This is a genomic window from Streptomyces sp. NPDC048278, assembly GCF_040652195.1.
Lineage (GTDB): Bacteria > Actinomycetota > Actinomycetes > Streptomycetales > Streptomycetaceae > Streptomyces.
Window position 1 is genome coordinate 1 of the sequence record NZ_JBEZLP010000034.1, and the last position, 57671, is coordinate 57671.

The 57671-nt window shown below is 73.7% G+C and carries 30 protein-coding genes; 13 read left to right on the forward strand and 17 right to left on the reverse strand.

Annotated features, from left to right (window positions below; translation table 11 throughout):
* Positions 1 to 87: 87 nt before the first annotated feature.
* From AB0D74_RS39535 to AB0D74_RS39550, 4 genes are all read right to left on the reverse strand, one after another.
* The gene (locus AB0D74_RS39535; protein ID WP_362598092.1) at positions 88 to 2070 is read right to left on the reverse strand and encodes an ATP-dependent DNA helicase; all 1983 of its coding nucleotides are present in this window, start codon (positions 2068 to 2070) and stop codon (positions 88 to 90) included.
* 190 nt (positions 2071 to 2260) lie between these two features.
* Positions 2261 to 3076, reverse strand: a complete 816-nt coding sequence (locus AB0D74_RS39540; RefSeq protein WP_362598094.1) for a GNAT family N-acetyltransferase — start codon at positions 3074 to 3076, stop codon at positions 2261 to 2263.
* 296 nt (positions 3077 to 3372) lie between these two features.
* On the reverse strand, positions 3373 to 5325 hold the full coding sequence (locus AB0D74_RS39545) for an IucA/IucC family protein (protein ID WP_362598096.1): 1953 nt from the start codon (positions 5323 to 5325) through the stop codon (positions 3373 to 3375).
* Positions 5326 to 5487: 162 nt separating this feature from the next.
* Entirely contained in the window at positions 5488 to 7068 is a 1581-nt protein-coding gene (locus tag AB0D74_RS39550) for a diaminobutyrate--2-oxoglutarate transaminase family protein (protein WP_362598099.1), read from the reverse strand.
* 359 nt (positions 7069 to 7427) lie between these two features.
* Here AB0D74_RS39550 and AB0D74_RS39555 point away from each other — a divergent pair, with 359 nt between their 5' ends.
* Positions 7428 to 8651: a hypothetical protein gene (locus AB0D74_RS39555; protein ID WP_362598102.1), complete on the forward strand. Its 1224-nt coding sequence runs from the start codon at positions 7428 to 7430 to the stop codon at positions 8649 to 8651.
* A 177-nt stretch (positions 8652 to 8828) separates the two neighbouring features.
* On the opposite strand, the gene hflX is transcribed toward AB0D74_RS39555, so the two are convergent.
* From hflX to miaA, 6 genes are all read right to left on the reverse strand, one after another.
* On the reverse strand, positions 8829 to 10322 hold the full coding sequence (gene hflX, locus AB0D74_RS39560; protein ID WP_362598105.1) for a GTPase HflX: 1494 nt from the start codon (positions 10320 to 10322) through the stop codon (positions 8829 to 8831).
* 157 nt (positions 10323 to 10479) lie between these two features.
* Positions 10480 to 11988 carry a M1 family metallopeptidase gene (locus tag AB0D74_RS39565; RefSeq protein WP_362598108.1) on the reverse strand — a complete coding sequence of 503 codons (1509 nt, stop codon included), beginning with the start codon at positions 11986 to 11988 and terminating at the stop codon, positions 10480 to 10482.
* Positions 11989 to 12057: 69 nt separating this feature from the next.
* Positions 12058 to 14199 carry an HD domain-containing protein gene (locus AB0D74_RS39570; RefSeq protein WP_362598110.1) on the reverse strand — a complete coding sequence of 714 codons (2142 nt, stop codon included), beginning with the start codon at positions 14197 to 14199 and terminating at the stop codon, positions 12058 to 12060.
* A gap of 295 nt (positions 14200 to 14494) precedes the next feature.
* Positions 14495 to 15358 (reverse strand): diaminopimelate epimerase, encoded by an 864-nt coding sequence (dapF, locus tag AB0D74_RS39575; protein ID WP_362598113.1) that lies wholly within the window; start codon positions 15356 to 15358, stop codon positions 14495 to 14497.
* Positions 15359 to 15449: 91 nt separating this feature from the next.
* Positions 15450 to 15965, reverse strand: a complete 516-nt coding sequence (locus AB0D74_RS39580) for a hypothetical protein (protein ID WP_362598296.1) — start codon at positions 15963 to 15965, stop codon at positions 15450 to 15452.
* Positions 15966 to 16072: 107 nt separating this feature from the next.
* A complete protein-coding gene (miaA, locus tag AB0D74_RS39585) occupies positions 16073 to 17011 on the reverse strand; it encodes a tRNA (adenosine(37)-N6)-dimethylallyltransferase MiaA (RefSeq protein ID WP_362598116.1) in 939 nt (312 codons plus the stop codon).
* Between the two features lie 183 nt (positions 17012 to 17194).
* Between miaA and AB0D74_RS39590 the strand changes: the two genes are divergently transcribed.
* Together AB0D74_RS39590 and AB0D74_RS39595 are read left to right on the forward strand one after the other, a co-directional pair.
* Positions 17195 to 17500: a hypothetical protein gene (locus AB0D74_RS39590; RefSeq protein WP_362598119.1), complete on the forward strand. Its 306-nt coding sequence runs from the start codon at positions 17195 to 17197 to the stop codon at positions 17498 to 17500.
* A 33-nt stretch (positions 17501 to 17533) separates the two neighbouring features.
* Positions 17534 to 17821, forward strand: coding sequence for an antitoxin (locus AB0D74_RS39595; RefSeq protein WP_362598122.1), 288 nt, complete (start codon positions 17534 to 17536; stop codon positions 17819 to 17821).
* Positions 17822 to 17899: 78 nt separating this feature from the next.
* Here the strand turns inward: AB0D74_RS39595 and AB0D74_RS39600 are convergent, their stop codons facing one another.
* The 4 genes from AB0D74_RS39600 to AB0D74_RS39615 form a co-directional block, all read right to left on the reverse strand.
* Positions 17900 to 18637: a class III extradiol dioxygenase subunit B-like domain-containing protein gene (locus AB0D74_RS39600; RefSeq protein WP_362598125.1), complete on the reverse strand. Its 738-nt coding sequence runs from the start codon at positions 18635 to 18637 to the stop codon at positions 17900 to 17902.
* Positions 18638 to 18647: 10 nt separating this feature from the next.
* The gene (locus AB0D74_RS39605; protein ID WP_362598128.1) at positions 18648 to 18938 is read right to left on the reverse strand and encodes a hypothetical protein; all 291 of its coding nucleotides are present in this window, start codon (positions 18936 to 18938) and stop codon (positions 18648 to 18650) included.
* Between the two features lie 85 nt (positions 18939 to 19023).
* Complete coding sequence (miaB, locus tag AB0D74_RS39610) at positions 19024 to 20550, reverse strand: tRNA (N6-isopentenyl adenosine(37)-C2)-methylthiotransferase MiaB (protein ID WP_362598131.1); 1527 nt, start codon at positions 20548 to 20550, stop codon at positions 19024 to 19026.
* 62 nt (positions 20551 to 20612) lie between these two features.
* Positions 20613 to 21668, reverse strand: coding sequence for a serine hydrolase domain-containing protein (locus AB0D74_RS39615; protein WP_362598134.1), 1056 nt, complete (start codon positions 21666 to 21668; stop codon positions 20613 to 20615).
* A gap of 254 nt (positions 21669 to 21922) precedes the next feature.
* Between AB0D74_RS39615 and AB0D74_RS39620 the strand changes: the two genes are divergently transcribed.
* The 6 genes from AB0D74_RS39620 (at position 21923) to AB0D74_RS39645 (ending at position 29476) form a co-directional block, all read left to right on the forward strand.
* Positions 21923 to 22591, forward strand: coding sequence for a response regulator transcription factor (locus AB0D74_RS39620; RefSeq protein ID WP_362598136.1), 669 nt, complete (start codon positions 21923 to 21925; stop codon positions 22589 to 22591).
* On the forward strand, positions 22588 to 23700 hold the full coding sequence (locus AB0D74_RS39625) for a histidine kinase (protein ID WP_362598139.1): 1113 nt from the start codon (positions 22588 to 22590) through the stop codon (positions 23698 to 23700). The genes AB0D74_RS39620 and AB0D74_RS39625 overlap by 4 nt, the downstream gene beginning before the upstream one ends.
* Before the next feature lie 255 nt (positions 23701 to 23955).
* Positions 23956 to 24666: a histidine phosphatase family protein gene (locus tag AB0D74_RS39630; protein WP_362598142.1), complete on the forward strand. Its 711-nt coding sequence runs from the start codon at positions 23956 to 23958 to the stop codon at positions 24664 to 24666.
* Between the two features lie 105 nt (positions 24667 to 24771).
* Positions 24772 to 26547, forward strand: a complete 1776-nt coding sequence (locus AB0D74_RS39635) for an ABC transporter ATP-binding protein (RefSeq protein WP_362598146.1) — start codon at positions 24772 to 24774, stop codon at positions 26545 to 26547.
* A complete protein-coding gene (locus AB0D74_RS39640) occupies positions 26544 to 28340 on the forward strand; it encodes an ABC transporter ATP-binding protein (protein WP_362598149.1) in 1797 nt (598 codons plus the stop codon). The genes AB0D74_RS39635 and AB0D74_RS39640 overlap by 4 nt, the downstream gene beginning before the upstream one ends.
* A gap of 53 nt (positions 28341 to 28393) precedes the next feature.
* Positions 28394 to 29476, forward strand: coding sequence for an iron-siderophore ABC transporter substrate-binding protein (locus AB0D74_RS39645; protein WP_362598151.1), 1083 nt, complete (start codon positions 28394 to 28396; stop codon positions 29474 to 29476).
* Positions 29477 to 29542: 66 nt separating this feature from the next.
* On the opposite strand, the gene AB0D74_RS39650 is transcribed toward AB0D74_RS39645, so the two are convergent.
* Both AB0D74_RS39650 and AB0D74_RS39655 read right to left on the reverse strand, forming a co-directional pair.
* Positions 29543 to 29746, reverse strand: coding sequence for an MbtH family protein (locus AB0D74_RS39650; RefSeq protein ID WP_189262309.1), 204 nt, complete (start codon positions 29744 to 29746; stop codon positions 29543 to 29545).
* A gap of 45 nt (positions 29747 to 29791) precedes the next feature.
* Positions 29792 to 51619, reverse strand: coding sequence for a non-ribosomal peptide synthase/polyketide synthase (locus AB0D74_RS39655; RefSeq protein WP_362598154.1), 21828 nt, complete (start codon positions 51617 to 51619; stop codon positions 29792 to 29794).
* A gap of 418 nt (positions 51620 to 52037) precedes the next feature.
* Here AB0D74_RS39655 and AB0D74_RS39660 point away from each other — a divergent pair, with 418 nt between their 5' ends.
* The 3 genes from AB0D74_RS39660 (at position 52038) to AB0D74_RS39670 (ending at position 55154) form a co-directional block, all read left to right on the forward strand.
* Positions 52038 to 53063 (forward strand): iron ABC transporter permease, encoded by a 1026-nt coding sequence (locus AB0D74_RS39660; RefSeq protein WP_362598157.1) that lies wholly within the window; start codon positions 52038 to 52040, stop codon positions 53061 to 53063.
* Between the two features lie 110 nt (positions 53064 to 53173).
* Positions 53174 to 54169 (forward strand): iron chelate uptake ABC transporter family permease subunit, encoded by a 996-nt coding sequence (locus AB0D74_RS39665; protein WP_362598299.1) that lies wholly within the window; start codon positions 53174 to 53176, stop codon positions 54167 to 54169.
* Between the two features lie 4 nt (positions 54170 to 54173).
* On the forward strand, positions 54174 to 55154 hold the full coding sequence (locus tag AB0D74_RS39670) for an ABC transporter ATP-binding protein (RefSeq protein ID WP_362598160.1): 981 nt from the start codon (positions 54174 to 54176) through the stop codon (positions 55152 to 55154).
* A 70-nt stretch (positions 55155 to 55224) separates the two neighbouring features.
* Here AB0D74_RS39670 and AB0D74_RS39675 read toward each other — a convergent pair whose 3' ends face one another.
* The gene (locus tag AB0D74_RS39675; RefSeq protein ID WP_362598163.1) at positions 55225 to 56178 is read right to left on the reverse strand and encodes a methionyl-tRNA formyltransferase; all 954 of its coding nucleotides are present in this window, start codon (positions 56176 to 56178) and stop codon (positions 55225 to 55227) included.
* Positions 56179 to 56262: 84 nt separating this feature from the next.
* Between AB0D74_RS39675 and AB0D74_RS39680 the strand changes: the two genes are divergently transcribed.
* Positions 56263 to 57588 carry a lysine N(6)-hydroxylase/L-ornithine N(5)-oxygenase family protein gene (locus tag AB0D74_RS39680; protein ID WP_362598166.1) on the forward strand — a complete coding sequence of 442 codons (1326 nt, stop codon included), beginning with the start codon at positions 56263 to 56265 and terminating at the stop codon, positions 57586 to 57588.
* Positions 57589 to 57671: the final 83 nt, after the last annotated feature.

The following is a 57671-nucleotide window of genomic DNA, read 5'->3' on the forward strand; positions in this document are numbered from 1 at the left end:
GGCCGTGTCCGGAGCGCAGCGCAGACACAGGCCCTGGGCCGCGTTCCAGCAACGGCCGCACACGTAGTCGGTGCAGCGCGCCCACGATCACTGCGCCTCCGCCTCCGTCTGCCGCGCCACCGCGTCGATCGCCGCCAGCGACCTGCGGACCTGGTTACGGTCCGTGGTGTACCAGAAGTCGGGCAGTGAGGACTTGAGATAACCGCCGTACCGCGCGGTGGCAAGCCGCTGGTCGAGTACGGCGACCACACCGCGGTCCCCCGACGCCCGTACGAGACGGCCGGCGCCCTGGGCCATCAGGAGCGCGGCGTGGGTGGCGGCGACCGCCATGAAACCGTTGCCGCCGGCGTCCTCGACGGCCTTCTGCCGGGCGCTCATCAGCGGGTCGTCCGGGCGCGGGAACGGGATCTTGTCCATGACGACCAGCTGACAGCTGGGTCCGGGGACGTCGACGCCCTGCCAGAGCGAGAGCGTGCCGAAGAGGCAGGTCCTGGGGTCGGCAGCGAAATTCTTGATCAGTTCGCCGAGGGTCTCCTCACCCTGCAGGAGCACCGGGAACTCGGGAATCCGGACGCGCAGTTCCTCGGCTGCCTGCTGAGCGGCCCGCATCGAGGAGAACAGACCGAGCGTGCGACCGCCCGCGGCCTGGATCAGCTCGGTCAGTTCGTCGAGCATGTCGGCACGGTCGCCGTCCCGTGCGGGGCGCGACAGATGCTTGGCGACATAGAGAATGCCCTGTTTCGGATAGTCGAAGGGCGAGCCGACGTCGACGCCCTTCCACTGCGGGAGGTCGTCCCCCTCCGTGCCCTCCGGGGCGAGGCCCAGGGAGGCGCCGACACCGTTGAAGTCGCCGCCGAGCTTGAGGGTCGCCGAGGTGAGGACGACCGAACGGTCCGCGAAGAGCTTCTCCCTGAGCAGGCCGGACACGGACATCGGGGCGACCCGCAGGGAGGCACCGAAGCGGTCATGGCGTTCGTACCAGACGACGTCCCACTCGGAGCCGTTCACGATCCGCTCCGACACGTCGTGCACGGTCTCCACGGAGGCCAGTGCCTGTTTGCGGACCGCGTCCTCGTCCTGGACCGACTTGTCGCGGGTCGTGCCGAGCGCGGAGATCACGGTACGGGCGGCGTCCCTGAGCGCCGACAGGGCATAACCGAGATCCTCCGGGATCTCCTCCAGGCGGCCGGGCAGCGCGAGCTCCATCAGCCGCTCGAAGCCCTCGGCGGCGGTCTGGAGCTGGTCGGCGGCCTTCTCGTCGACCAGCTTGGCGGCACGCCGGACCGCCCGGTTGACCTGGCCCGGGGTGAGCTCGCCGGTGGCGACGCCGGTGACGCGGGAGACCAGTTCGTGCGCCTCGTCCACGATCAGCACCTCGTGCGGCGGGAGGACCGGGGCGCCCTCGATGGCGTCGATGGCCAGCAGGGCGTGATTGGTGACGACCACCTCGGCGAGCTTCGCGCGCTCGCGGGCCATCTCCGCGAAGCACTCGGCGCCGTAGGCGCACTTGGACGCGCCGAGGCACTCCCGGGAGGAGACCGAGACCTGCGCCCAGGCCTTGTCGGAGACGCCCGGTGTGAGGTCGTCGCGGTCGCCGTTCTCGGTCTCGTCGGCCCAGTCGCGCAGGCGCAGCAGGTCCTGACCGAGCTTGCTGGTGGGCGCGGCGGCCTCGAACTGGTCGAAGAGGCCCTCCTCCTCGTCCTGGGGCATGCCCTCGTGCAGCCGGTGCAGGCACACGTAGTTCGACCTGCCCTTGAGCATCGCGAACTCCGGGCGCCGGCGCAGCAGCGGGTGCAGGGAGTCGACGGTGCGCGGCAGATCCCGCTCCACGAGCTGTCTCTGCAGGGCGAGGGTCGCCGTCGCGACGACGACCCGCTCTCCGTGCGCGAGGGCGGGCACCAGGTAGCCGAGCGACTTGCCGGTGCCGGTGCCGGCCTGGACCAGCAGATGGGATCCGTCGTCGATCGCTTCGGCGACCGATTCGGCCATGGTCACCTGGCCGGGGCGCTCCGTACCGCCGACAGCTGAGACAGCGGCATGCAGGAGTTCAGGGAGTGAGGGCTTCGTCATAGCGCGACCACCCTACGACCCGCCACTGACAACCGGGCGATCAAGGCGGGGACGGGGGGTGGGATCACGCCGGGGGCTCCTGGACGGGCGGACCAAGGGGGAAGGCCGGGCGGCTCGGATTTTTTCCGGACCGCCGGGAACTCGATCGGCCGCCGCTTCGTACTACATGTGTACGCGCAATCACTCAGCGCTACATCAGATGACGTAGGGACCGGTCCCGGATCATGAGGGCGGCCCGTTTGGCAGGCAGGTCGACCTCGGAGGCGTAGCGGAAGCCCGCGTTGAGGAAGGCGGCCACGGAGGGGGTGTTGTGGAGATCGGGTTCCGCGACGACGCGGGCACAGGCGGGGCGGTGATCGAGTACGTGGTCGGCCACGGCTCTGAGCAGGGCGGACCCCAGTCCTCGTCCTCGGTCGGCGACGTCGCCGACGAGCAGGTGGACACCGGTGTCGTGCGGGCGGGCCGGATAGTGGCGGGCGAGCGGGTCCAGGTCGGCTCGGTAGATCTCCCAGTAGCTCATCGGGGTGCCGTCGAGCACGCCCAGACACGGCACGCTGCGTCCGTCTCCCGCGAGCTGGGCGCGCAGGTGGTCCTCCGTCTGTGTGCCTGAGCCGGCCAGCTGCCAGAACGCGGCCACGGCGGGGTCGTTCATCCAGGCGCTGATGACCGGCAGGTCGCGTTCGACCTGGACCGGCAGCAGGTGGAAGGAGCCGACCGGGGTCTCGGCGGGGCCCCAGGTGCCGACCTGGTCGAGCAGGTCGGATGCGCCGGGCTGGTGCAAGGGGCGGCCGGGTCTCTCGTGAGCGGGCCCGGGGGCTCGTCCGTCGGTCTCGGGAGTCGTCCCGGCGACGAGGGCGAGGAGTTCGACGGGCAGGCGGAGGTCAAGGGTGTCCTCGCAGTCCCTGATGTCCTCGGCGGTTCCGGAACGGCCGGGGTGGCCGATGGGTCCGGGACGGACCGGGACGGGGACGGGGCCGGTGCCGGCGCTCGCGTCGGTGGGAGGCACGGTGCGCTCCTCTCAGAAGACGAGGTGGGTCATGTTCCTCGGTCGGTGGATGAACGGCGGTGAATGCAGATCGGCGGACTCGGATCCGTGGAAGGGATCGGCGGACTCGTATCGGCGAACTCGGATCCGTGGAAGGGGTCGGTGGAATCGGATCGGCGAACTGGGATCGGCGAAGTCGATCGAGGACACGGAATGGGTGAACGCAGGTCGGTGAGACCGGATCGGTGGATGCGGTCGGTCGGCGAAGGGCGGTGCACGAGGGCCGGAGACGGTGTCGGTGGGGGCAGGCGATGGGGTCAGGAAGGCGCGGAGTGGAGGGGGTTGGTGATGGTGACGTAGACGGACTGGGTGTCGACCGGGCCCACGAGTTCGTCGAGGCCGTGCAGCCGGGTCAGCAGGTTGGCCTTGCAGCGCAGGACGGGTGAGTCGAGCAGGCGGCCGGGCAGGGAAGTGCGCAGCCGGGCGGGGCCGGTGGCCGCGTCGGTGAGGAACCGGCGGAACGCCGCGAGCAGCAGCCGCTCGTCGGCGAGCCGCTGGGAGCCGAACGCGCCGATCAGGCCGAGCACGTTGTTGATGCCGAGGTAGTAGGCGAAGCGTTCGTCGGTGACCTCGTCGGAGACGAAGGTGTCGCTGTGCTCCCCGATGCCGGGCAGCCGCGCGTCGAGGTCGGCCCGTCGGGACTCGCGGAAGTAGTAGCCCTGGTTGTCGCGGTAGCGCCCGCCGGCCGGCCAGCCGTCGGCGTCCAGCAGGAGCAGGGTGTTCTGCTGGTGGGCCTCCAGGGCGATGCCGGCCTCGCTGTCGAGCCAGAGCACCGGGCGGACGACCTGTTCCAGGTAGCGCAGGAACCACTCGGCGCTGACGGCGCCCACGGGCCGGCCGGTGCGTTCGGCGAGCCGGGAGACCGCCCGGGCCAGCCGGGAGCGGTACGGGCGGGGCCTGCCGTTCGCCGCCGGGGCGTCGAGGGGCCGGGGCGTGACCAGTCCGGCGATGCAGGACACGTCGTCGTCGGGGATGAACGGGTTGTGCCGGACGACCACGTCGAGTCCGGGTACGGGCCGGCCGTCGAGACCGTCGACGGCCAGCCAGGCGGGGTCGCGCACGATGTCGAAGGCGGGATGGGCGGCCTGCCACTGCTTGGCGAGGCCGGTGCGCAGCAGGCGGTGCACCTCGACGCCCCGGTGGAGTTCCTTGCGGAGGTTCTCCCGGCGGGAGTTGGTGATCCGCAGGCCGAGCGACAGCTTGAGCATGGCGGGGGCGCCGGTGCGGTGCACGGTTCGCACGGAGGAGGTGGGGTACCAGGGGGCGCCGAGCGGGCCCAGGTCGCGCAGGAGCCCGGCGTCGAGGAGGGCGGCGGTCTCCTCCCGGTGACCGATGTCGCGGGCCTGCCAGGGGTGCAGGGGCAGGGCGGCGGCGCAGCCGTCGGGCAGAGGCAGGGCCGTGCCCGCCAACCGCTCCATGAGGTGCGCGGCGGGGACGGGACGGCCTCGTTCGGTCCAGGCCGAGTCGGTGACGAGCAGGGAGGAGGCGACCGCGAGCCAGTGCAGGGGGAAGGAGCCGCGCAGCTCCGGTGAGTAGAGCCGGGCCTCGGACTCGGTCAGGCCCTCGCGGCTCTTCGGGGTCGGGTGGAACGGGTGCCCGAGGAGGAGTGCCTGCTCGGCGGCGAGGAAGCGGTCGGGGCCGTCGGCGGGGTGGGCGCGCCGGTCCGCGACGAAGGTGACCGTGCGGCGCAGGGAGTCGGCGACCCGGGCCACGAGGTCGGCGCCGTCGGAGGTGGCTTCGGGGTGGCCGGTGGCGCTCTCGGCTCGGTCGGCGGTGTCGGCGGTGTCCGCCGGTCCCGGGGTCGTCTCGCGGGTGAGCAGGGCGGCGAGGGTGACCGCGTCGACGGCTGGGGCGGTGTCGGAGGCGCCGGCCAGGCGGGGTGGTCCGAAGCGGTGCCAGCCGGTCGGGGACCAGTGGCGGACCGGGGTGAGCAGGGCCGTACCGCTGACGGGGAGCGGGATGCGGAGGGTGCCGGTGTCGGGCGTGGGCAGGTTCGTCTCGCGTACCCAGCAGCGGAGCAGGTTCTCCACGGCGGCGGCCTGGGCGGCGATGCGCGGGTCGGGGTGTTCGAGGAGGTCTCCCGTGTCGTCGCGTGGCCGCTCGGGCGGGGAGGTACGGCCTCGTTGCTGGGGGACCGACTCGGCGAGCGGAACGGGGCGTCCCTGTGGGCCTTGGTCTCCGTTGTCGTCGGGCGCGGGGGTGGCGTTCAAGGAGGGTTCCTCGGGGCTCGGGCGGTGCGGTGTTCGGCGTGTGGCGGGCGAACCGGGCTGGTCGGGTGGCGAGTTCCTGACGGGAGTCGGCGGCTCCGGCGGCCCCGGCGCTCCTGCGCTCCGGCGCTCCTGCGCTCCGGCCGGCGGGTTCCCTCCGGACGGTCAGGTCGGCGGGTCGCTGTCGGGTGTGGGGGCCGGTCGGGGCACGGCACCGTGGGCGGCCGGGTCGCGGGCCACGGCCGCGATGGCGTCGGCGAGGCGGTCCAGTACGGCGGTCGCCTGTTCGTCGGTGATGGTCAGGGGCGGCAGCAGTCGTACGACACCGGCGTGGCGGCCCCCGAGTTCGACGATCAGGCCCCGCTCCAGGCAGGCGCGTTGCACGGCCGAGGCCAGTTCGGGAGCGGCGGGGCGCGGTACCGGCCGGGCTTCCCCCTCCCACCCGCTCACCGCGGCACCCCGCACCGCCGCGCCCGCGCCACCGCCGCCTCGGGCCCTCGTCTCCTCCGCCGCCCCCGCCGCCCTCGCCTCCTGCGCTGTCGTCGCCTCCCTCGCTGCCCGCTCCTGCGCCCGCTCCTCCGCGTCCGCTGGGAGCTCCTCCCCCTCCGGGTCCACCAGTTCCACGCCGATCATCAGTCCGCGCCCCCGCACGTCTCCCACGCATGTGAAGTCGTTCTGGAGTGCGCGCAGTTGGGTGAGCATCCGGGCGCCGAGCAGGCCCGCTCGTTCGGCGAGGGCGTTCTCGCGGACGTGGGCGAGGGTGGCGGTGCCGGCGGCCATGGCGAGCTGGTTGCCGCGGAAGGTGCCGGCGTGCGCGCCGGGCTCCCAGACGTCGAGGTCGTCGCGGTAGACGACGACGGCGAGGGGGAGGCTGCCGCCGATGGCCTTGGACAGGACCATCACGTCGGGGGTGACCCCGCTGTGCTCGACGGCCCAGAAGGCGCCGGTCCTGCCCACCCCGGTCTGGATCTCGTCGGCGATCAGGGGGATGGAGCGGTCGGCGGTGAGCCGGCGCATCCGGCGGAGCCAGTCGTCCGGCGCGGGGATCACCCCGCCCTCGCCCTGCACGGGTTCGAGGATCATGCCGGCGGGGAGAGGGACGCCGGACTTGGGGTCGTCGAGGACGGTCTCGGTCCAGCGGGCGGCGAGTTCGGCACCGCGGGGGCCGCCGACGCCGAACGGGCAGCGGTAGTCCTGGGGGTAGGGCAGCCGGGCGACACGGACGTCGCCGGCTCCGCCGGAGGCGGCCAGGGCGCCGGTGGTCATCCCGTGGTAGGCGCCGGTGAAGGCGAGGATGCCGGTGCGGCCGGTCGCGGCCCGGACGAGTTTGAAGGCGGCCTCGACGGCGTCCGTGCCGGCGGGCCCGCAGAACTGGACGCGGGCGCGGTCGGCGAGTCCGGGCGGCAGGGTCCGGAACAGTTCGGTGATGAAGGCGTCCTTGACGGGGGTCGCCAGGTCGAGGACGGAGAGCGGGGCGCCGGAGTCGAGGACCTTGCGGATCGCCTCCAGCACGACGGGGTGGTTGTGGCCGAGGGCGAGGGTGCCGGCGCCGGAGAGGCAGTCCAGGTAGCGGCGACCGTCGGCGCCCTCGATGGTCAGGCCGCGCGCCCGTACCGGCACGATGGGCAGGGCGCGCGCGTAGGTACGTGCCCGCGACTCACGCGCCGACTGACGTCTCAGGATCCCCTCGTGCGCCCCGCGCGCTCCCCCGGACGTCCCCCCGGTCACCGACTCCGTCACGGCCACGGCTCGCTGTCCTCCCCGCTGTCCAGAGGCGAGTTGATCGCCGGGTGCCGGGCACAGACAGCCGGACCCCCACCGCTACCAACCCCGGACCGGCCTCGGGGTTACGGGTCACCTCAAGATCATTGCCGTGGGCTTGCCGTGGGCTTGCCGTGGCCGGCCCGGCCGGCGTTCGCCCTGCCGGGAGGGACGTCGTCACCGGTACCACCGGGCACGTGCGACGCGTCGGTCCCACCCGCGGACCGCGGTTGCCCCGCTGGTGGGGCCCGTAGCAAAACCGTTGCCCATCCGTCGGGAGCGCCGCACAGCGAGCGCATAGTGTGTGGCGCTGAAGTTCCTTGCCGACAGGGGGAGTCACCACCATGCGATCCATCCGGCCGTCGTTCGCCCTCCGAGGTGGAAGGGGCGCGCCGCGTGCGCTGGCGGCCGTCGCCCTCGCCTCGGTCCTGACGCTGACCGCCACCGCCTGCGGTGGCTCCGGCGACGACAACGCGGGCGGCGCGGCGTCCGCGTCCGCCACCGCCGACACCGGTGACGGCAAGATCAAGATCCCGGACGACATCAAGAACAAGCTCAGAGAGCACGGGATCGACATAGACAAGTGGAAGCACGGCGCCTGGAAGAACTGGGACAAGGACGACTGGCTGCGCGAGGCCAACGACTTCGTCAACCCCATCATCAAGGGCCTGTGGGACCCGAACCGGATGCGGGACGCCGACGACCCCGACAAGAACAAGGGCGTCGACGACAACGACCTCTCCGGTGACCAGGGGGTGACCGACCCGACGCCGGAGCCGGTCCAGGCGAAGGCGGTGCGGCCGTCCTACCACGCGAGCGCGGCCACGGCCGGGAAGGTCTTCTTCGACTCCCCCGAGGGCACGATGGTCTGCTCGGCGACGGTCGTCGAGGACCCGGCGCACCCGGGCAAGTCCAACCTGGTGTGGACGGCGGGGCACTGTGTGCACGCCGGCAAGAACGGCGGCTGGTACCGGAACATCGCGTTCGTGCCGTCGTACAACGACAAGGGGCTGACGGGCTCGGCGCTGGCGGCGGCGACCCGTTCGGAGGTCGCGCCGTACGGCGTCTGGTGGGGCGACGGGGCGCAGACCTCGCAGCAGTGGATCGACCAGGGCGGTGAGACGGGCGGCAACGGGGCGTCGTACGACTACGCCGTGATCCATGTGACGCCGGAGCAGGGCAGTGGCGGCAGGTCTCTTGAGGAGACGGTCGGTTCGGCGCTGCCGGTGAACTTCGACGCGCCCGCGGTGCCGAAGGTGTCGAGCATCACCGCGACGGGGTATCCGGCGGCGAAGCCGTACGACGGGTCGCTGCTGTACCAGTGCGCCGACAAGCCCGGGCGGCTGTCGGTGGACGCGTCGGCGCCGACGATGTACCGGATCGGGTGCACGATGACCGGCGGGGCGTCGGGGGGCGGCTGGGTGGAGACGGGTGCCGACGGCAAGCCGGCGCTGGTGTCCAACACGTCGATCGGGCCGGTGAGTTCGGGGTGGCTGGCCGGGCCTCGGTTCGGGGATGTGGCCAAGGGGGTTTATGAGGGGGTCAGCAAGGAGTTTGCCGATCAGTGAGGGGGCGGGTGTCGCCCGCGCGCCGTGGTCAGAAAGGTGCGTGGGCGAGTGACCCGCCGTCGTCGGTTGCTCGCGCAGTTCCCCGCGCCCCTGACGGGGCGCTGAAGCCCCGCTCCTCAGAAGGTTCCGAAAGGCCCGCCCCCAAAAGAACGGGGGCGGGCCTTTGCTCAGCGGTTGTTACGCCGCCGGAGTCGGCACGTACGGCGCGAGTTCCGCCGCGAGTTCCTCGTGGACGCGGACCTTGAGGAGGGTGCCCTCGGGGGTGTGTTCCTCCGAGAGGACCTCGCCCTCGTTGTGGGCGCGGGCCACCAGCTTGCCGTGGGTGTACGGGATCAGGGCCTCGATCTCGACGGACGGGCGGGGCAGCTCGTTGTCGATCAGGGCGAGGAGTTCCTGGATGCCCTGGCCGGTGCGGGCCGAGACCGCGAGGGAGCGCTTCTCGTTGCGCAGCAGTCGCTGGAGGACCAGCGGGTCGGCCGCGTCGGCCTTGTTGATCACGACGAACTCGGGTACGCCGGTGGCGCCGACGTCCCTGATCACCTCGCGCACGGCGGCCAGCTGCTCCTCCGGGACCGGGTGCGAGCCGTCGACCACGTGGAGGATCAGGTCGGCGTCGCCGACCTCCTCCATGGTGGAGCGGAAGGCCTCGACCAGGTGGTGGGGCAGGTGGCGGACGAAGCCGACGGTGTCCGCCAGGGTGTAGAGGCGCCCGCTGGGCGTCTCCGCGCGGCGGACGGTCGGGTCCAGGGTCGCGAACAGGGCGTTCTCGACCAGGACGCCGGCGCCGGTGAGGCGGTTGAGCAGGGAGGACTTGCCGGCGTTGGTGTAGCCGGCGATGGCGACGGACGGCACCTTGTTGCGGCGGCGCTCCTGGCGCTTGATCTCGCGGCCGGTCTTCATCTCCGCGATCTCCCGGCGCATCTTCGCCATCTTCTCGCGGATCCGCCGCCGGTCCGTCTCGATCTTGGTCTCACCGGGACCGCGGGTGGCGAGGCCGCCGCCCTTGCCGCCGCCCATCTGGCGGGACAGCGACTGGCCCCAGCCTCGCAGCCTCGGCAGCATGTACTGCATCTGCGCGAGCGAGACCTGCGCCTTGCCCTCGCGGGACTTGGCGTGCTGGGCAAAGATGTCGAGGATCAGGGCGGTCCGGTCGATGACCTTGACCTTGACCACGTCCTCCAGCTGGATCAGCTGGCCCGGGCTGAGCTCACCGTCGCAGATGACGGTGTCGGCGCCGGTCTCGACGACGACGTCGCGCAGCTCCAGGGCCTTGCCGGAGCCGATGTAGGTGGCCGGGTCGGGCTTGTCGCGGCGCTGGATGACGCCGTCGAGGACGAGCGCGCCCGCGGTCTCGGCGAGCGCGGCCAGCTCCGCGAGGGAGTTGTCCGCGTCCTGCACGGTGCCCGAGGTCCACACCCCGACCAGCACGACGCGCTCCAGGCGCAGCTGCCGGTACTCGACCTCGGTGACGTCCTCGAGCTCGGTGGAGAGGCCCGCGACGCGGCGCAGGGCCGCGCGCTCGGAGCGGTCGAACTGGTCGCCGTCCCGCTCTCCGTCGATCTCGTGGCTCCAGGCGACGTCCTCTTCCATCAGGGCATCGGCCCGAAGACCGTCGGGGTAGTCCTGCGCGAGGCGCCTGGTGTCCTGGGAAGGGGAAGAAGAGGAGGTCATTGGGTCCTTACGTCGATGGGAGTGCCGAAGCCGACTTTCGACTTCTCAACGTACGAGTACCCCGGGAGATTCCCCGCGACCCGTACCGTGCGGCCCCACGATGGTCGCACGGTACGTCCCGTCCCGGCACCGTGTTATTCCGGGGGCCGCCCGGCCGTCACTTCTTGGTCTGCTTCTTCGGGGCCGGGACCTGCTTCCAGTCCGGGTGGCCGGGCATCGGCGGGGTCTTCGTGCCGTACAGCCAGGCGTCGAAGAAACCGGTGAGGTCGCGGCCCGCGACCGCGGAGGCCAGGTGGACGAAGTCGGCGGTCGTGGCGGTGCCGTCCTTGTGCCGCTGGACCCAGATCCGCTCCAGGCGCTCGAAGGCGGGCTTGCCGATCTCCTGGCGCAGGGCGTAGAGGGCGAGGGCCGCGCCGTCGTAGATGTTGGGGCGGAAGATGCCGATCTTCTGGCCGGGGTCGGGGACCTTGGGCCGGGCGGGCGGTCCGCCGGCGGCACGCCAGCGGTCGGAGGCGCCGTACGCGGCCTTCATGCGGTTGATCATGGGCTGCTTGCCCTTCTCCTCCGCGTACAGCTCCTCGTACCAGGTGGCGTGGCCCTCGTTCAGCCAGACGTCGGACCAGACGCGCGGGCTGACGCTGTCGCCGAACCACTGGTGGGACAGCTCGTGCACCATGACCGACTCGATGTACCACTTGGGGTAGGCGGGCTCGGTGAACAGGTTCTTCTCGAAGAGGGAGAGGGTCTGGGTCTCCAGCTCGAAGCCGGTGGACGCCTGCGCCATGAGCACGCCGTAGGTCTCGAACGGGTACGTGCCGACCTTGCTCTCCATCCAGGCGATCTGGTCCGGGGTCTTGGCCAGCCAGGGTTCGAGCTTCTTGGCGTCGGCGCTCGGGACGACGTCGCGGACGGGCAGTCCGTGCGGTCCGGCGCGGTGCAGCACGGCGGAGCGGCCGATGGAGACCTGGGCCAGCTCGGTGGCCATGGGGTGCTCGGTGCGGTAGGTCCAGGTGGTCCGGCCGCCGGACCGGACGGAGTCGGTGGGCAGGCCGTTGGCGACGACGGTGTAGCTGTTCGGGGCGGTGACGTGGAAGGTGAACATCGCCTTGTCGGACGGGTGGTCGTTGCACGGGAAGACCAGGTGGGCGGCGTCGGCCTGGTTGGCCATGGCGAGCCCGTCGGTGGTGCGCACCCAGCCGCCGTCCTGGCCCTTGGCGGAGACCGGGTCGCTGGTGTGCTTGACCGTGATCCGCGTCCAGTCGCCCCGCCGCAGCGGCCGGTCCGGAGTGACGACCAGGTCCTCGCCTGCGCTCTCGAAGGCGGCGGGCCGGCCGTCGACCTCGACGGACTCGACCTTGCCGTGCGCGAAGTCGAGGTTGAGGCGGTCCAGGTCGGCGGTGGTCCATGCGTCGATGGTGGTCACGGCCTGCAGCGGCTTGTCGTTGCTGCCGGGGTAGGTGAAGGAGAGGTCGTACGACGCCACGTCGTACCCCGGGTTGCCGAGGTACGGGAAGAGCCGGTCGCCGACGCCGAGCGGGACCGGCGGGGCGCTCGCACCGAGGAGGGCGACGGAGACGGCGGAGGCGAGGAGGGCGGCGGCCCGCCGGTGCCGGAGCGGTCGGGAGGCACGCTGTGCGGCGCGGCGGGTGCGGAGGGTGAGCGGCATGGACCACCGCTACCAGCACACCCCGCGCTTACGGGTACGAACCGCGCTCAATCCACCCGAACGAGTAATTCATTGGTGTTGCGCTCGGCCGACGTCGTACACACCGGGCACATTGCGCATCGCGCGCATCAGGGCGGGCAGGTGGGCCGCGTCGGGGAGCTCGACGGTGTACGTGTGGCGGACGCGCTGCTGGCTGGGGGGTTCCACGGTCGCAGAGACGATCTCGGCGCCCTCCTGGGCCATCGCCTCGGTGAGGTCGGCGAGCAGATGGGGCCGGCCGAACGATTCGGCGATCAGGGTGACCCGGCAGGCGGTGCTGTCGCCCCAGCTCACGGCCACCTCGGGGCGCCCGGTGCTCTTCATGTGCGCCACCGCGGCGCACTCCACGCGGTGCACGGTGACCACTCCGCCGCGCACGGCGAAGCCGGTGACCTCGTCGGGCGGTACCGGGGTGCAGCAGCCGGCGAGCCGTACGGTCGCGTCCGGGCGGTCGGCGACCACGGCGCTGGCGGTCCGGGGGACGTCGCCGGCGGCGGTGCCGGAGACGGGGAAGTCGGGGGCGGGACGGCTGGGGGCCGGGGCCGGGGGCTCGCCGGTGCTGTCCGGGTGGGCGACGAGCCAGCGCTGGATGGCGATCCGGGCCGCCGGGGTGTGGGCGTGCTCCAGCCACTCCCGGGAGGGCTCGGAGGCCGGGTCCTGGCCCATCAGGAGCTGGACGGTGTCGCCGTCCCTGAGGACCGTGCTGAGGGTCGCGAGGCGGCCGTTGACACGGGCGCCGATGCAGGCGTGGGCGTCCTCGCCGTACTGGGCGTAGGCGGCGTCGACGCAGGTGGCGCCCTCGGGGAGGCCGAGGGCGCCGCCGTCGGGGCGGAAGACGGTGATCTCGCGGTCCTGGGCGAGGTCCTCGCGCAGGGTGGACCAGAAGGTGTCGGTGTCCGGGGCGGCCTTCTGCCAGTCGAGGAGGCGGGAGAGCCAGCCGGGCCGGGTGGGGTCGGCGCGCTCGCCGTCGGCCGGGGCGTCGGCGCTCTCCGCGGCGGGGGCGTCGGCGGCCGGGGCGTAGGGGTTGCCGAGGGCGACGACGCCGGCCTCGGCGACCTTGTGCATCTGGTGGGTGCGGATGAGGACCTCGGCGACCTGTCCGTCGGCGCGGGCGACCGCCGTGTGCAGCGACTGGTACAGGTTGAACTTCGGTACCGCGATGAAGTCCTTGAACTCCGATACCACCGGGGTCATACAGGTGTGCAGTTCGCCGAGGACGGCGTAACAGTCCGCGTCCTCGTTGACCAGCACGAGCAGCCGGCCGAAGTCGGCGCCGCGCAGCTCGCCGCGTTTGCGGCTGACGCGGTGGACGGAGACGAAGTGCCGGGGCCGGATGAGGACTTCGGCCGGGATGTCGGCCTCGCGGAGCACCCCGCGCACCTCGTCGGCGATCCCTGCGAGGGGGTCGTCGGTGCGGGCCGCGTTCTCGGCGATCAGCTCCCGGACGTGCTCGTACTCCTCGGGGTGCAGGATCGCGAAGACCAGGTCCTCCAGCTCGGTCTTGAGCGCCTGCACGCCGAGCCGTTCGGCGAGCGGGATGAGGACGTCGCGGGTGACCTTGGCGATGCGCTCCTGTTTCTCACGGCGCATCACGCCGAGGGTGCGCATGTTGTGCAGCCGGTCGGCGAGCTTGATCGACATCACGCGGACGTCGCTGCCGGTGGCGACGAGCATCTTCCGGAACGTCTCGGGTTCGGCGGCGGCCCCGTAGTCGACCTTCTCGAGTTTGGTCACCCCGTCGACCAGGTAACGGACCTCCTCGCCGAACTGTTCCCGCACCTGGTCGAGCGTCACGTCGGTGTCCTCGACGGTGTCGTGGAGCAGAGACGCCGTCAGGGTCGTGGTCTCGGCGCCGAGTTCGGCGAGGATCAGGGTGACCGCGAGGGGGTGGGTGATGTACGGCTCGCCGCTCTTGCGCATCTGGCCGCGGTGCGAGGACTCGGCCAGGACCCAGGCGTGGCGCAGGGGTTCCAGGTCGGCGTCGGGGTAGTGGGCGCGATGCGCCTCGGCGACATGGCCGATGGCATCGGGGAGTTTGCCGCGCGCGGCGTTGCCGAGCAGCGCGGCCCGGCCGAGCCGGCGCAGGTCGATCCGGGGGCGGGCCTTCCTGCGGACCGCCGCTGTGGGCACGACAGGACCGGGCGTCGCAGGGTTCGTGGCCTCCGCACTCATGGGCACCTCCGGCTCGTGTACCGGCGGACGGGGCCCCAGGGCATACGCGGCTCAGGGATTGGCGACGTTCCCCCGTCCGTGCCGGTGCTTGATGCTACCGAGCCCATCGCGCCCGATTGACCGGCTCCCGCCGAGCGTGAAACGGATCACCCAATCGAGCGACCAATTCGAGGTTTACGATTTTGCGCCACCTGTTCGGGGGGTGGCCCACGTTTCTCGCCAGACGGGGCAACGCGGGCCGTGCATCCGGGGGTTGGAGTACCGCCCGGACCACGGATTACGACGTGCAGTCAGCTCAACGGGCGGCATTTTCCAGCCACTCCGCACTGATCTCGCCCGTGGCGACAATCACTGCGGGGCCGGTCATCTCGATCTCGCCGTCAGGCCGTTCGGTGATGACGAGCCGTCCGCCGGGCACGTCCACGGTGTACGTCGCCGGGGCGCCGGTGACCGAGGGGTCGGCGCCGTCGCGGCGGGCGGCGGCCACGGCGACCGCGCAGGCGCCGGTGCCGCAGGAGCGGGTCTCGCCGGAGCCGCGCTCGTGCACGCGCATGGCGACGTGGCGGGGGCCGCGGTCGACGACGAACTCGACGTTGACCCCTTCGGGGTAGGCCGACGGGGGGCTGAAGGGGGGCGGGGTGTAGAGGTCGCCGGCGTCGGCGAGGTCCGCGACGAAGGCGACGGCGTGCGGGTTGCCCATGTTCACGTTCCGCGCGGGCCAGGTGCGGTCGCCGACGCTCACGGTCACGTCGCCCTCGGGGAGGCGGGCACTGCCCATGCCGACGGTGACGTCACCGTCCTTGGCGATGTGGACGGTCTTGACGCCGCCACGGGTGGCGACGGCGAGGTCGCCCTCCGTGGCGTGGCCGGCGTGCTGGAGGTAGCGGGCGAAGACGCGGACGCCGTTGCCGCACATCTCGGCGATCGAGCCGTCGCCGTTGCGGTAGTCCATGAACCACTCGGCGTCGGTGGCCATCCCCTTGGCCTCGGGGTGCGCGGCGGACCGTACGACGTGCAGCACGCCGTCGGCGCCGATGCCCGAGCGGCGGTCGCAGAGTGCGGCTACGGCGGCCGGGGTGAGGTCCAGGGCGTTGTCGGGGTCCGGGACGATCACGAAGTCGTTCTCGGTGCCGTGGCCCTTGAGGAAGGGGATGCTCATTCTTCGAGGGTAAGGGAGGGTTGCGTCGTGTCTTGGCTGCGGGCCGGTGGGGGCTGGTCGCGCAGTTCCCCGCGCCCCTTTCGGGGCCGCTTCAGCGCAGGCGCGCTACGCGCCATACCGCCAGGACGACGACGATCGCGACCAGGATCACGTAGCCGATCACCACGCGCCAGTCGGGCCTGCGGGTCGAGCCTCGTGGTGGGAGGCCGGGCCAGGTGTAGCCGACCTTCCTGGCCGCCATCATTCCCCAGCCCGCCGCGCAGGAGCAGATCAGCAGGCCCAGCATCGCGATCACCGCGCCGCTGTCGCCGAAGTCGAAGGCCAGCGGGAAGGCGAACATCAGGGAGCCGACCGCGGCCAGGCCGACGATGGGCGCGAGCTGCCACAGGCGCAGACGGCGCTGCGGGCGGAGCTCCACCTCGACCTCGGGGCCGCTCGCGAACATCTCCTCCGGCTCGGGGCCGTCGGCGGTGACGCCGCCGCCCACCGTGTCGTCAGGACCGTCCGGCGAGAGTCGCCCCTCGGCCTCCTCGGCCTCACCCGGTTCGAGGGCCTCGACGGCGACGTGCTCGGTGTCTTGTGCGGTGTCGCGAGGGCCGGCCTCCATCGCCACGCGCCCTCCCAACCTAGGACTCCACTTGCGATCGAAGCTCGATGATGGCACGGCGCCGGAGGCCCCGATGACCGGTGGCGCATCCCGATGCCATGACGTGATCAGGCTGTGACCGGTCGTTCGACCAACGCCAGGGCCAGCCGCGGAAGTTCCTCGCGGTCCGCCGCGGCCCCACTCAACCAGTGCACGCGGGGGTCGCGCCTGAACCACGAATCCTGGCGGCGCGCGAAGCGCTTGGTGGCACGGACGGTCTCGGCCCGTGCTTCCGCTTCCGTGCAGTCGCCGGCGAGCGCCGCCAGGACCTGCTGGTAGCCGAGGGCGCGCGACGCCGTGCGGCCTTCGCGCAGCCCGTGCGCCTCCAGTGCGCGCACCTCGGCCACGAGTCCGTCCTCCCACATCCGGTCGACGCGCAGCGCGATGCGCTCGTCGAGTTCGGGGCGGGCCACGTCGACGCCGATCTGGACGGTGTCGTAGACCGAGTCGTGGCCGGGCAGGTTGGCGGTGAAGGGGCGCCCGGTGATCTCGATCACCTCCAGCGCGCGGACGATGCGGCGGCCGTTGCTGGGCAGGATCACGCGGCCCGCCTCGGGGTCGGCGGCGGACAGCCGGGCGTGCAGGGCGCCGGAGCCGCGCAGTGCGAGCTCGTCCTCCAGGCGGGCCCGGACCTCGGGGTCGGTGCCGGGGAACTCCAGGTTGTCGACGGCGCCGCGGACGTACAGCCCGCTGCCGCCGACCAGGATCGGCCAGCGGCCCTCGGCGAGCAGGGCGTCGATGCGGGTGCGGGCGAGCCGCTGGTACTCGGCGACGGAGGCGGTGACGGTCACGTCCCAGATGTCGAGCAGGTGGTGCGGGACGCCTGCGCGCTCCTCGGGCGTCAGTTTGGCGGTGCCGATGTCCATCCCCCGGTACAGCTGCATGGAGTCGGCGTTGACGACCTCGCCGCCGAGCCGCTGGGCCAGGAAGACGCCGAGGTCGGACTTTCCGGCCGCGGTGGGGCCGACGACGGCGATGACACGGGGGGCGGGGGGTGCGCTGCTCACCGCACCAGTCTCGCAAACCTCGGAGACCGGTCTCGAACGAGTTACGTGACGGAGCGTGTCCGGCTTCGTTGCCCGTTGCGAGGTTCCCGCCACCGCCGCCGGGAGGCCGCGACCGGTCCGGCGCAATCGGACGCACCGGGGTCACGCGGGATTTCGCTCGCACGAGTAACGTATGGAGTGGATATGGGCGTTTTTGCACGGTTCCTTGGGAAGAAGCAGAAGGCGTCGGAAGAGCCGAGGAGGCCGGAAGCGCCGGAGGCCGTGGCGTCGGCCGGTGCCGGGCCGGACGGGCCCGGAGCGGAGAACGCCGCGGAGGAGGCGGCCGAGGCCGTGGCCGAGGCGAAGGGCTCCGGCGAGGACGACGGCCGGGAGGCGGACGCGAGGACGGAGACGGAGCGTGCCGCGGTCGCCGCGGACACCGAGATCCCCAAGCAGCAGTCCGCCAGGGAGGCCGCCGACAACGAGGCCGGCGAGAGCGCCCGCACATAACGGCCCGCGAGGGAAGCCATAGGGAAGGTAACCATGGGTCTTTTGGACAATTTGAAGGCCAAGCTCGCCCCGGCCAAGGACAAGGCCTCTCACCTCGCGCAGCAGCACGAGGACAAGATCGACAAGTTGCAGCACGGCATCGACAAGGCCGCGCGGGTCGTCGACGAGAAGACCAAGGGCAAGTACAGCGACAAGATCCAGACGGGTACGGGCAGGGCCAAGGGCGCCGTGGACCGGTTCGTGCACCCGGACGCCATGGGCGGTACGACGCCCGACCCCACCGCCCCGACCAGGCCGGAGGGGCCGCCGCCGGCTTCCTGAGCCGGGCGGGTCCCGGCGCAGATCGGCGGACGGCCGAGAGTCACCCGACTCCCGGCCGTCCGCCGTTTCGGCGGCCGTTCAGGACCAGGCCGCCACCAGGTAGCAGACGCCGTACGGTGCGTCGTCGTAGAGGAGGGCCCCGGCGAGGCCGGCGTCCTCGGCCGCGCCGGCGAGGACCTGCCAGGGGGCCCGGCCTGCGGCCTTGAGCCGGTACGCCAGGTCGGTGTCGAGGGCCTTGATCGCCTCGATGTCGGCGGCGCCCAGCGCGCGGGCGGCCTCCGCGTCGAAGGGGGCCGCCCGTTCGTCCAGGTAGCCCGGCGCCTTGAGGGTGCGGCAGGCGCTGGCGTCGCCCATCACCAGCATCGCCACCCGCGCGGCCCGGCCGGCGATCTCCCGGCCGGTCCTGACGCACCGCTCGGTCTCCAGGGGCTCGCCGACGCCGAGCCCCTCGACGGGCGCGTCGGCCCAGCCGGTGCGCTCCAGCAGCCAGGCGCCGACGGCGAGGGAGGGCGGCAGCTCGCGCTCACCGGCCGCGTCCGGACCGCCCGTCGGATCTCCTGCCGGGCCGCCGCCCAGTCGTACGTCGAGTTCGGCCCCGAAGCCTCGGAAGGTGCCCCGGCTGCCCTGCGGGAACACCCCGCGTCCCGCCTGTTCGGCGGGCCCCACCACCACCAGGAGGTCGGGCCGGGCGGCGGCGAGCACCCCGAGCGCGTCGGTGCAGGCGGCACGCGCGGCGTCCAGCTCCGGCGCGGCTCCCGCGGCGAGCTCGGGGACGAGGACGGGCGGGCAGGGGCAGACTGCGGCTGCGACAAGCATGATCGGCAGCCTACTGCGGGTCCGCGGCCCCGGGACCGGTGCTCCACGCCAGTTCCGCCAGCCGGTAGAACACACGGTACGTGGACATCATGCCGCCGATGTTCACGTAGTACTCGTCCCCGTCCCGCATCCGGAACACCTCACGGCGCTGCTGGCGCAGGCCCGCGCGCGGACGGTGGGTGCAGGCGACCTCGTACAGGGTGGCCCGGGCCTGCTCCGGGGTGCTCTCGAAACGGGTGACCTCCTCGACCTTGTAGTACTCCCCGTTCCCGAACTGCACGACAACCACCCAGCGCGCCATGCTCCGCCCCCCGGCTCCCGGTCGACCGCTCGTTGGTCGACGTGTCGATCGGCATGTTGATCGACGTGAGAAGTATGGCGCGTGTTCAGTGCGCCGCGCAGCCCTCGGCAGCCGCCGGCAGCGGCGCCGGGACGCCGATCTTCGGCAGTCCCAGCAGGACGCCCGCCGGCTTGGCCGCCTCGGCCGCGTTCCGCTTCTCCCAGGCGTCGCCGGCGCGGGTGCGGCGTACGGCGAGCGTCGGCCCCTCGGCGAGGAGGTGGTGCGGGGCGGCGTAGGTGATCTCGACCGTGACGACGTCGCCGGGGCGGACCTCCTGGTCGGGCTTGGTGAAGTGGACGAGGCGGTTGTCGGGGGCGCGGCCGGAGAGGCGGTGGGTGGCGCCGTCCTTGCGGCCCTCGCCCTCGGCGACCATCAGGTCGAGCGTGCGGCCGACCTGCTTCTTGTTCTCGTCCCAGGAGATCTCCTCCTGGAGGGCGACGAGACGCTCGTAGCGTGCCTGGACGACGTCCTTGGGGATCTGGTCCTCCATCGTCGCGGCGGGGGTGCCGGGCCGCTTGGAGTACTGGAAGGTGAAGGCCTGCGTGAAGCGGGCCTCGCGGACCACCTGCATGGTCTGCTCGAAGTCCTCCTCGGTCTCGCCGGGGAAGCCCACGATGATGTCGGTGGTGATCGCCGCGTGCGGGATCGCGGCCCGCACCTTCTCGATGATCCCGAGGTAACGCTCCTGCCGGTACGAGCGGCGCATCGCCTTCAGGACGGTGTCCGAGCCGGACTGGAGCGGCATGTGGAGCTGGGGCATCACGTTCGGGGTCTCCGCCATGGCCGCGATGACGTCGTCGGTGAAGTCACGGGGGTGCGGGGAGGTGAAGCGGACGCGCTCCAGGCCCTCGACGGTGCCGCAGGCGCGCAACAGCTTGCTGAAGGCCTCGCGGTCGCCGATGTCGGAGCCGTAGGCGTTGACGTTCTGGCCGAGCAGCGTGATCTCGGAGACGCCCTCGCCGACCAGGGCCTCGATCTCGGCGAGGATGTCACCGGTGCGGCGGTCCTTCTCCTTGCCGCGCAGGGCCGGGACGATGCAGAAGGTGCAGGTGTTGTTGCAGCCGACGGAGATCGACACCCAGGCCGCGTAGGCGCTCTCGCGGCGGGTCGGCAGGGTGGAGGGGAACGCCTCCAGCGACTCCGCGATCTCCACCTGGGCCTCTTCCTGGACCCGGGCGCGCTCCAGCAGGACCGGCAGCTTGCCGATGTTGTGGGTGCCGAAGACGACGTCGACCCAGGGGGCCTTCCGCACGATGGTGTCGCGGTCCTTCTGGGCCAGGCAGCCGCCGACCGCGATCTGCATGCCGGGGCGGGACGCCTTCCTCGGCGCGAGCCGGCCGAGGTTGCCGTAGAGCCGGTTGTCGGCGTTCTCGCGGACCGCGCAGGTGTTGAACACGACCACGTCGGCGTCGCCGTCCGCGTCCTCGGGGGCGCGCACGTAACCGGCGTCCTCCAGCAGCCCGGACAATCGCTCGGAGTCGTGGACGTTCATCTGGCACCCGTAGGTGCGCACTTCGTAGGTCCTGGGTGCCTGAACGTCCACTACCGGGCTCCGGTCGCTGCTGCTGGTCATGGGTCAAGGGTAGGCGGTCCCCGGAGACCGCCGCCCCGGCCCGTCCGGCGGGCAGCGCGCCGTCAGGCGAAGGCGAGCGAGCGGAAGGCGTCGCGGATGTGGCCGAGGGGTCCGGGGCCGCCGCCGTAGTAGAGCTCGTTGGTCAGCAGGACCGCCCAGCGGCCCTGCTGCGGCGAGAGCCAGGCGCCTGCTCCCGTGGCGGCGTGGGGCTCCCAGATGTCGTCGGTCCCGGGGCCGGTTCCCGGGACCGGGTGCCAGAACAGTCCGCAGGCGGGTGCGGGATCGCCGGTCCGGATCCGCAGCGACTCCTGGATCCAGGCGGGCCCGAAGCCCGGTTGTCCGCCGTCCTGTCCCGGCTGGAGCAGGTGGCGGAGGAAGGCCGCGAGGTCGGGGAGGGCGGAGAACGCTCCGGAGGCGCCGCAGACTCCGCCGAGCAGGCGTGCCGACGACGACGCGGCGGTGCCCTTCAGGCGGACCGCCGTGCTGTCGTCGAGTTCGGTCGGCGCGCAGCGGGCGGCCGTTTCGTCGGGCAGGGGGCCGTAGCGGGTGTGGGTCATGCCGAGGGGCTGCCACACGCGGGTGGCAGCGAGGACGTCGAGGCCCTGGCCGGAGAGTGCTTCGGCGAGCTGGCCGAGGACGAGGGCGGCACGGTCGGTGTACTCCACGGCCTCCCCGGGCGGACGGTGTACGGCTTCGCGGAGGACGCCCTCGCGGATGTCCCGGGGGTGGGTGCCGTACAGCTTCCCCAGGTCGGGGTCGGTGCGGGGCGGGAGCCCGGCGGTGTGGGTGAGCAGGTGGCGGGTGGTCGCCCGGCCCAGGGGGTGGCCGGTCGCCTCGGGCCAGAAGTCTCCGAGCGGCTCGTCGAGGTGCAGGGTGCCGTCCGCGACGAGGCAGCCGACGGCCGGCCAGACCGCGAGGACCTCCGTGAGGCCGCCGACGTCGAAGACGGTGTCGTGCCGCATCGGCTCGTCGGGCCGGTCGGGATCCAGCACGCCCGGGGTGCCGATGGCCAGGGTGGAGCGGTCGCCCACGGCCCAGACGGCGCCGGGGTAGACCTTGTCGCGGACGCCTTCGCCGACGAGCTCGCGGATGCGGTCGATGTCTAGGTCGAGGGCCATGGTCTCCCGATCTGTCCTGGGCGGTGGGGTCTCCCGTTGCTCAGCGTAGTCAGACGCATGCGGAGGTCCCGGCTGCGCCACGGGCGGGCAGGTGGCGCGGTTCGCCGAAGTGGCGCGCTCACCGCCATGGCGGCGGGCGTGCCCGCCGACCGGCTGAGGTCGCGCCGCCAACCGGCGGGTTCTCCGGGCCGGCCGCCGGCACGACGGCCGCCACGGGGTACGCACCGACAGGGCACGCGAGGAGCGGAGCGCACGTGATCCGGGTACTGGTGGTCGATGACGAAGCCCTGATCCGCACGGGTTTCATGCATATCCTCGAAACGGCGGACGACATCGAGGTCGTCGCGGCGGTGCCGGGTGGCCGGGCCGTACGCACGGTGCGGGAGCTGCGGCCCGACGTGGTCCTGCTCGACATCCGGATGCCGGACGTGGACGGGCTGACGATCCTGGCCGACCTACACGGCATGCCGCAGCCGCCGGTGGTCGCCATGCTCACCACGTTCGACACCGACGAGTACGTGGCGACGGCTCTGCGGTCGGGCGCCGCCGGATTCCTGCTCAAGGACACCGACCCCGAGCAGTTGCCCCATCTGGTGCGCACCCTGGCCGAGGGCGGGACCGTACTGTCGTCCAAGGTCACCCGCCTGGTGGTGGGCGGCTACCTCGACAACAGCGTCCGTGAACCGGCCGCCGCCCGTCTCGCCGCGGGGCTCACCGAACGTGAACGTGCCGTGCTCGTCCTCATGGCCGAAGGACTCGCCAACAACGAGATCGGCGAACGGCTGCACCTGAGCACCGGCACCATCAAGGGCCATGTCACCAGCGTCCTCGGCAAACTGCGGGTGAGCAGCCGCGTCCAGGCGGCGCTCGTCGCCGAACGGGCGGGCCTGCTCACCCCCGCGCAGGACGAGGGCGTCCGATGACCTCCCGACGGCCGGCGGCCGTACTGCTCGACATCGGCTTCGTCGGGGTCGCGCTGGCGGACGCCTGGGCGCATGTCGGGGTCGAGGAGGAGCCGGCCGCCGCGTGCGCGCTGCTCGGCGCCCTCGCCCTGATGCTGCGGCACCGGCTGCCCCTGACGACCTTCGCCCTGACCCTGCCCACCGCCCTGGTCACCGACTCGGTGGTCGCTCCCATGGCCGCGCTGTACACGCTCTCCTCCGTCAACCGCCACCGTCTCCTGCTGGCCGGCTGCGCGCTGGCCTACGCGATCATCGACTTCCTGCCCTGGCCGTGGTCGTCGCTGGACGCCACCGAGCTGTCCCAGACGAACGGCCTGTTCCACCTCAGCTACACCCTGGCGACCGCCGCCGCTCCTGTCTTCCTCGGCCAGCTCGTCCAGGCCCGGCGCGAGCTGTCCCTGCGGCTCGCCGACATCTCCGAGGCCCGCGAGCAGGAGCGGCTGCTGACCGCCCAGAGCGTGCTGGCGAAGGAGCGCGCCCAGCTGGCCCGGGAGATGCACGACGTCGTCTCCCACCAGGTCAGTCTCATCGCCGTACAGGCCGGAGCGCTCCAGGTGAGCGGCCGGGACGCCGAGACGAGGGAGGCCGGGGCCACGATCCGCCGCCTGAGCGTGCAGACGCTGGAGGAGTTGCGGCACATGGTCGGCGTGCTGCGGGCCTCCGGCAGCAGGCCCACGGAGCTCACCCCGCAGCCTTCGCTCGCCGACCTGGAGCACCTGGTCGGGGGCAGCGGCATCGAGGCGAAGCTGGAGACCGACCTGCCCGAGGAGCTTCCGCCCACGGTGCAGCGCGCCGTCTACCGCACCGTCCAGGAAGCGCTGACCAACGTCCGCAAGCACGCCCCCGGCGCCGCCGCGACCGTCCACGTCAGACATACGGACGGTGTCCTCCGCGCCACCGTCGGCAACACCGCCCCCACCCGGCCCGCCTACGCCCTGCCGAGCGCCCAGAACGGCCTGGTCGGGCTGGCCCAGCGCGCGGAACTCCTCGGCGGCACCGTCACCTCCGGGCCCACGCCCGAAGGGGGGTACGAACTCCGTCTCGAACTGCCGGTCGAGCGGAACCGGTGAGTGCCGGTTCCGGTGCTCACCGGAACCGGAACCGGTGCACGCCGCGAGGCGACCGGGCCGCGGGGAGGGCAGGTCGGCCAGTCGGCGGGGTGGTTCCGGACACCTGGCGGATGGTGCGGGCGGGGGGCCTGCACCGACTGTGGAACACGTGAGGCACCACGTGGCGTCGGCGGGGCCGGGAGAGCGGCTTTCGCACCGCCCGATGCCGTGCCGGGCCGAGAAGGGCCGAGAAGACCCAAGAAGGAGGCCGGTCCCATGTCCATCCACCTGACGCTTCTGTGCGCGCCCGGCGGTGACGCCACGCTGGACCCGCTCCTCGGCGACGCCCCCCTCAGCGACACCGGCCTGCTTCTGGCAGGCGCCGCGAGAGCAGTGCTCTCCGCCGATGCGCGAGCCGTCCGGACACCCTCGACCCGCTGCTCGCAGACTGCCGACGCGATCGGCCTGGCGTCGGTGGCGGAGCCCATGCTGCGCGATCTCGACGTGGGCGAGTGGCGCGGTCGTACCGTCGGTGACGTCGCCGCGACCGACCCCGACGGGTTCAGCGCCTGGCTCACGGATCCGGATGCCGCGCCCCACGGTGGGGAGTCCGTACGCCGGCTGTGCCGCCGGGCGGGGGACTGGCTGAGCGGCCTGGCGCCCGACACGGGCCACGTGGTGGCGATCGCCGAGGCGGCCGTCGTCCGAGCCGCGCTCATCCGTGCCCTGGGCCTGCCGGCGCGAAATTTCTGGCATCTCGCCGTGCCGCCCCTGAGCACGGTCCTCCTCACCCGGCGAGACGGCTGCTGGGACGTCCGGTTCGGCCAGGGGTCCCGCTGGGAGGCCCCGCGACGGCTGCTGCCGCGCCGGCCGGCGGCGGTCCGCCAGGACGACGGGACGGAGCGCCGTCCGTCGGGTGCGGCGCCGTCGTGGCCGGTCGCGCAGTTCCCCGCGCCCCTTCGGGGCGCCAACCCGCTCAGGGCCTGAGCAGCGGGCCCGGAAACTCCGGAGTTGCTCCCCGGGCGGGGATTGACGGGACGGGATTTACTTAGAGTAGCCTTGCCTAAGTTGACCGTCTCCGGAGGGTGGCCGGTGGGAACAGGGGAACTGTCGGGGCGGGATGTCCTGTCCGGCTCGGTCCGAAGGCAGGGGCGGCGGGTCGCTCTCGGTGCGGCGCTCGGGTGCGTGCACCAGCTCGGGGAGGCTCTGGTCCCCGTACTCATCGGTGTCGTCGTCGACCAGGCCGTGGCCGGCCGGGACGGCGGGCGTCTGGTGCTGTGGCTGGCGGTGCTGGCGGTCCTGTACGTGTGCCTGTCGTGGAGTTTCCGGCTGGGCGCGCGGGCCGCGGAACGCGGGGCCGAGGAGGCCGCGCACGAACTGCGGCTGGCCGTCGTGCGCCGGGTGCTCGACGCCCGCGGCGGGGCCGAGGCGGACCGGCTCTCCGGTGAGCTGGCCAACGTCGCCACCGAGGACGCCAAGCGCGTCGGTGCGGTCAACATGGCGCTGATGAGCGGGATTTCGGCCGTCGCCGGTATCGCCGTCAGCGCCGTGGCACTGCTGCTGACCTCCGTGCCGCTCGGTCTGATCGTGCTGCTGGGCACGCCCGTCCTGCTGTGGCTCGGGCATCTGCTGGGCAAGCCGCTGGAGCGGCGCAGCGAGGCCGAGCAGGACCGGGCCGCGGGCGCCGCGGGGGTCGCGGCCGATCTGGTGGCCGGACTGCGGGTGTTGAAGGGGCTGGGCGCGCAGCGGGCCGCGGTCGAGCGGTACCGCAGGACCAGCCAGGACTCCCTCGCGGCCACCCTGCGCGCGGCACGGGCCGAGTCGTGGCAGACCGGGCTCGTGCTGGCGCTCACCGGCGGGTTCATCGCGCTGATCGCCTGGGTCGGCGGCCGGCTGGCGCTCGACGGGTCGCTCACGCTGGGGCAGTTGGTCTCGGCGGTGGGGCTCGCGCTGTTCCTGCTGGGGCCGTTGGAGACGTCCGCGTGGGTCAACGCCGAGCTGGCGCAGGGCCGGGCCTCCGCCGCCCGGATCGCCGAGGTGCTCTCCGCGGGGCCCGCCGTCCCGGGCGGCGACGAGCCGGTTCCGGACGCGGTGCGCGGGGAGTTGCGGCTGCGCGGGGTACGGCTCGGCGGGCTGGACGGTGTGGACCTCGACGTGCCCGCCGGGCGGCTGACCGGGATCGCGGTGACCGATCCGGCCTGCGCCGAGGCCCTGTTGAGCTGTCTGGGCCGGGAGAGCGACCCGGAGTCGGGTTCGGTCGAGCTGGACGGGGTGCCGCTGACGAGGCTGGACCCGGCTCAGCTCCGGGCGGCGGTGCTGGTGGCCGCCCACGACGCGGCGCTGTTCGAGGGATCCCTCGCCGACAACGTGGTCCCCACGGCCACGGCCACCCCGACCGCCACCGCCACCGACGCCCCCGCCGCCACCGACGACCCGCTGACGGCACGCCCCATGACCGCCGACGCCGGCGACCTGCTCACAGCCGGCGCCATGGCCGCCGCCGACGCCGACGAGGTGGTCCGTTCGCTGCCGCGCGGTGCGGCCACCGGGGTGGGCGAGGGCGGGCGTTCGCTGTCCGGCGGGCAGCGGCAGCGCGTCCTGCTGGCGCGGGCGCTGCGGGCCGGGCCTCCGGTCCTGGTCGTGCACGATCCGACGACCGCCGTGGACGCGGTCACCGAGGCCCGGATCGCCGCGGGGCTGCGGGAGTTCCGGCGGGGCCGTACGACGGTCGTGGTGACCAACAGCCCGGCGCTGCTCGCCGTCACCGACCGGGTGGTGCTGCTGGACGGCGGCCGGGTCGGCGCCGAGGGCACCCACGCGGAACTCGCCCGGACCCATGAGACCTACCGGACGGCGGTGCTGGCATGACGGACGTCACCACGGGGCCGGACGGCACCGAAAGTCATCTGCTGCCCACCGCCACGCCCGCCCGCACCCGCGCGGCCGTCCGCGAACTCCTGCGCCCCGACCGGAAGCTGGCGGTCGCGGGCTTCGGCACCATGGTGATCGCGACGGCCGTCGGACTGCTCACCCAGCCGCTGCTCGGGCACATCGTGGACGTGGTCACCGAGCACCGCTCCCCCGACGCGCTCACCTGGCCCGTCCTCGCGCTCGCCGGGGTCGCCGCGGTGCAGGGCGTCAGCACCGCGCTGGGCATGTCCCTGGTGTCCCGGCTCGGCGAGACCGCGCTGGCCCGGCTGCGTGAACTCTTCGTCGAACGCGCCCTGTCGCTGCCGCTGGAGCGGCTGGAGCGGGCGGGCTCCGGCGACCTCAACGCCCGGGTCACCCGGGACGTCTCCCGGGTCGCCGACGCCGTCCGGACCGCGCTGCCCGAACTCGCCCGCTCCGGGCTGTCGATCGTGCTGACCCTGGCCGCCCTCGCCGTGCTGGACTGGCGGTTCCTGCTGGCCGCGCTGCTCGCGGTGCCCGTGCAGGCCCACACCGCCCGCTGGTACGTGCGCAACGCCGTGCCCCTGTACGCGAAGGAACGGATCGCCACCGGGGCCCAGCAGCAGCAGTTGCTGGACACGATCGGCGGGGCCCGCACGGTACGGGCGTACCGGCTCCAGGACGACCACACCCGCCGGGTCACCGAACGCTCGCGGGCGGCGGTGGAGCTGACCATGCGCGGGGTACGGCTGGTGCTCCGCTTCTACAGCAGGCTGCACATCGCCGAGTACGTGGGCCTCGCCGCCGTGCTGGTCACCGGGTTCCTGCTGGTGCGCTCCGGCGCCGCCTCGGTCGGTACCGCGACGGCCGCCGCGCTCTACTTCCACAGCCTCTTCGGGCCGGTCAACACCGCGCTGGTGCTCCTCGACGACGCCCAGTCGGCGACGGCGGGACTGGCCCGGCTGGTCGGGGTCGTCGACGAGCCGGCGTCCGCGGCCGACGAGCGCACGGACGGTCGTACCACCGGCATGGCGGGCGATCCGACCGTGACGCTGACCGGGGTCTCGCACGCCTATGTGCCCGGCCGTCCGGTGCTGCACGGCGTCGACCTCACGGTACGGCCCAAGGAACGGGTCGCGCTGGTCGGTACCACGGGTGCGGGCAAGACGACCCTGGCGCGGCTGGTGGCGGGGCTGCACCGTCCGGAGGCCGGACAGGTCGACGTCGGCGGCGCCGAACCGGACGGCTCCGGCCGCCTGGTGGGGCTCGTCACCCAGGAGGTGCACGTCTTCGCCGGGCCGCTCGCCGACGACCTGCGGCTCGCCCGCCCGGACGCGGACGACGAGGAACTGCGGGACGCGCTGGCCGCGGTGGGCGCCCTCGGCTGGGCCGAGGCCCTGCCGGAGGCGCTGGACACGGTCGTCGGCGACGGCGGCCACCGGCTCACCGCCGACCAGGCCCAGCAACTCGCCCTGGCCCGGCTGCTGCTGGCCGATCCGCCGGTCGCCGTGCTCGACGAGGCGACCGCCGAGGCGGGCAGCTCCGGCGCCCGGCTGCTCGACGAGGCCGCCGAGCAGGCGCTGCGGGGCCGTACCGCGCTGGTCGTGGCGCACCGCCTCAGCCAGGCCGCCGCGGCCGACCGGGTGGTCGTGCTGAGCGACGGCCGGGTGGTCGAGGAGGGCACACACGACGAACTCCTCGCCGCCCGGGGCCAGTACGCCGCCCTGTGGCAGGCCTGGTCGGACCACCGCTCCCCCACCGCTCCCCACTGACCCCAGAACAGCCGAGAACAGCCGAGAACGGCCAAGAACAGAAGGATCAGCCGATGCCCCGCGTCACCAGAGTGTCCAGGCTCACCGGCCTGCTCGCCTCCGTCATCCTGCTCACGGCGACGGCGGTCGCCTGCGGCTCCTCCGACTCCGACAGCGACTCCGGCTCGACCTCTTCTTCCTCCTCGTCCGGGGCAGAGGGCTCGTCCGCCGACGCGTTCCCCGTGACGATCGCCCACAAGTTCGGCAGTACGACCATCAAGTCCGCACCCGAGCGGATCGTGACGGTCGGCCTCACCGACCAGGACGCCGTCCTCGCCCTCGGCAAGGTCCCGGTCGGCACCACCGAGTGGCTGGGCGGCTACAAGGGCGCGATCGGCCCCTGGGCCCAGGACAAGCTGGGCAGTTCCCCCGCGCCGACCGTGCTCAAGGACACCGGCACCGGTCCGCAGGTGGAGAAGATCGCCGCGCTCAAGCCGGACCTGATCCTCGCGGTGTACTCGGGGCTGACGAAGGCCCAGTACGAGAGCCTGTCGAAGTTCGCGCCGGTCGTGGCCCAGCCGAAGCAGTACAACGACTACGGCGTGCCGTGGCAGCAGCAGACCGAGGAGATCGGGCAGGCGCTCGGCAAGGCCGCCGAGGCGAAGACGCTGGTCTCGGGCGTGGAGGCCAAGTTCGCCGCGGCGAAGAAGGCGAACCCCGCGTTCGCCGAGGCCACGGCGGTCATGGCTACCCCGTACCAGGGCGTGTTCGTCTACGGCAGCGAGGACCCGCGCTCCCGGCTCCTGTCCGACCTCGGCTTCTCGCTGCCCAAGGACCTCGACAAGGTGATCGGGGACCAGTTCGGCGCCCAGATCAGCAAGGAGCGCTACGACCTGCTCGACCAGGACGTGGCCGTGTGGATCGCGCCGGACACCACCACCTCGGTCACCAAGCTGCACAGCGACCCGGTCTACGGCGATCTGAACGTGGTGAAGCAGGGTCGTGAGGTCTACATCAAGGAGACCAGCGACTACGGCAACGCGGTGTCGCTGTCGACCGTGCTGAGCATCCCCTACGTCCTGGACCGCCTGGTGCCGCAGCTGGCGGCGGCGGTGGACGGCAAGGCGTCGACGAAGGTGGAACAGCCGGCGTCCTGAGCGCGGAAAGGGGAAGGGGGGTGGCCCGGTTCGACACCGGGCCACCCCCCTTTCCCGTTGCGTCCGTCAGGAGCCCTCGACCAGGCTCTTGGGCCGCATGTCCGTCCAGTGGGTCTCGATGTGGTCCAGGCACTCCTGCCGGGGGGCCGGGCCGTGGGCGACCGTCCAGCCGGCCGGTACGTCCACGAAGTCGGGCCACAGGCTGTACTGGCCCTCGTCGTTGACGAGGACGGAGTAGACGCCGTCGGGGTTCTCGAACGGGTTGCTCATGTCAGGGGGTCCTTGCCTTTCGGTCTGTTCGACGGGTGCGGTGGGTCAGTTCAGTTCGTCCGCGCGTGCCACCACCGCCTCCAGCGCCCGGAACCACGTCTCGGCCAGCTCCCGTACCGCTTCCTCGGTGAGGAGTCCGGCCGCGTAGGCCCAGTGGGCGCTGAGTTCCGGACCCTCGGGGCGGTCCTCGGTGAGGGCGTTGAGGGTGAGCGCGTGCGACATCGGCATGCCGGGGTCGGCGTCGAGGTCGGCGGCGTCCTCCTCGGCGGCGTAGGACCAGTCGGCTGCCGCGGGGCGGTCGAAGCGGCCCATGTAGTTGAACTCGATCTGGGGTTCGGCGAGTTCGGCGAGGAGCGGGCCGGTCGCGGGGTTGAGCCGGCGCAGCAGGCCGTGGCCGATGCCGGCCGCCGGAAGGGCGGTGAGGTGGTCGCGGATCCGGGCCACCGCCGCGTCGAGGGCGGCTCCGCCGGTCAGGGCGTCGGGCCCGGAGGCACCGGGGTCGAGCCGTACCGGGACGACGCTGGTGAACCAGCCGACCGTGCGGGACAGGTCGGCGTCGCCCGCGAGTTCCTCCTCGCGGCCGTGGCCCTCCAGGTCGACCAGGACCGGGCCGCCCGCGTGCTCCGCGCCCAGCGTCCGGGCCCGCCAGTCGCCGACGGCGAGGGCGAAGGCGGTGAGCAGGACGTCGTTGACGCTCGCCCCGAAGGCGGCCGGAACCCGGCTCAGCAGCGGGCCGGTGACGCCGGCCGGGAGGGAGAGGGACAGGTAGCGGGTGGTGGCGACCGTGTCCCGCGCCGGATCGAGCGGACGGGCCAGGGGCAGGTCGGCGCCCGCGGCGAGGGCGGAGGTCCACCAGGGCAGCTCGTCCTCGGCGGCCGGTTCGCCCGCGCGGGTGCCGAGCAGCCGTGCCCAGCGGGCGAACGACAGCTCCACCGGCGCCGGTTCGGGGGTACGGCCGCCGCGGACGGCCGCCCAGGCGGTGGCCAGGTCGGGCAGCAGCACGCGCCAGGAGACGCCGTCGACCACCAGGTGGTGGACGAGGAGCAGCAGCCGTCCGGGCCGGTCGGGACCGGCGTCGAACCACACCGCCCGCACCATCGCCCCGGCCTCGGGGTCGAGCCCCGCCAGCGCGCGCGGAGCGTGGTCGGCGATGGCGTCCCGCAGCGCGCTCTCGTCCTCGGCCGTCTCGCGTACGTCGACCCGGGCGAGCCAGGTCCGTACGTCGGTGTCGCCCGCCGCCGGCACCGACAGGGCGGCCTCCGGGGTGCGGACCAGCCGGGCCCGGAGCATGTCGTGGCGGGCGGCGAGGGCGCCGAGCACGGTCAGCAGGCCGGGTTCGGTGAGGTCGGCCGGGGTGCGCAGCAGGGCCGCCTGGTGGTAGGCGGCGATGGGGCCGCCGCGGTCGAGCAGGGCACGCATGATCGGGGTGAGCGGGACGGTCCCGGTGCCGTCGTCGTGCGCGGCCCGCCGGTCGTCCGCGCCCAGCGGGACGGCGACGGCGGCCAGGGCCGCGACGGTGCGGTGCTGGAGGACCTGGCGGGGGGTGATCCGCAGGCCGCCCGAGCGGGCGCGGGCGACGAGCTGCATGGCGACGATGCTGTCCCCGCCGAAGGCGAAGAAGTCGTCGTCCGTGCCGATCGCCTCGGCGGGCAGCCCGAGGGCGTCCGCGAACAGGGCGCGCAGGGCGCGTTCGGTGTCGTTCTCCGGGGTCCGGCCGCCGCCCGCTGCGGTGAAGTCGGGGGCGGGCAGGGCGGCCCGGTCGAGCTTGCCGTTGGAGAGCAGCGGCAGCCGCTCCAGGACGACCACGGCGGCCGGGACCATGTAGTCGGGCAGGCGGGCGGCGGCGTGGGCACGCAGCTCCGCGCCGCCCGTGCCGCCCGTGCCGCCCGTGCCGCCCGAGCCGTCCGGGACCGCGTAGGCGATCAACTGCCGGACCCCGGGCCGGTGTTCGCGGGTCACGACGACGCTCTGCGCGACCGCGGGGTGGCTGTCCAACGCGGCCTCGATCTCGGCGAGTTCGACCCGGTAGCCGCGGATCTTCACCTGGTCGTCGGTGCGTCCGGCGAATTCGAGCAGCCCGTCCTCGGTCCAGCGGGCCAGGTCGCCGGTGCGGTACATGCGGGCCCCGGGCAGCCCGAAGGGGTCGGCGACGAACCGTTCGGCGGTGAGGTCGGGCCGGCCGAGGTAGCCGCGGGCCAGGCCGGGTCCCGACAGGTACAGCTCGCCGGTGACGCCGGGCGGGACCGGGCGCAGGGCGGTGTCCAGGACGTAGGCGCGGGAGTGGTGGACGGGGCGGCCGACGACCGGGCGGGCGCTGTCGCGGACCCGGCCGACGAGGGCGTCGACGGTGGCCTCGGTGGGGCCGTACAGGTTGACCGCCTCGGTGTCGGGGAGCGCGGCGAGCCGCTGCCACAGCGCGTCGGGTACGGCCTCGCCGCCGAAGCCGACCACCGCGAGCGGGCAGTCGCCGTCGGGCCCGATCAGGCCGCTGTCGGCCATCCGGGCGAGCAGGGACGGGGTGACCTCGATGAAGTCGATGTCCCGGTCGCGGACGAAGGCGGCGAGGAGTTCGGGGTCGCGACGGGTGTCGTCGTCGGCGATGTGCAGGGCGTGTCCGTCGAGGAGCCAGAGCTGCGGCTGCCAGGAGGCGTCGAAGGAGAACGACCAGGCGTGGCCGACCCGCAGGTGCCGCCGTCCGGTGCGCTCCTTGGCGAGGTCGTGCAGGTCGTGGCGGTGGCTGTGGAAGAGGTTGGCGACTCCGCGCTGGGTGACGACGACGCCCTTGGGGCGGCCGGTGGAGCCGGAGGTGTAGATGACGTAGGCGGGGTCGTCGGGGCCGGGGGCGGTGGGTTCGGCCTGGGGCAGCCCGTCCGCCGGGGCGTCGAGCCGCACGACGGGGACGTCCGTCGCGGGCAGCGCGCCCGCGGTCGCGTCGGTGGCGAGGACCAGCACCGGGCGGGCGTCGGCCAGCATGTCGGTGCGGCGGGCCGCGGGCAGGTCGGGGTCGAGGGGCAGGTAGGCGGCGCCCGCCTTCAGCACCGCGAGGATCGCGGCGATGTGGTCGGCGGTGCGGGGCAGGGCGAGGGCCACGATCCGCTCGGGCCCGGCGCCGTGCCCGGCCAGGATGCGGGCCAACTCGGCGCTTCGGGCGTCGAGTTCGGCGAACGTCCAGGTGGTGCGGCCGTCGGTGACGGCGACCGCGTCCGGAGTGGCGGCGGCCTGGGCGGCGAACAGCGCCGGTACCGTGCCGAGGCGTTCGGCGGCCGGCAGGGCGGTGTCGTTCCAGGTCTCCAGGACGGTGTACCGGTCGGCGGAGTCGAGCAGGTCGAGGCGGCCGACGGGGCGCCCGGGGTCGGCGGCCATGCCGGTGAGCAGGCCGGTCAGGGCGGCCGTGATCCGCCGTACGGTGGCCGCGTCGAACAGGTCGGGGCGGAACTCGGCGGTCACCCGCAGCCGTTCGGCGGGCTCGACCGCCCAGGCCAGCGGGTAGTGGGTGGAGTCCGCGTGCTCGCGGACCGTGGCCCGCGGCGCGACGCCCGCGTTCTCGCCCGTCTCCTCGTCCGGGTCCGCCACCGGGTACGACTCGAACACCACGAGGGTGTCGAAGAGTTCGCCGAGTCCGGCGGTGCGCTGGATGTCGGCGAGCCCGAGGTGCTGGTGGGCGATGAGCCGGGACTGTTCGTCCTGGAGCCGCTCCAGGAGGGCGGCCGTGCTCTCCTCGGGGCGGATCCGCACCCGGACCGGGATCGTGTTGATGAAGAGCCCGATCATCGCCTCGGAGCCGGGGAGTTCGGGCGAGCGGCCCGCCACGGTGGCGCCGAACACCACGTCGTCGCGTCCGGTGAGCCGGCCGAGGAGCACGCCCCAGGCGGCCTGCACGAGGGTGTTGACGGTGACGCCGGTGCGCCGGGCGAACGCCTCCAGTTCCGCGGTGCGGCCTGCGTCCAGCTCCACGGTGTGGGTGTGCGGGACGGCGGCGGCCCGGTCGGGGTCGGCGGGCGCGAGCCGGGTGGGTTCGGCGAGGCCGGTGAGGGCCTCGGTCCAGGCGGTGGCGGAGGCGGCCGGGTCCTGGGCGGCCAGCAGCCGCAGGTGCTCCCGGTAGGGGGCGGGCAGGGCCGGGGTGCGGCCCTCGTAGCGCGCCCAGAGTTCGGCGGTGAGCAGCGGCAGCGACCAGCCGTCGAGGAGCAGGTGCTGGTGCGAGAGCACGAGGCGGTGCCGGTCCGGGCCGGTGCGGGCCAGCAACAGGCGCAGCAGCGGCGGCCGTTCGGGGTCGAAGCGGCGCCGTTCCTGCCCGAGCACCCGGGTCCAGGCCGCCTCGTCGCCGTCGGTGAGGTCGAGCTGCCGCCAGGGCAGCACGGCGGTGCGCGGTACGACGGCCACCGGGCGGCCGGAGGAGAGGTACCGGAAGCCGCTGCGCAGGTTCTCGTGGGCGTCGAGCAGGTCCTGGGCCGCGGCGCGCAGGCGGTCGGCGTCGACGGGGCCGTCGAGGTCGTAGGAGATCTGGACGGTGTAGACGTCCGGTCCCTCGTCGCCGGAGTCCAGGGCCGCGTGGAAGAGCAGTCCGGCCTGGAGCGGGGAGAGGGGGAGCACGTCGGTGCCGGCGGGGAGGGCGGCGACCTCGGCGCGTTCGGCGTCGGTGAGGTCGAGCAGGACCGTCTCCTCGGCCCGGTCCCCGGACGTGGCCGTGGTCGCCACCGCGGCCAGTCCTGCCACCGACTTGTGCCGGAACACGTCGCGCGGGCTGAACGCCAGCCCGGCCGCGCGGGCCCTGGCGACCAGCTGCATGGCGACGATGCTGTCCCCGCCGAGGGCGAAGAAGTCGTCGTCCACGCCGACGCGTTCGAGGCCGAGCACGTCGGCGACGAGCGCTCCGAGGGTCTCCTCCAGCGGGGTCCGGGGCCGGGTGTCGCCGACCTCGGCGGCGAAGTCCGGGGCGGGCAGGGCCCGGCGGTCCAGCTTGCCGTTGGGGGTGAGCGGGAGGGCGTCGAGGGTGACCACGGCGGCCGGGACCATGTACTCGGGCAGTGCGGCCGTGGCGTGCGCGCGCAGGGCCGCGGAGTCCACGGTGGCGCCGGGGGCCGGGACGGCGTACGCCACGAGCCGGTCGTCGCGGACCACGACGGTGGCGTGCGCGACGGCCGGGTGGGCGGCGAGCACGGTCTCGATCTCGCCGGGCTCGATGCGGAAGCCGCGCAGCTTGACCTGGTCGTCGGTGCGGCCGAGGTACTCCAGCTCGCCGTCTGCCGTCCAACGGGCCAGGTCGCCGGTGCGGTACATGCGGGCCCCCGCCGGGCCGTACGGGTCGGCGACGAACCGCTCGGCGGTCAGGCCGGGGCGGCCGAGGTAGCCGCGGGCCAGCTGGACGCCCGCCAGGTACAGCTCGCCGGCGACGCCGGGCGGCACCGGGCGCAGGCCGGCGTCGAGGACGTAGGTGCGGGTGTTCCACACCGGGCGGCCGATCGGCACGGTGTCCGGATCGGCCGGCACCTCGTGGGCGGTGACGTCGACGGAGGCCTCCGTCGGGCCGTAGAGGTTGTGCAGCCGGGTGTCCGGGAGGAGTCGGCGGAACCGGGCGGCCGACGGTGCGGGCAGGGCCTCGCCGCTGCACATCACCCGGCGCAGGCCGGTGCAGCTCGCGGCGGCCGGCTCGTCGAGGAAGGCGCGCAGCATGGACGGCACGAAGTGGGCGGTGGTGACGGCCTGTTCGCGGATCAGCTCGGCCAGGTAGGCCGGGTCCTGGTGGCCCTCGGGCCGGGCGACGACCAGCGTGGCGCCGGTGATCAGCGGCCAGAAGAACTCCCACACCGACACGTCGAACCCGGCCGGGGTCTTCTGCAGGACCCGGTCGTCGGCGCCGAGGCGGTACGCGTCCTGCATCCACAGCAGGCGGTTGACGATGCCCGCGTGCGGGACGACCACGCCCTTGGGACGGCCGGTGGAGCCCGAGGTGTAGATGACGTAGGCCGGGTGCCGGGGGTCGTAGGAGGTGGGCAGGGGGGCGTCGGCCGGGTGGGCGGGGGTGCCGTCGGCGGTCACCGTGAGACGGGGCACGCCGGTGTCCGGAACGGTGCCGCCCTCCCCCGTGACCAGGCAGGCCGGGCGGGCGTCGGCGAGCGTGTACGCCAGCCGGTCGGCCGGGTAGCCCGGGTCGAGGGGCAGGTAGGCGGCGCCCGCGCGGTGCACGGCGAGCAGGGTCACCACGAGGGCGGCGGAGCGCGGCAGGGCGACGGCGACGGTCGTCTCGGCGCGGGCGCCGTGCGCGGCGAGGGTGTGGGCCAGCCGTTCGACGCGCTGGTCGAGTTCGGCGTAGGTGAGCGGGGTGCCCTCGAAGACGACGGCCGGGGCGGCGGGGATGCGGGCCGCCTGGGCGCGGAACAGTTCGGGAAGCGTGACGTCCGGGACGGTCCTGGTGGTGTCGTTCCAGCCGGTGAGGACCTGGGCGCGTTCGTCGTCGCGCAGGACGTCGAGGGTGCCGACGCGGCGGCCGGGGTCGGCGGCGACCTGGGTGAGCAGGGCCTCCAGGCGGCGGGCGAGGAGTACGGCGGTCCGCTCGTCGAAGAGGTCGGCGCTGTACTCGATCCAGCCGTCGATGCCCTCGTCCCGCTCGACGAAGTCGAAGCTGAGGTCGAACTTGGCGCTGTCCTGTCCGACGGTCTCGCGGCGGGCGGTCAGGCCGGGCAGCGCGGGGCCGTCACCGGGTCCGGCGAGGTGGACGACCATCACCTGGAACAACGGGTGCCTGGCCAGGGAGCGTTCGGGGTTGAGTGCCTCCACCAGCCGTTCGAAGGGCAGGTCCTGGTGCTCGTAGGCGGCCAGGTCGGTCTCCCGGACCCGGTCGAGCAGCTCGGCGAAGGTGGGGTCGCCGGACAGGTCGGTGCGCAGGACCAGGGAGTTGACGAAGAAGCCGACCAGGTCTTCGAGGGCCTCGTCGGACCGCCCGGACACCGGGGCGCCGAGCGGGATGTCGTCTCCGGCGCCGAGCCGGTGCAGGAGTGCGGCCACCGCGGCCTGGGCCACCATGAACATGCTGACGCCGTGGGCGCGGGCTAGGCCGCGCAGGGCGCCGGCCAGGGCGGGCGGGACGGTGAAGGCGGTGGTGCCGCCGCGCCCGGTGGGCTCGGCGGGGCGCGGCCGGTCGGTGGGCAGGTCCAGTTCGGCGGGCAGCCCGCGCAGGGTCCCGGTCCAGTGGGCGAGCAGCTCCGGCTCGGCCGCGGCCAGCAGGTCGCGCTGCCAGAGCGTGTAGTCGGCGTAGCTCGCGGGCAGCGGAGCCCAGTCGGGGGCCCGGCCCGTGGTGCGGGCGGCGTAGGCGGTGGCGAGGTCGGCGAACAGGGGGCGGTCGGACCACTCGTCGGTGGCGATGTGGTGCAGCAGGAGCAGCAGGACGTGTTCGTGCGGGCCGGTCTCGAACAGGGTGGCGCGCAGCGGGAGTTCGCGCTCCAGGTCGAAGACGTGCGCCGCCCGGCCGGCGAGTTCCCCGAACGGGGCACTCTCCAGCGGGACTTCGGCATCGGCGAGGATCCGCTGGTACGGGATCCCGTCGACCGCCGGGAAGACGGTCCGCAGCGGGGTGTGCCGGGCGGCCACGTCGTTCAGGGCGGCCTGGAGGGCGTCCCGGTCCAGGGGGCCGGTCAGCCGCCAGGCCGAGGGGAGGTTGTACGCGGTGCTCGCGCCGTCCACCTGCGCGAGCAGCCAGAGCCTGCGCTGTGCGGCGGACAGCGGCAGCCGTTCGGGGCGCGGACGCGGGACGGCGAGCGCGGGACGCGACCCGGCGGCGGAGGTGTCCGTGCGGGCGGCGAGCTGGGCGGCCGTGGGTGCCTCGAAGACGTCACGGACCGTCAGTTCCGCGCCGAGCGCGGTGCGGACGCGGCCGGCCAGGCGCATGGCGAGCAGCGAGTGGCCGCCCAGCGCGAAGAAGTCGTCGGCCACGCCGACCCGTTCGCGGCCGAGGACGTCGGCGAACAGGGCGGTGAGGATCTCCTCGCGCGGGGTGCGCGGCGCGGTGCCGTCGCCCGTGGCCGCGGTGAACTCGGGGGCGGGCAGGGCCTTGCGGTCGAGCTTGCCGTTCGGGGTGAGCGGCAGCGCGTCCAGGGTGACGTAGGCGGCCGGCACCATGTGGGCGGGGAGGACGGCGGCGGCGTGGGCGCGCAGGGCGGTCGCGTCCACCACCGGGCCCGTGGCGGGCACGACGTGGGCGACGAGTGCCTGGCCGTGCACGGTGACGGTGGCGTGCGCGACGGCCGGGTGGGCGGCGAGCACGGCCTCGATCTCGCCGGGCTCGACGCGGAAACCGCGCACCTTCACCTGGTCGTCGGTGCGGCCGAGGTACTCGACCGTGCCGTCCCCCGTCCAGCGGGCGAGGTCACCGGTGCGGTACATGCGGCTGCCTGCCGGGCCGTACGGATCGGCGACGAACCGCTCGGCGGTCAGCCCGGGCCGGTCCAGATAGCCGCGCGCCAGCTGGACACCGGCCAGGTACAGCTCGCCCGGCACGCCCGGCGGCACCGGGCGCAGGCCGGCGTCGAGGACGTAGAGGCGGGTGTTCCAGACCGGGCGGCCGATGGGGACGGTGGTCGCGCCGGGGCCGATCCCGGTCGCGGTGACGTCGACGGACGCCTCGGTGGGGCCGTAGAGGTTGTACAGCTCGGCGTCCAGCACCTCGTGGCAGCGGCGGGCGAGGGCGGCCGGGAGCGCCTCGCCGCTGCACAGCACACGGCGCAGGCCGGTGCAGCCGGCGGCCGTCGGCTCCTCCAGGAAGAGCTGGAGCATCGAGGGCACGAAGTGGACGGTGGTGACGGCCTGTTCGCGGATCAGCGCGGCCAGGTAGGCGGGGTCGCGGTGGCCCTCGGGCCGGGCGACGACCAGCGTGGCGCCGGTGATCAGCGGCCAGAAGAACTCCCACACCGACACGTCGAAACTGGACGGCGTCTTCTGCAGGACCCGGTCGTCGGCGCCGAGGCCGTAGGCCTCCTGCATCCACAGCAGACGGTTGACGATGCCCGCGTGCGGGACGACCACACCCTTGGGACGGCCCGTGGAGCCCGAGGTGTAGATGACGTAGGCCGGGTGCCGGGGGTCGTACGACGTCGGGAGCGGCGCCTCCGGGCCGGTGGGCAGCGCGTCGCGGATCACGCACACCGGGCGGGCGTCCTCGACCATGAGGGCGAGCCGGTCCGCCGGGTAGTCCGGGTCCAGCGGCAGGTAGGCGGCGCCGGCGCGGTGGGCGGCGAGGAGGGCCACGACGAGGTCGGCCGAGCGGGGCAGGGCGACGGCGACGGTCCGTTCCGGGCCGGCGCCGAGTCCGGCCAGGACCCGGGCGGTGTGCTCGACGCGGGCGTCCAACTGGGCGTAGGTGAGCCGCTGTTCCTCGAAGACGAGGGCGGTGGCGTCGGGGGTGCGGGCCGCCTGGGCGCGGAAGAGGTCGGGAAGCGTGACGTCCGGGACGGTCCTGGCGGTGTCGTTCCAGCCGGTGAGGACGCGGGCCCGCTCGTCCTCGTGCAGGATGTCCAGGTCCCCGAGCGGGGCGTCGGGTGCGGCGGCGGCGTGCGCGAGGAGCCGGGCCGCGCGGTCGGCCAGGCCCTCGGCCGTGCCGGGGTCGAAGAGGTCGGTGGCGTACTCCAGGACCAGCACCACCCGGTCGGACTCGTCGACGTAGGTGAAGTGCAGGTCGAACTTGGCCATGCCGGTGTCCATGTCGGACCACTCGGTGGCCAGGCCCAGCACGTCGGGGTCGCCGTCGGGCCGGTGGTGGTAGCCGAGCATGACCTGGAAGAGCGGGTTGCGGCCGGCCGTCCGGGGCGGGTTGAGGGCCTCCACCACCCGGTCGAAGGGCAGGTCCTGGTACTCGAAGGCGGTCAGCGACGACTCCCGCACCCGGCCGAGGAGTTCACGGAACGTCAGCCGGTCGCCGGACAGGTCGGTGCGCAGCACCAGGGTGTTGACGAAGAAGCCCACCAGGTCACCGAGGGCCTCGTCGGTGCGGCCCGCGACGGGCGCGCCGAGGGGGATGTCGTCGCCCGCGCCCAGCCGCCGGAGCAGGGCGGCGGTGGCGGCCTGGAACACCATGAACATGCTGGTGCCGGTGGATCCGGCGAGGTCGCGCAGGGCCTGGCCGGTGGCGGCCGGCAGCTCCAGGCGGACCTTGCCGCCGCGGCCGGTCGGCTCGGCGGGGCGCGGGCGGTCGGCGGGCAGCGCCAGCTCCTCCGGGAGTCCGCGCAGCGCCTCACGCCAGTAGGCGAGTTGGGCCTCGCCGGTCGCGTCGAGCAACCGCCGCTGCCACAGGGTGTAGTCGGCGTACTGCACGGGCAGCGCCGCCCACTCGGGGGCGGTACCCGCGCGGCGGGCCGCGTAGGCGGTGTCCAGGTCGGCGAGGAACGGCCGGTCGGACCACTCGTCGGTGGTGATGTGGTGCAGGACGACGGCCACCACGTGGTCGTCGTCGGCCAGCCGGAACACCTCGCAGCGCAGCGGGAGTTCCGCGGTGAGGGCGAAGGGGCGGCGCTGGGCCGCCTCGATCAGCGCGGGCAGCGCCTCCTCCGTGGCGTCGGCCACGGTGAGGGCCGGGTGCGCGTCCTCGGCGGGGACGATCCACTGGTACGGCTCGCCGTCGTGCGCCGGGAACACGGTGCGCAGTGCCTCGTGGCGGGCGGCCACGTCCCGCAGGGCGGCGCGCAGGGCCTCGGTGTCGAGGTCGCCGCGCAGCCGGAAGACCAGCGGGAAGTTGTAGGCGACGCCGCTGCCGGTGATCTGCTCGACGAGCAGCAGTCGGCGCTGGGCCGGGGAGAGCGGGATCCGGGCGGGCCGGTCGGTGACCGGGGTGACGGGCGGCCGGGCGGGGCTCGCGGTGCCGACGCGGGCGGCGAGCCGGGCCGGGGTGGGGGCCTCGAAGAGGTCGCGGATGGCGAGTTCGGCGCCCAGTTCGGTGCGGGCGCGGCTGACCAGCCGGGTGGCGAGCAGCGAGTGGCCGCCGAGGTCGAAGAAGTTGTCCTCGGCACCGGCCTCGGGCAGCCCCAGCACCTCGGCGAACAGGCGGCAGAGCACCTCCTCCCGCGGGGTGCGGGGGCCGCGTCCGCCGCCGAGGGCGACGGCGGGTTCGGCCTCGGGCAGGGCGCGCACGTCCAGCTTGCCGTTGGCGTTCATGGGCAGGCCGTCGACGGTGACGAAGGCGGCCGGGACCATGTACTCGGGCAGTTCGCGTCCGAGGTCCTCGCGCAGCCGCCGGACCAGGGCGCCGGTCTCACGGGCGGCGGTCGGGTCGTTGGCGTAGGGGGCGGTGCCGCCGCCGGGCCGGAACAGACCTGCGGTGAGGCGGTGTTCGGCGCCCAGGAACACGGCGTCGTAGGTCCCGGCCCCCGGCGACCAGGTGGTCAGGACCTGGTGTCCGGCGTCGGCGCCGAGTGCGTACAGGGTCTCCGGGTCGACACCGTCCTCGCGGACGCGGCCGTCGGGGATGCCGGTGACGCGCAGGACCGCGGGGCGCCCGGTGCGCGGGCGTTCGCCCACGCGGGCGATCAGCTCCCCCGCGTCGCGCAGGAGCCGGCCGACGGCTCCGGACGTCAGGCCTCCGCGGGCGAGTTCGCCCACGGTGTGGGCCGTGCCCCACTCGACCGTCGGCGCGTCGTCGAGGCGGACGCCGGGCTCGCCGGCGTACAGGACGACGTCGTAGCGGTGCCTGGTCAGCTCGTTGTGGTGACGGCCGCGCTTGGTGCGCAGGTCGACGTGGTGGCCGAGGGTGGTGAAGTAGTCGGGGTCGACCAGGAGTTCCTTCTCCAGGCGCAGCCCCCGCTCCACCGCAGCCGGCAGCTCGGACTCCGCCGTGCCCCGGGCCTGCTGGATCTCGGTGTGGAAGGTGCGGGCCAGCCGCAGGTTGCGGACGTCGCCGACGAACAGGGCGCCGCCGGGCGCGAGCAGTGCCATGGCGCCGTCGATGACGGCGGTGAGGTACTCGATGCTCGGGAAGTACTGGATGACGGAGTTGACGACGATCGTGTCGAAGTGGCCGGCGGGCAGCCCGCTGAGATCGTCGGCGGGCCGGCAGCGCAGCTGAACCCGGGAGGCCAGCTCGGGGTCCCGGTCCCGCAGCTCCGCGCCGATCTTGCGGATCACCGGGGCGGCGAAGTCGGTCGCCCAGTACTCCGCCGCGTCCGGGGCGAGCCGGGACAGCAGCAGGCCCGAGCCGACGCCGATTTCGAGGATGCGGCGCGGGTTCAGGGCCCGGATGCGGGCGACCGTGGCCTCGCGCCACTCGTGCATCTGCTCGAAGGGGATGGGCCGGCCGTCGTAGGAGCTGTCCCAGCCGTCGTACTGCTCGGTGAAGACGGCGGTGCCGATCTCCTCGTACTCGTCGGAGTAGATCTCCTGCCACTCCCCCACCTGCGCGGCCTCGGCGGCGGTGCGGTCGGCGGGGTCGGCGCCGGAGGGCACGACGTAGCCGACGAGGCGTTCGTCGCGGACCACGACGGCGGCCTGGGAGACCAGCGGGTGGCGGCTGAGGGCGGCCTCGATCTCGCCGGGCTCGATCCGGTAGCCGCGGATCTTCACCTGGTCGTCGGTGCGGCCGAGGAAGTCGAGGTTGCCGTCGGGGCCCCGGCGCACCAGGTCACCGGTGCGGTACATGCGCTCGCCGGGCTCCCCGAACGGGTCGGCGACGAACCGCTCGGCGGTCAGTCCCGGCCGGTCCAGGTAGCCGCGGGCCAGGCCGATGCCGGCGATGTACAGCTCGCCGGGGACGCCGTCGGGCACCGGCCGCAGCCAGGCGTCCAGGAGGTGGGCGCGGGTGCCGCGGATGGGCTTGCCGACGGTGGGGGTGTCGGAGTCGAGGGTGCCGCCGCCGAGGGTGTTGATGGTGTACTCGGTCGGCCCGTACAGGTTGTAGCCGTACGTCCCCTCGGTGTCGCGCAGCGCCGCCCACACCGTCTCCGGGACGGCCTCGCCGCCGAGCAGCACGAGCGGCGGAACGTGGCCCTCCAGCAGGCCCTGCTCGATCAGCAGCCGCGCGTACGTGGGCGTGACGTTGACGACGTCGATGCGGTGCCGCTCGCAGTAGGCGACCAGGGCCTCCGCGTCGCGCCGCAACTCCTCGTCGCAGACGTGCACTTCGTGGCCCTCGACCAGCCAGAGCAGCTCCTCCCACGACATGTCGAAGGCGAAGGACACGGTGTGCGCGATGCGCAGCCGCCGGCCGCCCGCCGCGGCGATCGCGGGCTCGAAGATCTCCTTCTGGTGGTTGAGCTGCATGTTCGTCAGGCCCCGGTAGGGGGTGACGACGCCCTTGGGGCGGCCGGTGGAGCCGGAGGTGTAGATGACGTAGGCGGGGTGTTCGAGGCTGAAGCGGCGCCGGACGGGGGTGTCGGGGAGGCCGGCCAGCTCGTTGCGGACCGCCGGGTCGTCGAGCAGGACGCGCGGCAGGCCGTCGCCGTCGAGGGTCGCGGAGACGGCGGTGGTGGAGAGCAGGAGCAGCGGGCGGGCGTCGGCCAGCATCAGGGAGAGCCGGTCGGCCGGGTGGTCCAGCTCCAGGGGCAGGTAGGCGGCGCCGGTGCGCAGCACGGCGAAGAGCGCGACCACCATGTCGAGGGAGCGGCCGAGGCCGAGCGCGACCACGTGCTCGGGACCGGCGCCGCGCTCGACGAGCAGCCGGGCCATCCGGTTGACGGCCGCGTCGAGTTCGGCGTACGTCAGCGCCCGCTCGCCGAGGACGAGGGCGCGGGCGTCCGGGGTGCGGGCGGCCTGGGCGGCCAGCAGGTCGGCGACGGTCTCCTCGGGGACCTCGACCCGGCCGGCCGCCCACTCCTCGCGCAGCGCCGCGTGTTCGGCGGGCAGCAGCGGGTCGAGGGAGCCCACGGGGGCCGTGAGGTCGGCGGTGAGCCGGTCGACGAGCAGGGTGAAGCGGTCCAGCAGGGCGCGGGCCCGGTCGGCGGGGACCAGGTCGGGCCGGTGGGTGAGGGTGACGGTGATCCGCTGCCCGGGGGTGACGACGAGGTTGGCCGGGTAGTGGGTGGCGTCGACGTTGGCGACGGCGGTGGCCCCGTGCCGGGTGCGCAGCTCCGCCAGCCGGTCCTCGGTGTCGTTGTTGCGCAGCACGAACAGCGTGTCGAAGAGCTTGCGGTGCCCGGTCTCGGCCTGGAGCACACCGAGGCTGAGGTGCTCGTACGGCATCAGGTCGAGGCGTTCGCCCTGGACGCGGCGGAGCAGACCGAGGACCGGTTCGGCGGGGTCGAGGGCGATCCGGGTGGGGACGGTGTTGAGGAAGAGGCCGATGATGTTCTCGACGTCGTGGACCTCGCTGGGCCGGCCGGCGACCGTGGTGCCGAACACGACGTCGCTGCGGCCGGTCGCGGAGGCGAGGGTGAGGCCCCAGGCGGCGTTGAGCAGGGTGTTCAGGGTGAGGCCGTGGACCCGGCCGGTCTCCCGCAGCCGGTCGCCGAGTTCGGCGGTGAGGCGGACGTCGAGCTGGTCGGGGATGACCGGTTCGAGGCCGTCGGCGGCGGCCGGGGCCAGCAGGGTGGGCTCCTCAAGACCGGCCAGCGCGGTGCGCCAGGCGGCCGTGGCGGCGGTGTCGTCCTGCTGGTCGAGCCAGGTCAGGTAGTCCCGGTAGCTGCCGGGGGCGGGCAGCGCGGAGGCGTCGCCGCCGGACTCGTAGAGGGCGAACAGCTCGTCCAGGAAGAGCCAGGCCGACCAGCCGTCCCAGAGGATCAGGTGGCGGCCGACGACGAGCCGGTCGCCGCGCTCGGCGCCGAGCCGCAGCAGGAGCAGCCGGAACAGCGGGGGCGCGGACAGGTCGAACCGCCGGTTGCGCTCGGCCTCGGTCAACTCCCTTATCCGCGCGTCCTGTTCCGGGGCCGCGAGGTGCGAGAGGTCGACCTCGTCGAGCGGGATCTCCGGGGTCTCGACGATGAACTGCACCGGCTGGTCGAGGCCTTCGCTGGTGAACCCGGCGCGCAGGCCCGGGTTGCGGTCCAGGAGGGTGCGGACGGCGGCGCGCAGCCGGGCCGGGTTCAGCCCGGTGGCGAAGTCGAAGGTCTCGTGGACGGTGTAGACGTCCAACGCGCCCTGGTCGTAGGCCGAGTGGAAGAACAGGCCCTCCTGGAGCGGGGCCAGCGGCCAGACGTCGGCGACCGCGGCCGGGGCGGCGAGCGCGCGGATCCGGGTGTGTTCGGCGTCGGTGAGGGTGAAGGCGGCAGCGGCGGCGGGCGCTTCCCGCGTGACGGTGCCGGCGGTGGCGGCGAGCGCGGCGGGGGTCCGGTGCGTGAACACGTCCCGCGGGCTGAGGTCCAGGCCGGCCGCGCGGGCCCGGCTGGCGACGCCGATGGAGCTGATGCTGTCGCCGCCGACCCGGAAGAAGTCGTCGTCCGGGCCGACGTCGGCGATGCCGAGGACGGCCGCGAAGATCCCGGTGAGCCGCCGCTCCAGGGGGCCCTCGGGTGCGCGGCGGGCGGCGCGTTCGGCCTCGGGGGCGGGCAGCGCGGCCTGGTCGAGCTTGCCGCTGGGGGTGAGCGGGAGGTCGTCGAGGACGACGTACGCCTCGGGGACCAGCGGCGCGGGCAGCGCCCCGGCGAGGGCGGCGCGCAGGTCGGCGGGGTCGGCGACGGCACCGGCCGCCGGGACCGCGTAGGCGACGAGCCGCCCGTCGCGGACGACCACGGCACCGCGCGCCACCGCCGGGTGCCGGGTCAACGCGGCCTCGATCTCACCGAGTTCGATCCGGTTGCCGCGCAGCTTGACCTGCCGGTCGGTGCGGCCGAGGTAGTCGAGGGTGCCGTCGGCACGCCGGCGCACGAGGTCCCCGGTGCGGTACATGCGGGCGCCGGGCGCGTCGGCGTACGGATCGGCCACGAAGCGGTCGGCGGTGAGGGCGGGCCGCCGGTGGTAGCCGCGGGCCAGCTGGACACCGGTCAGGTACAGCTCGCCGGGCACCCCGTCCGGCACCGGGCGCAGGCAGGAGTCCAGCACCCGCACACCGGTGTTCCACACGGGCCGCCCGATGGGCACGACCGTCCCCGGCGTGCCGTCACAGGCGTGGTACGTCACGTCCACGGCGGCCTCGGTCGGGCCGTACAGGTTGTGCAGCGGTACGCCCGTCAGGTCGTGCCAGCGCCGGGCCGCCGCGCCCGACAGGGCCTCGCCGCTGCTGAAGACGCGGCGCAGACTGCCCGCCCAGGCGGGATCGGCGGTGACCTCCTCCGACGCCAGGAACGCGTCCAGCATCGACGGCACGAAGTGCATCGTCGTGACGCCCTCGGCCCGGATCAGCCGGGCCAGGTAGGCGGGGTCGCGGTGCCCGTCGGGCGCGGCGAGCACGACCGCGGCGCCCTCGCGCAGCGCCCAGAAGAACTCCCAGACACTGACGTCGAAACTGGACGGGGTCTTCTGCAGCACGCGGTCGTCGGCGGCCAGTCCGTACGCACCCTGCATCCAGGCGAGCCGGTTGCCGATCGCACGGTGGGTGACGACGACACCCTTGGGGCGGCCGGTGGAGCCGGAGGTGTAGATGAGGTAGGCGGGGTGGTCGGGGGTGAGGGGCGCGGTGTCCGGTACCTCCTCGGGAACGTCGCCCTCGTCCTCGACGTGCAGGATCTCCAGGCCGTCCACCGCCGGCAGGCGTACGGCGTCCCGTGCCGTGGTGACGACGGTGCGGGCGCCGGAGTCGGTGAGCATGTACGCGATGCGGTCGGCCGGGTAGTCGAGGTCGACCGGCAGGTAGGCGGCGCCCGACTTGAGCACCCCGAGGAGCGCCACCATCAACTCGGCCGAACGCGGCACCGCGACGGCGACGAACCGCTCGGGCCCGGAGCCGCGGGCGCGCAGGCGGCGGGCCAGCCGCTCGGCTCGGGCGTCGAGTTCGGCGTAGGTGAGGGTGGTGCCCTCGTGCACGACGGCGGTGGCGTCGGGCGTGCGGGCGGTCCGGGCGGCGATGGCGGCGGGCAGGGTGGTCGCGGGTACGGCGCGCCGCTCGCCCTCGACGTGTCCGTGCTCGCCCTCGACCAGCAGGTCCAGCGCGGCCACCGGGCGTGCGGTGTCCTCGGCGAGGGCGTCGAGGACCCGGGTGAGCCGGTCGGCGAGCAGTCGCACGGCCTCGCGGGGGATCCGGTTCTCGTGGTGCTTGAGCCGCAGGTCGAGGCGGCGGCCGGGCTTGACGATCAGGGCCAGCGGATAGTGCACGGCGTCGTGGAAGGCGTGCCCGGCCAGCCGGACCGTGCCGGTGGGGTCGGCGAGGTTCGGTTCGGCGGGGTAGTTCTCGAAGACGACCAGGGTGTCGAAGAGTTCGCCGTCGCCCGCGTGCCCGGCGGCCCGCTGGATCTCGGCGAGGCCGAGCTGCTGGTGGTCCAGCAGGGCGCTCTGCTCCTGCTGGAGGCGTTCCAGGACGGCGCCGAGGGTGTCGGTGGGGGCCCAGGCCAGCCGGGTGGGCAGGGTGTTGATGAAGAGGCCGACCATCGACTCGATGCCGGGCACGGCGGCGTCGCGGCCGGAGACGGTGGTGCCGAAGACCACGTCCTGGCGGCCGGTCAGTCCGGCGAGGAGCAGGCCCCAGGCGGCCTGGACGACCGTGCCGAGAGTGACACCGTGTTCGCGGGCGCGGGCGGTGAGCCGGGCGGTGGTGCGCTCGGGCAGCTCGACGCGGAGCTGCGCGGGCTCGACCGGCCCGGCGGCGGCCGGGGTCCCGACCAGGCGGGTGGGCTCGTCGATCCCGGCGAGGGCGGTGCGCCAGGCGTCCCGGGCCGCCTCCCGGTCGGCGCGGGCGACGCGGGCCAGGTAGCCGCGGTACGGGGCGACTTCGGGCAGTGGCGCGGGCTGTTCGCCGTAGAGGGCGAGGAGTTCGCGGTGCAGGACGGGCAGGGACCAGCCGTCGGCCACGATGTGGTGGAAGGTCAGGACGAGTTGGCTGCGGTCCGCGCCGAGACGGACCAGGGCGCAGCGCAGCAGCGGCGGGTGGGCGAGGTCGAAGCGGCGGGCGCGTTCGTCGGCGGCGACGGCCGCGGCGAGGCCGGTACGGACCGCGGGGTCCTGGGCGGAGAGGTCGACCTCGCGCCAGGGCACGTCGAGTCCGTCGGCGACGAGCTGGGCGGGGCGGCCGTCCGGGAGCTGGCGGAAGCAGGCCCGCAGCGGGGAGTGCCGGTCGAGGAGCCGCTGGGCGGCCTGGCGGAGGAGGCCGCCGTCGACGGGTCCGGCGAGTTCGACCACCTGCTGGACGACATAGGCGTCGTGCTCGGCGCCGTCCACGAGGGCGTGGAAGAAGAAGCCCTCCTGGAGCGGGCCGAGCGGCAGGACCTCGGCGACGGTGAGCGGGGCGTCGCCCTGGAGCGCGGCGAGTTCGTCGGCGGTGGGCGGGTCCCAGGGGGTGCCGGCCGGGTCCTCGGCGGCGCCGGAGGTGTCGGCGGCGGTGCGGGCGACCCCGGCGAGCCGGTCGACCGTGCGGTGCCGGAAGACGTCGCGCGGGGTCAGCTCCAGACCGGCCCCGCGGGCCAGGACCAGCAGCTGGATGGCGACGATGCTGTCCCCGCCGAGCGCGAAGAAGTCGTCGTCGACGGTGACCGAGGGAACCCGCAGGGCCCGCGCGTACAGGTCGCACAGCAGGCGCTCGCGTTCGGTGCGCGGGGCGCGGCCCGAGCTGAGCAGGCCGTAGTCCGGGACCGGCAGGGCGGCGGAGTCGAGCTTGCCGCTCGGGGTGACCGGGAGCCGGTCCACCGGGACGAGGGCGGCCGGGACCATGTACTCGGGCAGGAACTCGGCGGCGTGCGCGCGCAGCTGGGCCATCAGCGCGGTGACGTTGCGGAACGGCGCGGGACGGTTGGTGTGCGGGTGCGCCTCGGGCCGGGCCTGGCCGGGGAGGTACAGCGGGCCGAGCGGGGTGTCGTCGCCGCGCGCGAACACCGCGTCCAGGCTGCCGTCCTCGGCGTCCGCGGTCCAGGTCAGGGCAGCCAGGTAGCCGTGCCGGGCGGCGGTCTCGTACAGCGTCTCCGGGTCGACGCCCGCGCTGCCGGTGCGGCTGCTGTCGTCGAGGGCGCCGAGCGCGGTCAGGTCGGGAGCGAGACGGGCGTTGGGGATGCCCGTCACGCGGAGGTGAACGGGGCGGTCCGGGGCGGCGAGCCGCACACCGAGGGCATCCGGGGTACCGAACGCGGACCAGGGCACAGGGGACGAGAGGTCCGGGGCCGAGACAGCCGAGGTCGACCCCGCCGAGGCAGAGCCAGCCGAAGCCGAGGCGTCCGGGGCCGGTTCGGTGGCGGGGCGCAGGACGACGTCGTAGCGGTAGCGGGTGAGCTCGTTGTGGTGGGTGCCGCGCTTGACGCGCACGTCGGCGGTGAAGCCGTCCAGGGTCGCGAAGTAGTCCGGGTCGACGAGGAGTTCGCCCTCCCAGGCCACGGCCCGGTCGACGGCGGCGCGCAGGGCCTCCTTGTCGTCGGCGAACTCCCTTCGGCCGCGGCCCGACTCGATGGCCGTCGCCAGCGTCCGCAGCAGCCGCAGGTTGCGTACGTCGCCGACGAACAGCGCGCCGCCGGGCGCCAGCAGGCGCGCGGCCGAGCGCAGGACGTCGGTGAGGTAGTCGGCGCCCGGGAAGTACTGGATCACGGAGTTGACGACGACGGTGTCGAAGTGGCCCTCGGGGAGGCCGGTCAGCCCGTGTGCGGGGAGGGCGTGCAGCGTGACCTTGCCGGCCAGCTCCGGCACGGCGTCGACCTGGGCGCGCAGCGCGCGGACCGCTTCGCCGGAGAGGTCGGTGCCGACGTACTCGGCGCAGTCGGGGGCGATCCGGGAGAGCAGCAGGCCGCTGCCGACGCCGATCTCAAGGACGCGGCGGGGCCGCAGTTCGCGGATCCGGGCGACGGTCGCGTCCCGCCACTCGCGCAGGTCCGCGAGCGGCAGGGGGAGGCCGTCGTACATGCTGTTCCAGCCCGCGAAGTTCTCCTCGAAGCCGTCGGATCCGGCGGCGGAGTAGAGGAGTTCGTGCAGGTCCTTCCAGTCGGACACGGCCTCGTCGGCCCCGGCGGCCCCGGTGCCGTCCGGGGCGTCCAGGGCGGGCACGACGTAGGCGGCGAGGCGGCGGTCGCCGGGGCGGTCCTCGCGGACCACGACGGCGGCCTGGTCGACGGCCGGGTGGGCGCGCAGCACCGACTCGATCTCGCCGGGCTCGATGCGGAAGCCGCGGATCTTGATCTGGCTGTCGGCGCGGCCGTGGAACTCCAGGCGCCCGTCGGACCTCCAGCGGACCAGGTCGCCGGTGCGGTAGAGCCGTTCGCCGGGCGCGCCGAACGGGTCGGCGACGAACCGTTCGGCGGTCAGCGCGGGCCGCCCCAGGTAGCCGCGGGCGAGTCCGGCGCCGCCGAGGTACAACTCCCCGACCACACCGGCCGGTACGGGCCGCAGCCGGTCGTCGAGGACGTAGGCGCGGGTGCCGGGGTCGGGGACGCCGATGGGCACGATGGTGCCGGCCGGGGTGTCCGGGTCGCACAGGCCGAGCGTGGAGTTGGTGGTGGCCTCGGTGGGCCCGTACGCGTTGAACATCATCCGGCCGCGCGCGTAGCGGCCGACCAGCTCGGGCGAGACCCGCTCGGTACCGGCCAGCAGGGTTGCCGTGGGCGGGAGTTGCACGTCGTCGGGCATGGCCGCGAGGAGAGCCGGCGGCAGGATCATGAAGGTGATGCCGTGCTCGTTCGCGTAGTCGGCGAGGGGCGCGCCGGGCACCCGGCGGTCGGCGGGTACGACGACCAGCCGGCCGCCGGAGAGCAGGCCGAGGCACAGGTCCCAGAAGGCCACGTCGAAGCTGGGCGAGGCGAACTGCAGGACCCTGCTGTGCGGGCCGATCCCGAACCGTTCGCGCTGGGTGGCGGCCAGCTTGGCGACTCCGGCGTGCGAGAGCACCACGCCCTTGGGGCGGCCGGTGGAGCCGGAGGTGTAGATGACGTACGCGGCGTGCGCGACCGTCAACGCGTCGGCGGTGGCGGGGTCGTGGGCCGGGAGGGCGGCCAGCTCGGCGACGGTCTCCGGGGCGTCGAGGACCAGCGTCGCCGGGCCCGGCGGCAGGTCGGGGACCGTGTCGGCGGTGGTGACGAGGCAGACCGGACGGGCGTCGTCGAGCATGTACGCGATGCGGTCGGCCGGGTAGTCGGTGTCGACGGGGAGGTAGGCCGCGCCCGTCTTCAGTACGGCGACCTCCGCGACGATCATCTCGGCGGAGCGGGGTACGGCGAGCGCCACGACCTGCTCGGGACCGGCGCCCCGGGCGACCAGGGCATGGGCCAACCGGGCCGCACGGGCGTCGAGTTCGGCGTAGGTGAGGCGGACGTCCCCGTGCACGAGGGCCACCTCGTCGGGGCGGGCGGCGACCTGGTCGGCGAACATGCGCGGCCAGGTGCGGGCGGGCACGTCGTGGTCGGTGTCGTTCCAGTCGGCCAGGATCCGCTGCCGTTCACCGGCATCGAGGAGCCGGAGGTCGGCGACCGGGGTGCCGGGCCGGTCGAGGGCGTCGGCGAGGAGCGTGGCGTAGTGGCCGAGGATCCGGTCGACGGTGGCGGGTTCGAAGAGGTCGGCGGCGTAGTCCGCGCGCAGCGCCGGGCCGCTCGGGGACAGCGCCAGGTCGAGCGGGCCGCCCGCGTCCCAGGGCGCGGGGCCGAAGCCGACGGCGCACAACAGGGCGCCGCCGCGCCCGGGTTCGGGAGCGAGCAGCCGTAGCAGCGCGGCCGTGGGCAGCCGGTGGGCGGCGGCCTGTGCGTGGACGGCCGTGACGTGGTCGCGCAACTCGGCGAACGTCATGGTGCCGTTCACCCGCAGCCGGAGCGGCAGCCCCTCGTGAGCGACCGTCAGATCCTGCGCCGTGCCGCCGCCGTAGCGGTGCAGCAGGGCGACGAAGGCGGCGAGCAGGGTGGGTTCGTCGGCCGTCACGCCGAGTTCGGCCGTACGGATCTCGCGCGGCCTTGGCTCCGACGGGCGTGCCGGATGCGGGAAGTCGAACGGCAGTGAGGTCTCCGGTGCCGGTGCGGCGAACCGTTCCCGCCAGTACTCCTCCGTGGATGCCGTCCGCGCCGTCGAAGTCGTCGAAGCCTCCGAAGCCTTCGAAGTCGATGCCGCAGAAGAAGGTGCGGAAGAACGCCTGTTGCCCGACACAGCTGTCCGTGCCTCCCCATAGGTGTGGAACGGCTCAGCGGAGCCGCGACCGCTCGCATAGTAAGGTAAGGATTGCCTAACTCAACAGGGGCAATGTGACTTCAGCGGCCCAAGTCACAGCCGCTGAGGTTATGCTCACCTAACCTGCTCTCAGGACTGTTCGCGGACCACCGGACAACGGCATGGAGACCGGCAAGTGGCTTCAGGCAGAAGGCTTCGCACCACGGTGCTGGTGACGGTGATCGTCGCGCTCCTGGTCCTCCTGTCCCTGCTCTCCGTGGCACTGGGCGCGTTGAGCGTCCCCCTCGACCAGGTGGTGCGCTCGGTCCTCGGGCACCCGCCGAGCCGGCTGGTCGACAACGTGATCTGGTCGGTGCGCATCCCCCGGACGCTGCTCGGCCTCACCACGGGCGCCGCGCTCGGCCTGTCCGGCGCCCTGATGCAGGCCCTGACCCGCAACCCCCTCGCGGACCCCGGCATCCTCGGGGTCAGCGCGGGCGCGTCCTTCGCGATCGTCGTGTCGGTCGCGGTGCTCGGAGTCGGATCGCTCTACGGCTACGTGTGGTTCGCGTTCGCCGGGGCGCTCGCCGCGAGCGTCCTCGTCTTCTTCCTCGGACGGCTCGGTCGCTCCGGGGCGACCCCGGTGAAGCTGGCGCTCGCCGGAGTGGCCGTCACCTCGCTGCTGTCGTCGCTGACCAGCGCCGTGGTGCTCACCGACCAGGACGCCCTGGACCGTTACCGCTACTGGTCCGCCGGCACCCTGGCCGACCAGAACTCCGGCGACCTGATGCGCATCCTGCCGTTCCTCGCCGTGGGCGCCGTACTCGCGCTGTCCTGCGCGCCCGCCCTCAACAGCCTCGCGCTCGGCGACGACGTGGCCGCCTCGCTGGGACGGCGGCTGGGTCTGGTACGGCTCCAGGGAGTGACCGCGATCGTGCTGCTGACCGGCGCGTCGGTCGCCGTCATCGGACCGGTGGTCTTCCTCGGCCTGGTCGTCCCGCACATCGCCCGGCTGCTCGCCCAGTTCGCCGGCATCGGTCCCGACCACCGCTGGCTGCTGCCGCTGTCCGCCGCGCTGGCCCCGGTGCTGCTCCTGTCCGCCGACATCGTGGGCCGGATGGTGGCCCGGCCCACCGAGATCCAGGCCGGGGTCCTCGTCGCCTTCCTCGGCGGCCCGTTCTTCATCGCCCTGGTCCGCCGCCGGAAACTCGCGGAGGTGTGAGCGTGCCCGCACGACCCACTCTCTCTCCTGAACCTGCCCCTGCTCCCGCTGCCGCCCGGCCCGCGTTGCGCGACCGGCCGTTCCGGCTCGCCGCTCCCCCGGTCTCCGGCATGCTGCGGCCACGCCTGGTGCTGACCGGTGTGCTCGTCGGCGTGGGCGCGTTCGCGCTGTTCTGCTGGGGCCTGGCCCTCGGCGACTACCCGGTGAGCCTGCCCGACGTCGTCAAGGCCCTGTTCGGGGTGGGCGACCCCGGGACGCTCGTCGTCGTACGGGACCTGCGGCTGCCCCGCGCCCTCACCGGGCTCCTGGTCGGCATCGCCTTCGGGGTCTCCGGGGCGGTGTTCCAGACGATGACCCGCAACCCGCTGGCCAGCCCCGACATGATCGGGCTGACCGAGGGCGCCGGCACCGCGGTGGTCGCGGCGGTGGTGCTCGGCTGGGCCGGCGGACTCGGGCTGTCCACGGTCGGGCTGCTCGGCGCCCTGGCGACCGCGTTGCTCGTGTACGCGCTGGCCTGGAAGGGCGGGGCCACCGGCTACCGCATCATCCTCGTCGGCATCGGCGTCTCCTGGATCTGCACCAGCGCCACCGACTTCCTGGTGGCACGGGGCAACCGGTTCCAGGCCGAGGAGGCGCTCGGCTGGCTGGTCGGCAACCTCAACGGCCGCACCTGGGGCCAGGTGGACTCGCTGGCCGTCGCCCTGGCCGTGCTGCTGCCGGTCACCCTGGGCCTGGGCCGCTGGATGCGCACGCTCCAGCTCGGCGACGACGTGGCCGCCGGGCTCGGCACCCCCGTCCAGCCGGTCCGGCTGGCGCTGCTGCTGACCGGGGTCGGCCTGGTCGCCTTCGGCACGGCGGCGGCCGGACCGGTGGCCTTCGTGGCCCTGGCCTGCCCGCAGATCGCCCTGCGGCTGGCCGGCACCTCGGCACCGCCCCCGCTCGTCTCCGGTCTCACCGGCGCGTTCGTCGTCCTCGGCGCCGATCTCCTCGCCCGCGAGGCGGTCCCCGGGACGGAACTGCCGGTCGGGGTCGTCACCGGCGCCCTGGGCGCGCCGGTCCTGCTGTGGCTGCTCGTCCGCGCCAACCGCGCGGGATCTGGAGGCTGATCCCATGTCGACCACCGCCCCGCGTACCCCGGGCTCCCCCGAACAGCGCGCCACCGGACCCGAGTTGCGGGCCCGGGGCCTCCATCTCGCCTACGACGGACGGACGGTGGTGGCCGACCTCGACCTCACCGTGCCCACCGGCCGGATCACGGCCATCGTCGGCGCCAACGCCTGTGGCAAGTCGACCCTGTTGCGCGCCCTCGCCCGGCTGCTGGCCCCGCGCGAGGGCGTCGTCGAGCTGGACGGCACCGCCCTGCGCTCCATACCGACCCGCGAACTCGCCCGCACCCTCGGCATCCTGCCGCAGACACCGGTGGCGCCGGAGGGGCTGACCGTGGCCGACCTGGTCAACCGCGGGCGCTCGCCGCACCAGACCTGGTGGCGGCAGTGGTCGGCGGCGGACGAGGAGGCCGTTCGGGCCGCGCTGGCGGCGACCGGCCTGACCGAGCTCGCGGACCGGCCGGTGGACGAGCTCTCCGGCGGCCAGCGGCAGCGCGCGTGGATCGCCATGGCCGTCGCCCAGGGCACCCCGGTCCTGCTCCTGGACGAGCCGACGACCTATCTCGACCTCGCCCACCAGATCGACGTACTCGACCTGATCACCGACCTCAACCGGCGCGAGGGCCGCACGGTGGTGATGGTGCTGCACGACCTCAACCAGGCCTGCCGGTACGCCGACCACGTCATCGCCATGAAGTCCGGCCGCATCGTCGCCCAGGGCACACCGGCCGAGGTGGTCACCGAGGCGACCGTCGAGGACGTCTTCGACCTGCGCTGCCGGATCACCCCCGACCCGGTCAGCGGCACCCCGATGGTCATCCCGCTCGGCCGCCACCACCACGCCGACGCCCACGCCCACGCCCACGCCCACGACGACGCCCACGACGACGGGATCCACGACGCCGGAGTTCGCGACGCCGGAGCCCGCGGCAACGGCACCCGCGACGCCGAGGGCGCGGTCCCGACCCCGGCCGCCGTCGACTGAACCGGCGGGCGGGGGGCTTCTCCAGCCGTCGGAACCGCGCCCGGCACCGCGCCCGGCGACGGGCCCGCCCTCAGGGACGGGACGTCAGATAGCCCCCCATGGTGCGGAAGTAGTCCGCCGCCGCGTACTCCGTGCCGTCGTCCGTCCGTACCCGCCGGACCAGCAGCCCCCGGCAGCGCCCGGTGTGGGCGTCGGCGCCCGCCACGACGACCACGCCGTCGCCCTCGCGGATGAAGATCCGGCCCGGGGTGCCGCCGTAACGCCCCTCGGAGACGGCGGCGGAGACGATCCTGAGCCGCTCGCCGCGGTGGAACGCGTAGGCGTTGGGGTACGGGTCGGACTGGGCCCGCACCAGCCGCTCCAGGCGCTCCGCCGGCCAGCTCCAGTCGATGCGGCTGTCCTCCAGGGACCGCTTGTGGAAGAAGCTGGCGCGCGTGCGGTCCTGCGGCACCCACTGGCCGGCGTCGCGGCCGGCGGCGATCAGGTCGAGGGACTCGCGCACGATGGGCGCGATCAGGTCGACCGTGCGGCGGAAGAGGTCGGTGGCGGTGTCGGTCGGCCCGACCGGCACCGAGCGCTGCACCAGGACGTCCCCTGCGTCGAGTTCGGCGTTCATGCGGTGCGCGGTCACCCCGACCCGCTCCTCGCCGTTGATCAGCGCCCAGATGATCGGCGAGAACCCGGCGTAGGCAGGCAGCAGCGAGTCGTGGATGTTGAGGGTGCCGTGCGGCGGCAGGTCGAACAACTCGGGGGGCAGCCAGGTCCGCCAGTTGTTGGCGACGATGATGTCCGGCCTCGACTCCCGCACCGCGTCGAGGAGTTCGGCGTCGTCGGGCCGGTTGCGCAGCAGCACCGGGACCTGGTGCTTCTCGGCCAGCTCGGCGACGTTGTCGTCCCAGATCTTCTCGTAGGCGTGCTCGCTCCTCGGATGGGTGACGACGAGGACCACCTCGTGATCGGAGTCCAGCAGCGCCTGCAGCGTGCGGTGACCCCAGGTCTGGTAGCCGAGCATGACGACCCGCATGACGGACCTTCCCTTCAGAGACTCCATTGCTAGGTAAGCCTTACCTTATCTAGCATGGGTCTGCCTGAGGGAGGCGATGCAAAGGTGAAATCACCGGTCATGGGTTCCGACGTCGTCCACGACATCATCGGAATCGGATTCGGCCCGTCAAATCTCGCTCTGTCCATAGCGGTTGAGGAGCACAACACGGGTCTGGCGGCGGACAGCCGCCTCAACGCCCTGTTCCTGGAACGGCAGCCGCGGTTCGGCTGGCACCGGGGCATGCTGATCGACGACGCCACGATGCAGGTCTCCTTCCTCAAGGACCTCGTCACCCTGCGCAACCCGACCAGCGACTACAGCTTCCTCTGCTTCCTGCGCGAACAGGGCAGACTGATCGACTTCCTGAACCAGAAGACGCTCTTCCCGCTGCGGATGGAGTTCCACGAGTACTTCGAGTGGGCGGCGGCCCGGGTCGCGCACCTGGTGTCGTACGGCAGCGAGGTGGTCGCGGTGGACCCGGTGCGCGACGACGACGGCGGGGTGGCGTTCTTCGACGTCACCTGCCGGGACGCGGCCCGTCCGGGGACGACCGTGACCCACCGCACTCGCAACATCAGCGTGGCGATGGGACTTGAGCCGCATGTGCCGCCGGGTCTTGAGCTCGCCGAACGGGTCTGGCACAACAGCGAGTTGATTCCGCGCGCCGAGCAACTGGCGGCGACGGGCGCGCCGGTGCGGCGGGCGGTCGTGCTCGGTGCCGGGCAGAGCGCCGCCGAGACGGTGGACTACCTGCACCGCACGTTCCCGGACGCCGAGGTCTGCTCGGTCTTCGCCAAGTACGGCTACACGCCCGCGGACGACAGCCCGTTCGCCAACCGGATCTTCGACCCGGAGGCGGTGGACGTCTACTTCTCCGCGCCGTCCGCGGTCAAGCAGTCCCTGCTGGACTACCACCGCTCCACCAACTACTCGGTCGTCGACATGGATCTGATCGAGTCGCTGTACGCCACCACGTACCGGGAGAAGGTGGCCGGCCGGGAGCGGCTGCGCTTCCTCAACGTCTCCCGTGTCCGCGAGGTCGCGGGCGGGCCGGACGGCGGTCTCGACGTCACCGTCGAGTTCCTGCCCACCGGCGAACAGCAGACGCTGCCCGCCGACGTCCTGGTGCTCGCCACCGGCTACCGGCCCCGGGACCTGACCGCGCTCATGGGCGACGCGGCCAAGCTGTGCCTCAAGGACGACGGCGACGCGATCCGGGTCGGCCGGGACCACCGCGTGGAGACGGTGCCGGAGGTCACGGCCGGCATCTACCTCCAGGGCGGGACCGAGCACACCCACGGGCTCACCAGCACCCTGCTGTCGACCGTGGCGGTCCGCGCGCAGGAGATCCACGGGTCCCTGGTGGCCGACCGGGCGACGGCGGCCTGACCCGCACCGCCACTCCGCCACCCCGCACCACCCCGCACTCCCGTGGCCCGGACGGTACGGTCCCGTCCGGGCCACGGGGCCCG

Excerpts from the sequence above, each read along its gene's own strand:
- AB0D74_RS39605 (WP_362598128.1), bottom strand. The coding sequence starts at position 18,938 with ATGGCGCGCTGGGTGGTTGTCGTGCAGTTCGGGAACGGGGAGTACTAC.
- AB0D74_RS39640 (WP_362598149.1), top strand. The coding sequence starts at position 26,544 with ATGACGGACGTCACCACGGGGCCGGACGGCACCGAAAGTCATCTGCTG.
- AB0D74_RS39565 (WP_362598108.1), bottom strand. The coding sequence starts at position 11,988 with ATGCCGCTCACCCTCCGCACCCGCCGCGCCGCACAGCGTGCCTCCCGA.
- AB0D74_RS39650 (WP_189262309.1), bottom strand. The coding sequence starts at position 29,746 with ATGAGCAACCCGTTCGAGAACCCCGACGGCGTCTACTCCGTCCTCGTC.
- AB0D74_RS39570 (WP_362598110.1), bottom strand. The coding sequence starts at position 14,199 with ATGAGTGCGGAGGCCACGAACCCTGCGACGCCCGGTCCTGTCGTGCCC.
- hflX (WP_362598105.1), bottom strand. The coding sequence starts at position 10,322 with ATGACCTCCTCTTCTTCCCCTTCCCAGGACACCAGGCGCCTCGCGCAG.
- dapF (WP_362598113.1), bottom strand. The coding sequence starts at position 15,358 with ATGAGCATCCCCTTCCTCAAGGGCCACGGCACCGAGAACGACTTCGTG.
- AB0D74_RS39580 (WP_362598296.1), bottom strand. The coding sequence starts at position 15,965 with ATGGAGGCCGGCCCTCGCGACACCGCACAAGACACCGAGCACGTCGCC.
- AB0D74_RS39630 (WP_362598142.1), top strand. The coding sequence starts at position 23,956 with ATGTCCATCCACCTGACGCTTCTGTGCGCGCCCGGCGGTGACGCCACG.
- AB0D74_RS39625 (WP_362598139.1), top strand. The coding sequence starts at position 22,588 with ATGACCTCCCGACGGCCGGCGGCCGTACTGCTCGACATCGGCTTCGTC.
- AB0D74_RS39615 (WP_362598134.1), bottom strand. The coding sequence starts at position 21,668 with ATGGCCCTCGACCTAGACATCGACCGCATCCGCGAGCTCGTCGGCGAA.
- AB0D74_RS39665 (WP_362598299.1), top strand. The coding sequence starts at position 53,174 with ATGCTGCGGCCACGCCTGGTGCTGACCGGTGTGCTCGTCGGCGTGGGC.
- AB0D74_RS39590 (WP_362598119.1), top strand. The coding sequence starts at position 17,195 with ATGGGCGTTTTTGCACGGTTCCTTGGGAAGAAGCAGAAGGCGTCGGAA.
- miaB (WP_362598131.1), bottom strand. The coding sequence starts at position 20,550 with ATGACCAGCAGCAGCGACCGGAGCCCGGTAGTGGACGTTCAGGCACCC.
- AB0D74_RS39595 (WP_362598122.1), top strand. The coding sequence starts at position 17,534 with ATGGGTCTTTTGGACAATTTGAAGGCCAAGCTCGCCCCGGCCAAGGAC.
- AB0D74_RS39600 (WP_362598125.1), bottom strand. The coding sequence starts at position 18,637 with ATGCTTGTCGCAGCCGCAGTCTGCCCCTGCCCGCCCGTCCTCGTCCCC.
- AB0D74_RS39645 (WP_362598151.1), top strand. The coding sequence starts at position 28,394 with ATGCCCCGCGTCACCAGAGTGTCCAGGCTCACCGGCCTGCTCGCCTCC.
- AB0D74_RS39670 (WP_362598160.1), top strand. The coding sequence starts at position 54,174 with ATGTCGACCACCGCCCCGCGTACCCCGGGCTCCCCCGAACAGCGCGCC.
- AB0D74_RS39675 (WP_362598163.1), bottom strand. The coding sequence starts at position 56,178 with ATGCGGGTCGTCATGCTCGGCTACCAGACCTGGGGTCACCGCACGCTG.
- AB0D74_RS39535 (WP_362598092.1), bottom strand. The coding sequence starts at position 2,070 with ATGACGAAGCCCTCACTCCCTGAACTCCTGCATGCCGCTGTCTCAGCT.
- AB0D74_RS39555 (WP_362598102.1), top strand. The coding sequence starts at position 7,428 with ATGCGATCCATCCGGCCGTCGTTCGCCCTCCGAGGTGGAAGGGGCGCG.